Origin of the sequence: Verrucomicrobium sp. BvORR034, from assembly GCF_000739635.1 — a bacterium.
GTDB lineage: Bacteria > Verrucomicrobiota > Verrucomicrobiia > Verrucomicrobiales > Verrucomicrobiaceae > Verrucomicrobium.
Genome location: NZ_BATQ01000044.1, coordinates 1 through 57671, shown reverse-complemented (window position 1 = coordinate 57671; position 57671 = coordinate 1). Strand labels below are relative to the sequence as shown.

Annotated in this window: 39 protein-coding genes and 1 tRNA gene (1 of these 40 running past the window's edge); 20 read left to right on the top strand and 20 right to left on the bottom strand. The window is 60.4% G+C overall.

The window, feature by feature from the left end:
• The 10 genes from BV034_RS07550 to BV034_RS07505 all read left to right on the top strand — a co-directional run.
• Window positions 1–34, top strand: partial view of a TorF family putative porin gene (locus BV034_RS07550; RefSeq protein ID WP_009964377.1) — the end only. 740 nt of this gene lie to the left of the window's left edge; the window shows 34 of its 774 coding nt (coding positions 741–774); its start codon lies beyond the left edge, outside the window; it ends in the stop codon at window positions 32–34.
• A 510-nt stretch (window positions 35–544) separates the two neighbouring features.
• Window positions 545–2863, top strand: a complete 2319-nt coding sequence (gene priA / locus BV034_RS07545; RefSeq protein ID WP_265592748.1) for a primosomal protein N' — start codon at window positions 545–547, stop codon at window positions 2861–2863.
• Window positions 2864–2939: 76 nt separating this feature from the next.
• Complete coding sequence (locus BV034_RS07540; RefSeq protein WP_050025694.1) at window positions 2940–3785, top strand: transglutaminase-like domain-containing protein; 846 nt, start codon at window positions 2940–2942, stop codon at window positions 3783–3785.
• Between the two features lie 73 nt (window positions 3786–3858).
• Window positions 3859–4791 (top strand): cation diffusion facilitator family transporter, encoded by a 933-nt coding sequence (locus BV034_RS07535; protein WP_050025692.1) that lies wholly within the window; start codon window positions 3859–3861, stop codon window positions 4789–4791.
• Window positions 4792–4869: 78 nt separating this feature from the next.
• Window positions 4870–4941: transfer RNA gene (locus BV034_RS07530), tRNA-Thr, on the top strand.
• 15 nt (window positions 4942–4956) lie between these two features.
• A complete protein-coding gene (locus BV034_RS07525; protein ID WP_050025691.1) occupies window positions 4957–7317 on the top strand; it encodes a hypothetical protein in 2361 nt (786 codons plus the stop codon).
• Window positions 7318–8043: 726 nt separating this feature from the next.
• A complete protein-coding gene (tnpA, locus tag BV034_RS07520) occupies window positions 8044–8487 on the top strand; it encodes an IS200/IS605 family transposase (RefSeq protein ID WP_050025689.1) in 444 nt (147 codons plus the stop codon).
• Between the two features lie 554 nt (window positions 8488–9041).
• Window positions 9042–9680 carry a TetR/AcrR family transcriptional regulator gene (locus tag BV034_RS07515; protein ID WP_050025687.1) on the top strand — a complete coding sequence of 213 codons (639 nt, stop codon included), beginning with the start codon at window positions 9042–9044 and terminating at the stop codon, window positions 9678–9680.
• Window positions 9677–11269, top strand: a complete 1593-nt coding sequence (locus tag BV034_RS07510; protein WP_050025685.1) for a DHA2 family efflux MFS transporter permease subunit — start codon at window positions 9677–9679, stop codon at window positions 11267–11269. Before BV034_RS07515 ends, BV034_RS07510 begins: the two co-directional genes overlap by 4 nt.
• A gap of 42 nt (window positions 11270–11311) precedes the next feature.
• Complete coding sequence (locus BV034_RS07505) at window positions 11312–12457, top strand: HlyD family secretion protein (RefSeq protein WP_050025683.1); 1146 nt, start codon at window positions 11312–11314, stop codon at window positions 12455–12457.
• Between the two features lie 110 nt (window positions 12458–12567).
• Here the strand turns inward: BV034_RS07505 and BV034_RS07500 are convergent, their stop codons facing one another.
• On the bottom strand, window positions 12568–14676 hold the full coding sequence (locus BV034_RS07500; protein ID WP_050025681.1) for a S9 family peptidase: 2109 nt from the start codon (window positions 14674–14676) through the stop codon (window positions 12568–12570).
• A gap of 199 nt (window positions 14677–14875) precedes the next feature.
• Between BV034_RS07500 and BV034_RS07495 the strand changes: the two genes are divergently transcribed.
• Window positions 14876–16012, top strand: a complete 1137-nt coding sequence (locus tag BV034_RS07495) for a PepSY-associated TM helix domain-containing protein (protein WP_050025680.1) — start codon at window positions 14876–14878, stop codon at window positions 16010–16012.
• A gap of 74 nt (window positions 16013–16086) precedes the next feature.
• Here the strand turns inward: BV034_RS07495 and BV034_RS07490 are convergent, their stop codons facing one another.
• Entirely contained in the window at window positions 16087–17064 is a 978-nt protein-coding gene (locus BV034_RS07490) for a hypothetical protein (RefSeq protein ID WP_265592747.1), read from the bottom strand.
• 260 nt (window positions 17065–17324) lie between these two features.
• Between BV034_RS07490 and BV034_RS07485 the strand changes: the two genes are divergently transcribed.
• From BV034_RS07485 to BV034_RS07475, 3 genes are all read left to right on the top strand, one after another.
• A complete protein-coding gene (locus BV034_RS07485; protein WP_050025677.1) occupies window positions 17325–19607 on the top strand; it encodes a TonB-dependent siderophore receptor in 2283 nt (760 codons plus the stop codon).
• A gap of 47 nt (window positions 19608–19654) precedes the next feature.
• Complete coding sequence (locus BV034_RS07480) at window positions 19655–20347, top strand: Fe2+-dependent dioxygenase (protein ID WP_050025675.1); 693 nt, start codon at window positions 19655–19657, stop codon at window positions 20345–20347.
• Window positions 20348–20460: 113 nt separating this feature from the next.
• Window positions 20461–21600: a PepSY-associated TM helix domain-containing protein gene (locus tag BV034_RS07475; protein WP_050025673.1), complete on the top strand. Its 1140-nt coding sequence runs from the start codon at window positions 20461–20463 to the stop codon at window positions 21598–21600.
• Window positions 21601–22226: 626 nt separating this feature from the next.
• Here the strand turns inward: BV034_RS07475 and BV034_RS07470 are convergent.
• Complete coding sequence (locus tag BV034_RS07470) at window positions 22227–23459, bottom strand: aspartate kinase (RefSeq protein ID WP_050025671.1); 1233 nt, start codon at window positions 23457–23459, stop codon at window positions 22227–22229.
• Between the two features lie 245 nt (window positions 23460–23704).
• Here BV034_RS07470 and BV034_RS07465 point away from each other — a divergent pair, with 245 nt between their 5' ends.
• On the top strand, window positions 23705–24232 hold the full coding sequence (locus tag BV034_RS07465; protein WP_050025669.1) for a hypothetical protein: 528 nt from the start codon (window positions 23705–23707) through the stop codon (window positions 24230–24232).
• A 76-nt stretch (window positions 24233–24308) separates the two neighbouring features.
• On the opposite strand, the gene BV034_RS07460 is transcribed toward BV034_RS07465, so the two are convergent.
• Window positions 24309–24878 (bottom strand): c-type cytochrome domain-containing protein, encoded by a 570-nt coding sequence (locus tag BV034_RS07460; protein WP_050025667.1) that lies wholly within the window; start codon window positions 24876–24878, stop codon window positions 24309–24311.
• A gap of 217 nt (window positions 24879–25095) precedes the next feature.
• On the opposite strand from BV034_RS07460, the gene BV034_RS07455 reads away from it, so the two are divergent.
• Genes BV034_RS07455 through BV034_RS07440 form a run of 4 tightly spaced genes read left to right on the top strand, consistent with a single transcriptional unit; the run spans window position 25096 to window position 32346 of the window.
• On the top strand, window positions 25096–26865 hold the full coding sequence (locus tag BV034_RS07455; protein WP_050025665.1) for a polyprenyl synthetase family protein: 1770 nt from the start codon (window positions 25096–25098) through the stop codon (window positions 26863–26865).
• Window positions 26866–26925: 60 nt separating this feature from the next.
• Window positions 26926–28335: a hypothetical protein gene (locus tag BV034_RS07450; RefSeq protein WP_050025663.1), complete on the top strand. Its 1410-nt coding sequence runs from the start codon at window positions 26926–26928 to the stop codon at window positions 28333–28335.
• A gap of 22 nt (window positions 28336–28357) precedes the next feature.
• Window positions 28358–29725 (top strand): hypothetical protein, encoded by a 1368-nt coding sequence (locus tag BV034_RS07445; protein WP_265592746.1) that lies wholly within the window; start codon window positions 28358–28360, stop codon window positions 29723–29725.
• A complete protein-coding gene (locus BV034_RS07440; protein ID WP_265592745.1) occupies window positions 29722–32346 on the top strand; it encodes a CapA family protein in 2625 nt (874 codons plus the stop codon). Before BV034_RS07445 ends, BV034_RS07440 begins: the two co-directional genes overlap by 4 nt.
• A gap of 906 nt (window positions 32347–33252) precedes the next feature.
• Here BV034_RS07440 and BV034_RS07435 read toward each other — a convergent pair.
• From BV034_RS07435 to BV034_RS07360, 16 genes are all read right to left on the bottom strand, one after another.
• Window positions 33253–37539 carry a PVC-type heme-binding CxxCH protein gene (locus tag BV034_RS07435; protein WP_050025659.1) on the bottom strand — a complete coding sequence of 1429 codons (4287 nt, stop codon included), beginning with the start codon at window positions 37537–37539 and terminating at the stop codon, window positions 33253–33255.
• Between the two features lie 230 nt (window positions 37540–37769).
• Window positions 37770–38687: a hypothetical protein gene (locus BV034_RS07430; RefSeq protein WP_050025657.1), complete on the bottom strand. Its 918-nt coding sequence runs from the start codon at window positions 38685–38687 to the stop codon at window positions 37770–37772.
• Between the two features lie 25 nt (window positions 38688–38712).
• Window positions 38713–39786 carry a sugar phosphate isomerase/epimerase gene (locus BV034_RS07425; RefSeq protein ID WP_050025656.1) on the bottom strand — a complete coding sequence of 358 codons (1074 nt, stop codon included), beginning with the start codon at window positions 39784–39786 and terminating at the stop codon, window positions 38713–38715.
• Between the two features lie 281 nt (window positions 39787–40067).
• Window positions 40068–40391 carry a hypothetical protein gene (locus tag BV034_RS07420; RefSeq protein ID WP_050025654.1) on the bottom strand — a complete coding sequence of 108 codons (324 nt, stop codon included), beginning with the start codon at window positions 40389–40391 and terminating at the stop codon, window positions 40068–40070.
• A gap of 117 nt (window positions 40392–40508) precedes the next feature.
• Window positions 40509–41543: a peptidyl-prolyl cis-trans isomerase gene (locus tag BV034_RS07415; protein ID WP_050025652.1), complete on the bottom strand. Its 1035-nt coding sequence runs from the start codon at window positions 41541–41543 to the stop codon at window positions 40509–40511.
• A gap of 2 nt (window positions 41544–41545) precedes the next feature.
• On the bottom strand, window positions 41546–44893 hold the full coding sequence (gene mfd / locus BV034_RS07410; RefSeq protein ID WP_050025703.1) for a transcription-repair coupling factor: 3348 nt from the start codon (window positions 44891–44893) through the stop codon (window positions 41546–41548).
• A gap of 122 nt (window positions 44894–45015) precedes the next feature.
• On the bottom strand, window positions 45016–46497 hold the full coding sequence (locus BV034_RS07405; protein WP_050025650.1) for a sigma-54 dependent transcriptional regulator: 1482 nt from the start codon (window positions 46495–46497) through the stop codon (window positions 45016–45018).
• A 132-nt stretch (window positions 46498–46629) separates the two neighbouring features.
• Window positions 46630–47343 carry an isoprenyl transferase gene (locus tag BV034_RS07400; RefSeq protein WP_050025648.1) on the bottom strand — a complete coding sequence of 238 codons (714 nt, stop codon included), beginning with the start codon at window positions 47341–47343 and terminating at the stop codon, window positions 46630–46632.
• Window positions 47344–47499: 156 nt separating this feature from the next.
• Window positions 47500–48774, bottom strand: a complete 1275-nt coding sequence (locus BV034_RS07395; protein WP_050025646.1) for an adenylosuccinate synthase — start codon at window positions 48772–48774, stop codon at window positions 47500–47502.
• Window positions 48775–48894: 120 nt separating this feature from the next.
• Window positions 48895–49473, bottom strand: coding sequence for an FHA domain-containing protein (locus BV034_RS07390; RefSeq protein ID WP_050025644.1), 579 nt, complete (start codon window positions 49471–49473; stop codon window positions 48895–48897).
• 417 nt (window positions 49474–49890) lie between these two features.
• Entirely contained in the window at window positions 49891–51060 is a 1170-nt protein-coding gene (carA, locus tag BV034_RS07385; RefSeq protein ID WP_050025642.1) for a glutamine-hydrolyzing carbamoyl-phosphate synthase small subunit, read from the bottom strand.
• A 154-nt stretch (window positions 51061–51214) separates the two neighbouring features.
• On the bottom strand, window positions 51215–51688 hold the full coding sequence (locus BV034_RS07380) for a thioredoxin family protein (RefSeq protein ID WP_050025640.1): 474 nt from the start codon (window positions 51686–51688) through the stop codon (window positions 51215–51217).
• 82 nt (window positions 51689–51770) lie between these two features.
• Entirely contained in the window at window positions 51771–52097 is a 327-nt protein-coding gene (locus BV034_RS07375; RefSeq protein WP_050025638.1) for a cation transporter, read from the bottom strand.
• Between the two features lie 102 nt (window positions 52098–52199).
• Entirely contained in the window at window positions 52200–52583 is a 384-nt protein-coding gene (locus BV034_RS07370; protein WP_050025636.1) for a rhodanese-like domain-containing protein, read from the bottom strand.
• Window positions 52584–52763: 180 nt separating this feature from the next.
• Window positions 52764–54158, bottom strand: a complete 1395-nt coding sequence (locus BV034_RS07365; RefSeq protein ID WP_050025634.1) for a sigma-54 dependent transcriptional regulator — start codon at window positions 54156–54158, stop codon at window positions 52764–52766.
• Window positions 54159–54182: 24 nt separating this feature from the next.
• Complete coding sequence (locus BV034_RS07360) at window positions 54183–55514, bottom strand: HAMP domain-containing sensor histidine kinase (RefSeq protein ID WP_265592744.1); 1332 nt, start codon at window positions 55512–55514, stop codon at window positions 54183–54185.
• A gap of 234 nt (window positions 55515–55748) precedes the next feature.
• On the opposite strand from BV034_RS07360, the gene BV034_RS07355 reads away from it, so the two are divergent.
• On the top strand, window positions 55749–57671 hold a 1923-nt coding region (locus BV034_RS07355), incomplete at its 3' end, for a TonB-dependent receptor (RefSeq protein ID WP_050025630.1).

The following is a 57671-nucleotide window of genomic DNA, read 5'->3' as shown; positions in this document are numbered from 1 at the left end:
CTACGGCGGCGTGAGCCTCAGCGTCAGCTTCTAATCGAAGCCTGACCCAGAGAAAACGCTTCCAACTCCTTTGGAGTTATCCAGCCCCCCGGTGCAAGCCGGGGGGCTTTTTTGTGTCGGGTTGAGAGTCTGATGGAACTGACCAAGGAGCGGGCGTTGCGCCTTAACCATCCCGCAATGCGCAGGGTTGTCAGGTTAAGATCCTGATGCGCCCATTCGCCGATTCAAGGTCGTGACGCCAAAGGATCCAAGGAGCGGCGAGATCACCTGCAGACGACCGCTCTGCATACGACGGACAACTCAGGGACGCGGCCACGGTTTGTAGAACTCACTTCGGAGTTCCAGTTCATCTGCCCATGTACCCAGGGTGGCGGCTCGTACCTCGCCCGACCCTGGGCTATTTTGTATGACGCCCGTGGCGTCAGGGCGCTCGCGTGTGGAACCGATGAGCCTCTCAACCAGCGCAGCGTCTCAACTAGGCGAAGCCGTCTCAACCATCCCGCTTGCGGCCCACCCCCAGCGAGGCATGATGCTCCCTCCCCGCATGAACGAATCCGCCAGCTCTCCACGCAACGAACAACCTCAGTTGTTCGCAGAGCTTGCGGGGTCGGGACCAGAGAAGGTGGCCCCGCCTTCTCGCGGCGTTGCGCGCGTGCTGCTCGAAGAGACCGCGCTGGAACTGGACTACTTGATCCCTGAAGCTCTCGCCCATCGGGTCAGCTTGGGATCGAGGGTCCACATCCCCCTTCAGGGGCGCAAGGCGGTGGCCGTGGTGGTGCAATTGCTCGATTCCTCCCCATTTGGCGGCAAACTGCGCCCCATTTCGGACACCATCACCTCCCGGCCCATGTTCACCGGGCCGCTTCTCAAGATGGCCAACTGGATGGCCACTTATTACCTGTGCCCAGTGCGGCAGATTCTGCGCACCATGCTGCCCGAGGCCGTGCGGAGCAAACCAGAGAGCTTCCTCTCTGACAGCCATATCACCCTGGTGGGGAAACCCTCCGCGGACGAAATAGCCAAGCTTCACAAGGCAGCCCCCGTGCAGGCCCGAATCATCGACCTGCTCCAGGCGAATGGCAACGAATCCACACTGAGCTACCTGCGTAAGCAACTGCCCCGCGCCACTCAAGTAATCCATGTCCTGGTCAACAAAGGCCTCGTCACCCGCAGCGAAGTCCGGGTGGAGCGCGATCCGTTTCAAGAAGAGGAGTTCCTTCCCTCTGCCCCACTCACGCTCACCGAAGAGCAGGCAGTTGTCTTTGCCGGTGTGCTCAAAGCATTGGAACAGCCTTTGGAAGCGCGCCCCATCCTGTTGCACGGGGTGACCGGCAGCGGCAAGACGGAGGTGTATCTCCAGGCCATCGGAAGAGTGTTGGAGAAGAGCAAAACCGCGCTGGTTTTGGTCCCGGAAATCAGCCTCACCCCCCAGACGATCGAGCGCTTCAAATGCCGGTTCGCAGAGAGAAAACAGCGCATCGCGGTGCTCCACAGCCACCTCTCGGACGGCGAGCGACATGACGAATGGTTCAAGATCCACGAGGGGCGCGCCGACATCGTCATCGGTGCCCGCAGCGCGATCTTCGCCCCGCTGGAGAACCTTGGCATCATCATCGTGGATGAGGAGCATGAGCCCAGCTACAAGCAGGAGGAAGCGCCCCGCTACAACGCAAGGGACCTCGCCGTGGTTCGCGGAAAGATGGAAAACTGTGTCGTCCTGCTCGGCAGCGCCACTCCCTGTCTTGAGACCTTTGAAAACGCCCGGAACGGCAAGTATGACCTGCTGAGCATGATCCGCCGGACTGATGGCAAGGAGTTGCCTCTGATCCGCATTGTGGACATGCGTCTGGAAAAGCGGAAGACCAAGGACGGCTTCAGCATCCTGAGCGAGAAGCTGCGTCTCGCCATCCAGGGCCGCCTGGACAAGGGAGAGCAGACCATTCTTTTCCTGAACCGCCGCGGCTTTCACACTGCCCTCTCCTGCATGGAGTGCGGGGTGGTCTGCCAGTGCGAAGACTGTGCCGTGCCCTTCACCTTCCACAAGAAGGAAGGCCGGCTGGTCTGCCACATCTGCGGCATGCGACGGCTCGCCCCCCGCAAATGCGAAGCCTGTGGTGAAGCCAAGCTAAGCTACACCGGCTATGGTACGGAGCGCGCCGAGGAAACCATCCGCACGGTATTTCCTCAAGCCCGGCTCGCCCGCGTGGACACAGACACTATGCAGCGCAAGAACCAGCTCCGCGATACGCTGCGGGCCTTTCGCAGCCAGAAGCTGGACATCCTCATCGGCACCCAGATGATCGCCAAGGGGCTCGACTTCCCCAATGTCACCCTCGTGGGCGTGCTCAATGCCGACCTCGCCCTGAGCATGCCGGATTTTCGTGCGGCGGAGCGTACCTTCCAGCTGCTCACCCAGGTGGCGGGTCGCGCCGGCCGTGGCGAACGCAAGGGGGAGGTTTACATCCAGACCAGCACCCCGCACAGTCCCGCAGTGCAGTTCGCCCGTCATGGGGACTATGTCGGATTCACTGAGCAGGAACTGGAGCAACGCCAACAGTGGCACTACCCCCCCTACACCCATGTGGTCTTGATCGGATCCCGCGGCAAGCAGGCCAACCACGCGGAATTCGCCCTGCAGACCCTCGCCGGACGACTCAAGCAAAATCTGCCCGCTGACACACGCATGGGTGAGCCCTGCCCCAGCCCTCTAGAAAAGGCCCACGGTCAGTACCGGTTCCAACTTATGCTCCGGACGGAGAAGATCCGGCCTCTGGTCGCCCATCTCCAGCGTACCCTTTCCGAACTGACTTTTCCTGAGGACGTCATTGTCACCTGGGATGTGGATGCCATGTCTCTCCTGTAACGCCCTGACACTCGCATGCCCCTCAGGCTCAAGCTTCCCGCTTGCTATGCCTTCCACGATTTGCTAATTCTTGACTATGCAGACCGCAAAAACCGACCTGCGCCATTTGCTCAAGCTGCTGGATGACGACACCCCTGTCGTCCGGGAGGCAGTGCGCACGCGGCTGGCCTCGCTTCGGCGGGAGCTGCCCGAACAGCTCCTCGCTTTGGGCGAGCCGCTGGATGAAGAGCAGGAGCGGTTGCTGAGCGAGATCTTCGCCCCGGTCTGCCGGGAAGAGCTGGAGGACACCTGGTTGTCCTGGCGCTGGCTCTCCACACCTCAGGCTCGTCTTGAGGAGGCCCTGGCGCACCTCTCCGCTTTCTTGAGCGGCTGGCAGGCACGTGCTGATGAATTGGGGCGCAAGCTCGACTCCCTTGCTGAGCAGGCGGTGAAAAAGGGCAATGCCTACGATGCCCGCAAGCTGGCCGAATATCTCTTCGGTGGTCGCGGTCAGGAAGCCTGTCTCCGCGGCAACAGCAAGGACTACTACGCCGCCAACAACAGCAACCTGCTCTGGGTGTTGGCCAACGGGCAGGGCAATCCCCTTTCCCTCTCCTGTATCTACATCCTGGTGGGCAAACGCCTCGGCATCAAGGTCGAAGGCTGCAACTTCCCCGGCCACTTCCTGGCCCGGGTGGAGCACGACGGTCAAACCTGGCTGGTAGATTGCTTCAATCGGGGCCGCTTCATGCTGGCCGAGGATGTCGCCAAGCACCATCCGGCCGCCAACCCCTCCATGGAGGAGATTGTTCACGAATCCGCCACTGTGGAGACCGTTGTCGCCCGCGTGCTGCGCAATCTGGACGAGGCCTTCGAACGCGAAGGCAACATGACCCAGCGGCAGGTGGTGCGCCGTCTGATGCTCAAGCTGATGGAAGAATAAGCCATTCGCACGGCGCTGGCTTCGTTGACTTGATGCACCCGCAGACCATGGTGCTCTTCCCTCTGCTGCGCCCATGGCTTCCGTCCCCAAACAACTGACCCAGCACCGCATTGCCATCCGTACGGTGGTCAGAAGCATCCTCACCAACGCCACCCTGGCGGCGGTGAAGATCACCACTGGTGTAGTCGGGCACTCCTATGCACTGGTGGCGGACGGGATTGAGTCGGTCAACGACATCATCTCCTCCATCATGGTCCTCATCGGTCTGAAGGTGGCCCAGATCCCCCCCGATGCCGACCACCCCTACGGCCATGGTCGCGCCGAGCAACTCGCCGGGTTGTTTTCTGCCCTGTCGCTCCTCTCGGCTGGCGGCGTGATCGCCTGGGAGAGCATCCACAACATCTTCCACCGCCACACGTCCCCTGCATGGTTCACCCTCCCCGTATTGATCCTGGTGATCATCGTCAAGGAGTCCATGTCCCGCTATGCTCTGAAGAAGAGCAAGCTGGCTGGCAGCACCGCCTTGCACGGTGATGCCTGGCATCACCGGGCCGATGCCATCACCTCGGCAGCAGCCGTGATCGGCATCACCATCTCCCTCATCGGAGGCGATGGTTATGAGATGGCGGATGATATCGCCGCGCTCGTTGGATGCAGCATCATTTGGGTAAACGGCTTCATGCTTCTCAAGACCGCACTCCATGAAACCATGGACGGCGTACCTCCGCAGGAGTTGCAGGACGAAGCCCGTGCCATCGCCTCTTCTGTACCCGGTGTGGAGATGATCGAAAAGCTTCGCATGAAAAAGTCCGGCCTGGGCTATCTCATGGACATTCATGTGCAGGTGGAAGGCACTCTGTCCGTCGCCGAAGGGCATCGCATTGGTCATGAAGTGCAACGCACCCTGGTGGACTCCGAATGCCACATTCTGGATGTGGTGGTGCATGTGGAGCCGTATTCGGGAAGTGCGCAGGGAGCACCCGTGGCCCAAGGTGCGGCGCGGTGATGGTGAAAATTCGACTCGACACCCTGTCGGGAAAATGGCACCGTCTTCTGACTGTCACATTGGCAGTCACGACCTTGCTCCGGGGTAGTTCAGTGGTAGAACGCCCGGCTTGTTACCGGGTGGGCGCTGGTTCAAATCCGGCCCCCGGACCCTTCATTCCTAGTGATGCCCCCGAACCCCCTTTCAGAGTCAGATAGCGAGTCCGTTGGCGATGGTTACGCTGCTTGGCAGCTCGCCAAAGCGCTGAAAGCCCTTGATGCCAGCTCCGATGAAACCGCGCATACCCAGGCAGCACGGCGTGTGGCGAAGTGGGAGCAGGTGCTACGCGGCAAGTTGGACGCAAGCCTTCTCCATGGCTCCAGAGCCCCCCTGCAAGGCACTCCAGTCTGGGCGACGCTGGAAGTTGTCACTGGAGGTTTCGCCACCGGCGGACTCTGTGCGGGAGGGCCGCTGCTGGAGCACGAAAATGCGTTGCTTGCGAACATCCCGGAAGCTCTCCACGGCAGCGGAAGACTGGCGCTGAACCATTGGTTCCTCACGGAGGCCGGATGGGGCCAGCTTCAAGAATGGCTGGACTCCGGCGCCTACCACGTTCGCCATCCGGAGGAGGCCGCCCTCCTCACTGTGGCATGGTTGACTGGGAACAACCAGGGTCATGCAGCCCATGCCATCCTCGAGGAAATCGCCCCCTGGTTCGACCAGTTGCGTTTCTACCCAGAGCCCGCTCCCATCCCTTCCCGTTCCGCGGTGGAGTTCAGCTTTCAGGATGTCAAGAGTACCATCACCAAGCTGCTGGCGGTCCGCCCTCACCGTGCCATCCTCGCCCAACGGGAGGCGGTTCAGGTCTGGGCACCGTTCTATGACCAAATGATGGGGCTGTTACAAGAGACTGTGGTGGAAGACTGGCCCTGCCGTCACTACCCGGCCGGATGGACCGATCGTGTCCGCCACCTGCTGCAATCCTACTCCGCCCTGAGACTGAATCACACTCTTTGCGGCCGTCCGGAGGACGCTGGAGGGTCGTTCGCCCAGGCCCGTCATTTCCTCGAACGTAGTAGCACGGTCCCGGAACAGCTCACTGGAAGGGAGGTAGGACGGCTCCGCCTGCTACTCAAGCGTTATGTGACGAAGCATGGACTGCCGAACTCAGAAACTGTCCGACTACAGCGTGAGCGCCAGATGCTCGATGTCAGCGCTCCATTGTACCACGATCTGGCAAAAATTGTGGCCGGGCGGCTGGGTCCTTACGCGACCGACGACGGGATGGAAGACATCTCTTCGCTCAAGCTTCCAGCCACCCCGGCGGAAGCATCACAACATGACGTTCCTCCCGGAACCGAAATCCCGGTTCCGGTCCAGCGCCGGCTGGCAAGGTGCGAAATCAATACGCTGGATTCCTTCGTACAGCAGGGATTGATCAGTTCTGCAGACATGCTGGCGGAGTATCTTCCGCGTTTCACAGCAGAGCTTCAGGCTGCAGAAATGACCTCGCCGTCATTGCGGCGACTGTATTCCCGCCTCTACCGGGCGTTCCGGAAACGCCGTTCGCTGCTCCTTCTCAATTTTCAACATCAAGTTCAACTCGATGAGCTCCCCTGGGCAGCGAGCCTCGGGTCAAACCGTACCTGCTCGTCTTCAGAGCCGTCAGCGCGCAATCAGCCCATGCGGGAGCTGGCCGCGCTTACCATCTCGTTCTTTCCTCACACCATCCTTCCCAACAAGCTCCTCAAAGAATTCTCGGCCCTCGCCAAGACCGCAGGCCTGGACCTGCCGCTGGTGGAAGAAGTCGCCGCGGACATCTTCATGGGTGACTTCACTCACAAGTATCTCCAGGCAGCCAAGATTGCAGCCTTCCTGCTGAAAGGCACGCTCTATGAAGCTTACTACGATATTGACTACGCCGCAGTCTTGTCGATTTCCGATGCCAAACCTTCTCTCATGAGCAGATGGCTGAGAAGAAACGCGGTCACAAATGACGGGACGTTTGCCAGCTTGTGCTACGCGAGGGGGGCGGGCAACTCCTCCGCGTCGCACTCCGTGGCGGCAAATGGCGTGGTCATTGAGCAGCAACAGATCCTCACCACGCAGAATCTTGCCGTACTCTTTAGCCGCCTGGACTTGATGGATGTGTTGGTTGAAAAACTCCCGCAGCTTGCGAGGCAGAGCTTCACCTGGATCTGTCAGCGGCAGCAGATGAAGATCTCTCATCATCATGCCGGACTCATCATGCTGAAGAACACCGCTTACGCCTGGCGACAGATGCTGTTCTATCTCGCATTGACACCCCGTGATCAGTTGAAGTCTTTTTCCTTATGGATGGATGAGACGATGAAACAGCAGAGCGACGAGTTTCAAACGCGTTTTCATCCGGTTGCCGCCGGATTTAAGCACGTAGTGGAAGGCGGCAGACTGAATTCCAATCCTCACGATGGCCCGGCGACGGGTGACCCTCGAGTTTTCCTGGGATGGTCAGCCACACCCCACTGGCTGATGCCGACGACGGCGGCAAGGAAAGACAAGTCATGAAACAATGGCGAATGGTACATCTCTAGCATCCCTTCAGGATGCAAAACTTTTCGATCTAGCCAGGGACAGGGCTCGTCAAACTCGCCCGGTCCCTGGCTACCTTCTGGGATGCCTTCGGCATAGAGCAGCCGTTGGGAGGTTTTCCCATCCCGCTTCATTGCCTCATGCTCACGATGCCTGCAGTATAAGCGCAACGAGGAGCGGACTGAATTCTTCAGCAAGAACAGAGCATAGCACCTCGTTGAGAGCGATGGGCTCGCCAACCTGAATCGTCAAGCCGCGACACGCGCTGGAGCCATGCACTGCATCTAGCCTCTTCATTTGAATTCAGCATGCCGAAGGCATTCCACAAGGTAGCCAGTGGCTGGGCGAGTTCAGCGAGCCCCGCCACTGGGAAGCGCGAGAGAAATTTGCACCCTGAAGGGGTGCCAGAAAATGCCAACTCACTCGCTGGCCTTCAATCGATAGCGAGCCCATCCGCTCATCTTCGGTGGTGGTACGCAAGGCGCAAAACCTCGCTTGTTGGGTAGGGCGAGATAGCGTTTGGTTGGCCGCGCGATTGCGACCAAGCTCCCCCCCGAGCATATTCGGAGGCCATGCCGAGGGCATCACAGAGGGTAGCCAGGGACCGGGTGAGTTCTACGAACCCATGCCCCTGGAAGGCAGAGAAATATTTGCATCCTGAAGGGATGCCAGCAAGGTGGTTTCTCGATCAAATCAACCACCATGCCCGGCACCTTTACGTCGTTGCACTACCACTTGGTCTTCAGCACCAAGAACCGAGAACCTTTCATTTCAAACGTATGGATTTCCCGCCTCCATGAATATCTGGGTGGCACAGTGCACGGACTCGGTGGCATTCCTGCAGGTATTGGTGGCGTCTCTGATCATGTACACCTTCTCGTGGGCCTGAAGGCAACACATTGCCTCTCGTTCATGCGAGACCTCAAAAAGGCATCGTCGATTTGGGTTCACCAGGAAATTACCATGCGCGACTTCTCCTGGCAGGAGGGATATGCGGCTTTTTCAATCAGTGCAACCTCTCGGGAAGCTGTGTTGAAGTATATCGCCCAACAGGAAGATCACCATCGTACCCGGTCATTCAGAGAGGAACTGGCCCAAATGTTGGTGAAGGCTGGAGTTCGGTTCGAAGACCGGTTTTTGGACTGAGGAATCGAAGAGACTGCCACCTTGCTGGCACCCCTTCAGGGTGCAAATCTCTTTCCGCACTTTCCAGGGACAGAGCTCGTTACCTTCGCCCAGTCCCTGGTTACCTTGCGAAATGCCTTCGGCATGGCCCATGAGAACGCGCAAGCAAGGTGATAGGGCTGGATTCTATCGATCATCGCGCAATGCACGCCTGCCTCACACAAGGAGCGGCGGTTTGTGCTTTGAGCACAACCGCCGATGATCGCCGAAGATTGGGAGCGTGCGAGATAGAAAGGTCGCACTCAAGAGCGTGGCATTCTGGCACCCCTTCAGGGTGCAATTCTCTTTCCACACTTTCCAGGGACAGAGCTCGTTAGCCTCGCCCAGTCCCTGGTTACCTTGCGAAATGCCTTCGGCATAGAGCGCCCGCCGGAAACCCCCAACCGCCAGATCGGGAAGCCTTCCTGCCCCAGAAAGCGGAATCACTCCCCGCCTAAACGTTTCTTCATTTGAGCCCCTCACTAAGCGCGACATCATGACAAAAATGCAAGCAACCACTTGCACTCCTTTTTGACATGCCGACTGCGATCAAAACGTCCAGACGCACCACCATTCCTGCCCGGGAGAAGCTCCTGCGCGCGGCTGCGGTAGTCTTTGCGCGGGACGGATTGCAAGCCGCCACCACCCGTGGCATTGCCCAGGAGGCTGGGGTGAACGAGGTCACGCTTTTCCGCCTCTTCGAGACCAAAGAGCGGCTGCTGGCAGAGGTTCTCAAGAACGAATGCCTGACCCAGCAGAACATGATGGCAGCACGCACGTCCTGGACGACTGATTTGCGCAAGGACCTGCGAGCCCACGCCAAGGCACTCAACACTGCCCTGGAAAAGGGGGAGGCCATGATCCGCACCCTCATCGGCGAGGCCCGCCGCCAGCCAGCCCACGCGAAGGAGATCATCCAGAACTCGATCCGCCCGGCCCGGGAGGGATTCATCGACTACCTCAAACAAGCCTGCGATGAGGGGCGCATTCGTGCGGATCTCAATCTGTCTGCAGCGGTGGACATGTTCACCGGCATGCTCCTGGCAGGCATGCTGCGACGCACCTCGCACGGCATCACGGAGTACCCTGCCTCCACCTATCTGGACACCAGTGTGGAGATCTTTGTCTCCGGCATCACGCCGGTCACCCCCGACCGTCCCCGACGCCGTTCATGATCGTCACCGACCCGTCCCGGCTTTCGCCCCTTGCCGCCCTCGCCGCCCGCCAGGGGTGGCTGCCCTGGGCCGTGCTCATCACCGCCTCGCTCGGAGCCATCCTGGAGGTGATCGATGTCAGCATCGTGAATGTGGCCCTCACCCATATGCAGGGGAACCTCGGAGCCACCCTCTCTGAAATCAGCTGGGTGGTCACAGGCTACTCCGTGGCGAACGTCATCATCATTCCTCTCACCGCCTGGCTGGGGCGGAGGTTTGGCCGGAAGACTTATTTCCTCTTTTCCCTCGTTCTCTTCATCGCCTCCTCCATGCTTTGCGGCCTGGCGACTTCACTGCCCATGCTCGTCGCGGCCCGCATTCTGCAGGGGCTGGGCGGCGGAGTGCTCCTGGCCAATGCCCAGTCAGTGATTTTTGAGTCGTTCCCACCGGAACGGCGCAGTCTGGCTCAGGCGGTGTTTGGTCTTGGGGTCATCACGGGCCCTGCGATCGGCCCTATCCTGGGAGGCTACCTGACCGACACCCTCGGCTGGCGGTGGATCTTCTTCATCAACCTGCCCGTTGGGATTGTTTCCGTGATCCTCGCCATCACCTTCCTGCCCAAGGACGACCCCTCCCAAAAAAAGACCGGAGAAGGCGTGGACTGGCTGGGCATCATTCTGCTCACCGTTGGTCTGGGCAGTTTGCAGACCCTGCTGGAGGAAGGCCAGCAGGATGACTGGTTTGCCTCCCGGTTCATCAGTGCCCTGGCGGTGACCAGCGTGGTGGCCGCGGCGCTCTTTGTCTGGCGGCAACTCACGGTGAGCCATCCCGTGGTGGATCTTCGGGTACTGCGCCACAGGTCTGTCGCAGCAGGCAGCCTCTACTCCATGGTGCTCGGAGCGGGCCTCTATGGTGTGATCTTCGCCGTGCCGGTGTTCGCGCAGAACTACCTTCACTTCAATGCCATGCAGACGGGCAATCTCCTCGGCCCCGGTGCGATCACTTCAGCCGTGGTCATGATCATGCTGGCCCGGGTCACGAAGTTTGTGGATCCCCGCGCGCTGGTCGCCATGGGAGGCATGCTCACTGCCCTGGTGGCGTTTCAACTTTCCCACATCACCACCCAGTCGGGAGCCAGTGAACTCTTCTGGCCGCTGGTGCTGCGCGGAGGAAGCAGTGTGTTGATGTTTCTGCCACTAAGCCTGGCCACGCTAGGCCCCGTCCCCACGCGGGACATTGCAGCCAGCGCTGGATTCTACAATCTCACCCGCCAGTTGGGAGGCAGCATCGGCATCGCGCTCATCACCACGGTGCTGGCCCGTCGCCAGGCGCTTCATGAAAGCATCCTCGCAGAAAAAGTCAGCCTCTTCAACCAGGCCACACAAGAGCGGCTGGAGATGCTCACGGCCGGATTCCAGACGCATGCCTCCAGCGTGGTCAATGCCCAGCAGCAAGCATTGGCCGTGGTAAAAGGCACCCTCCAGGCCCAGGCAGGTGTGCTCAGCTACGCCGACATCTTCCGCTACGTCGCACTCGCCTTCATTCTCACCCTGCCACTTCTGCTGCTCCTCGGCAAAGGCGGCAAACAAGCCCCGGTGGACGCCCACTAGTCCGACTGCCTGCTTCCCATCTCTTTCCTCAATCCCCACCACATGAGCACCCAGACTGCCGTTGTCCCAACCAAAGACGATGCCGCGACTCCGGCCTCCGTTGCACCGCGAACCCGGCCCCGCATCATAAGAATGCTCATGCTGGGGATCGTCTTGCCGGTCGCCTTGCTCGCCTCCGGCAGGGTGATCTATCACATGCTCACTCATGAGGAGACGGATGACGCCTATGTCACCGGCTCCATCCACACCCTTAGCTCCCGCCTGGCAGGCGTGGTGGATCAGATCCTCGTGCAGGAGAACACCCAGGTAATGGCGGGACAGCCCATCATCAAGCTCGACACCCGCGATCTCGCCCTGGAGTGTGACAAGGCTCGCGTGGCCCTGCAACAGGCCCAGTCCCAACTGGCCCAGGCGGAAGCGAGAGTCTCCGATGCCACCTCCCAGGATGATCTGGTACGCGCCGGCATCAAACTGGCCAGGGCCAATGTCTCGCGAGATGAAGCGACGGTGGCCAAAGCCAGGCTCGATTTCGAACGCGCCGAGACCTTGAAGACCAGGGACCAACTCTCCGCCATCTCCCAGGCGGACTACGATACCGCGAAGACCACGCTGGCCACAGCCACGGCGGGGTTGGAGGCCACTCATGCCTCGCTTGAGGCTGCCCAGGCCTACATCGCCAGCATCGCCGCCAAGAAGAAAGCGACCGAAGCTGAGCGTGACGCCGCCAAAGCCCAGGTCCGCGCTGCTGAGTACGCCCTGAGCTTCACCGAGCTGCAGCTTTCCTACACCACGATCACCGCACCTTCCGACGGCATCATCAGCCGTAAGAATGTGGAAGTGGGCAATCGTGTCCAACCGGGCCAGGCCCTCTTTGCCGTGGTGGACCAGGAGGTGTGGATCCAGGCCAACTTCAAAGAGACCCAACTCTCCCACCTTCACCCCGGCCAGGCTGTGGAAGTCACCGTGGACGCCCTCCCCGGGCACGTCCTCACCGGGCACATCGACAGCTTTGCCCCCGCCAGCGGAGCCCAGTTCGCTCTGCTTCCTCCTGACAACGCCTCAGGCAACTTCACCAAGGTCGTCCAGCGTGTGCCAGTGAAGATCACTTTCGATCCCGCCTCCCTCTCCGGCATCAGCCAGCAAGTCCGGCCCGGACTGTCGGCCATCGTAAGCATCGCGGTGGACTAGGAAATTACGAACTAGGAATGAGGAATTATGAATGAGCTGTCCGATGCCGCCGATTCACGCCCACGTGACCGGGGAGTCATGGCTCATTCATAATTCCTAATTCATCATTCCTAATTTTCTTTTCCCAGTTCTCGCAGGATGAACGCATACCGCCGCGCCACATCCTCCAACTGGGCGTAGCGGCCGGTGGCACCGCCGTGGCCGGCGTCGAAGTTGGTTTCCAGCAGCACGGGGTTCTTTCCTTGATGCACGGCACGGATCTTGGCCACCCACTTGGCAGGCTCCCAGTAGGCCACGCGGGGGTCATTCCAGCCAGTGGTCACGTAGAGTGAGGGATAGGTCTGAGGTTTGACATTCTCATACGGCACATAGCGCCGCATGACATCAAACACCGCACGGTCCTCCGGATTGCCCCACTCTTCATACTCGCCGGTCACGAGCGGGATGGTGGGATCGAACTGGGTGTTGAGCGCATCCACAAACGGCACATCGGCCACCACAGCCCGGAAGAGTTCAGGCGCTTGATTCAGGACATAACCCATGATCAGTCCCCCGGCACTGGCGCCATAGGCGCACAGCCCTGAGGGAGAAGTGTACTTGAGCTCCACCAGGCGCTTCGCGCAGGCGATGTAGTCCGTGAAGGTCACCTCCTTCTTCAGCACCCGGCCGGCTTCGTACCAAGTCCGGCCGAACTCGCCGCCGCCACGCACTTGCGCTGTCGCCAACGTCACACCGCGATCCAAAAGGCTCAGCCCACCGGCGTCGAACCACGGATCACTGCAAGACCCGTAGGAACCGTAGCCATCCAGCACCAACCCGGCACTGCCATCCAGCGGCAGATCCTTCCGGCGCACCAGCCAGACAGGCAAAACGACACTGTCGGCAGCCTTGGCCTCCACCTTCTCCACCACATACTTGGTGGAATCGAAGCCCGAAGGCACTTTCTTCTGCTTCAGAATCTTCATGGTGCCGTCCGCAAGATTAAGATCGGCAACCGTGAAGGGCGTGACATAGGAGGTGTACATCACCCTCTGCGCGGTGGCATGGTAGTCAGGAGTCTCATCTGAATCGAACGAGCCTCCCTCCACCGGGGCAGGCACCCAGCGACGCTCCCTGACCTTGTCCTTGGTTTCAGGGTCCAACAAGAACACGCCAGGCACGCCTTCATTGCGGGCGCCCACCACAATGTGCGAAGCAAAGGCATCCACCCATTGCAACGCCAGCTTTTCCTCGTAGGGCCAGAATTCCTCCCACTCGCCCAACTTGCCACCCGCATCGACCGCAGTGAGCAGGCAGCCGTTCGTGCCACCCAGATTGCTCACGGAGTACCAGCGGCCATCCCGATGAGCGACATTGTGCCGGATGCCCTGCTTCCGGGGAATCAACACGGTGGCCGCCTCCTCCGGACGATCCAGGGGTACCACCCGCGTCTCCGTGGTGTTGGAGCTGCCGCTCTCAATCATGAGGTACTTGCGGTCCTTGGTGGGAAACGCCCGTACATCGAACTGCCGGTCGGTTTCCTGGTATACGATCACGTCGTCCCCTGGCTTCCCGCCCAGCACATGCCTCATGACCCGGTAGGATCTCTGGGCCTCATCCGGCGTGGTGTAAAAGAGGGTGCGGTTGTCGTTGCCCCACACCGGCCCCATGTGAAAGGCGGTGCCCGCAATCTCGTCTGGCAACAGCTTGCCAGTGGCGAGTTCAAGGAAATGCAGGGTGTACATGTCCGTCCCATCGTGATTCTCCTTCCAGGCCAGCAGCCGGTCATCCGGGCTGACTGACGCACCTCCCCCGAGGAACACCGGGTGACCTTTGGCACGCTGGTTGAAGTCCAACATGATTTCCTCGACACCACCTGCCGCCTTCTTCCGGCACAAGGTCTCGTACTCACTGCCCGCCACGTATTTCTCGTAGTACAGGTAAGCACCACGCTGGACGGGCACGCCCACATCCTCATCCACCACGCGTGACCGCAACTCTTTGAGCAGGGTGGAATAGAGAGGCTTGAGCGGCTGGAAGTAAGCGCTGGTGTACGCATTCTCCGCCTCCAGGTACTTCCGCACTGCGGGATCATCCCGATTCTTCAGCCAGGAGTAGTCATCCGGGCGGGATTCCCCATGCTCCTGATGCAAAAAGGGCCGGCGTTCAGCCTTGGGAGTCGACTCTTGACCGACAAGAGGGGTCACCAACACGAGGGAAGCGAGGATACTCCGGAGCATGCCCGCTCATAACCCGCTCAGCCGAAACGTCAACCACCTCCCCAGCGGCTCGGCAACGGCAGGCAATTGCCTATTGCATTTGAGACCTAGACGCAATATCTCTAACCCTTCCGTTCCAACCCTCACCCCTCCCACATCACCACATCGGCGCTCCCGCCTGCCTCTCGCAGCCCTGCAACCAGACGCCCTTTAGCATTCCATGAAGCGCTTCCTCTTCAACCTTCACTCCTGGATGGGCCTGATCGCCGCTCTGGGACTCATCGTCATCGGCCTGACGGGCAGCATCCTTGTTTTCAATGAGGAGATTGACCGGAACATCGCCCCCGCAGAAGTGATCGTAAGCCCCACCCCAGCGGGCAGACTCCCTTACGACACACTCCTGGGCAGTGTGCGCAAAGCCGTTCCAGGATACGTGGTCACCGGGTGGTCGGTGGCAGATTCCCCCACCAAAGCAGACCAGTTCTACGTGGTGCAGGAGGGCACCAGCGTGTGGCGATTTGTGCGGGTGAACCAGTACACGGGTGAAGTCCGGGGAACGCCGACCGAGTCCAGCAAGACGCTGACCGGGTGGCTCCTCGAACTGCACTACACCTTGTTCGCCGACCACGCGGGACTTCTCATCGCGGGCCTGTTTGCCGCGCTGCTTTTCCTGCTGGGCATCACGGGGGTCTGGCTCTACCGCGGCTTCTGGAAGACGCTCTTCCTGCTCCGCTGGGGCCGCAGCGCCCGCATCTTCTTCTCAGACACTCACAAGATGGTGGGCATCACCACCGTGGGCTTCAATCTGATCCTGGGCTTCACCGGTGCGTGGTGGAACATCAGCCACATCCTGCATCACGCGATGGAAGAGGAGCACGTCGAGGAGGACCCGCCGATTCATCGGACCTTCGAAGCTCCGGGCACCTCCATCGACGCGCTAATCGCCAAGGCAGAAGCCAAAGCCGCTGGCTACATCCCGGGTTATATCTCCCTGCCCACGACTGAGAAAGACGACCTTGTTTCCTACGGGAAGCTGGAGTCCTATGGCCCCTTCCGCAGCAACTATGGGTGCGTCGCCACCTTTGATGCCCAGTCAGGTGAACTCAAAGACTTCACCAACGTGAGCCAGTCGGGTGCCTGGGACCAGTTTCTGGACAGCTTCACCCCCTTGCACTACGGCACCTTTGGCGGCCTGCCGGTGAAGATCCTCTGGAGCCTCGGTGGCCTCGCCCCCGGCATCCTTTCCATCACCGGCTTCCTCATGTGGTACAAGCGCAAGTTTCCGAAGCGCCGGAAGCAAACCGTGGGCGAACAGGTGAGCACCCGCGAGAAGAGCGGCCTGGAACCGGCCAACTGAGCCACGGCTCTGCCACAGTAAGTTCCTAAAGCCCGTGTCTGGTCTGCGTGACCGGTCACGGGCTTTTCATTGGATCACTTCAGATAGCTCTGCCACGCTTTGGCACTGGCTTCACCCGGGAACCAGCAGGCGATACGCTTGTTTCCTTTGAAGTCCTTGTAGGGCGCGACCTCCTTGGTCCCCAGATCCCCCAGCCAGCCATCTTGATCCTTGATCTTGGTCAGGCTCGGTCCGCTCCCGCCCGTGCTTCGGGTGGGACGCTGCCCCAGCGCTGGGCGCCCAGTTTCTGCGGCAGGAGATGCGGCCCCCAGACGGAGCGCAATGGCATCGTCCATGAACGGCCGGATCGCCTCCAGCGTTTTCCCCGCCTCGTGGCCCTCATTGGGATGATCGCCGATGGCCCAGACCGCTCCGCTTTTCCGCGCCTGGGTCCAGGAGTCCTGGTTGCTCTTGCGCCAGTCTGGCTTTTCCTTCGCCCCCGTAGTGAGGAGCACCGGCACTTCCAGAGCGTCGCGCACCTCAGAGGGCCCCCCTGCGGTGGCTTTCGTCACCGCCATCACCACCACCCGCTTGGAGTGCAGGCCCGTGAAGACCCGGCTCAGATTCGCTCCTGCAGAGTGCCCCCAAAAGGCAAGCGGCCCCGTCGCGATCTCTGGATGCTGTGCGACCTTCGCCGCCTCCGTCAATGCCTTCTCCAGGAGTTCCACGGTGGCCGGCATCATCTGATAGCCTGCCTCCTGGTCGTCGTCCTTCAGATTGCAGGCCAGCAACGCAAAGCCGTTCTTGGTCGCCCAGGCCTGCCAGTTCGCATCGCCCGCCAGACCACGACCGTCCCCGTTTTTGCCGGGAATGAGGAAGAGCGTTCCCCGCAAAGTCTTGGCATCATCCGGGAACCAAACTCGAAACTGCGCCGCCTCCAGATCCAAGGAAGTCTGCGGGCCGAGGTCGATTTCACCCCCGCCAGCGACCAGTTTGGGGGCCATCGATACCGCGAGCGAAACGGCGGCAATCGACGCGAGTCGCTGGAAGGGCAGAATTTGTGTCAATTTCATATTGGTATTTTCTCGACACCAAAGCAGAAACCAGGGGATTCACCAAGCCAAATCAGGGAACACTAATTGACCAAGGGCGGGCTAAAAAGGTGACAAACGGAACAGAAACGAGATTGACTATTTGTTGCGACTGCGTCTTGATTGCGCCGCAATTGAGACCCAATCGCGCCTTCTCCCCTCAGAGGCCGGTCATAATCTCTCTTGCTCTCTCACAACAACCCGTTCCGTCCGGCGCCAACCGGCGGAAGTCCCGCACATAAATGAAGCAACGCAACCCATCCAAGACCAAGCGTCAGCGCATCGCCCGTGAAAGCGTGGCGGTCACGACGCTCCTCGCCACCGCCAGTTCTCTGACGGCCCAGACAGCCCCGGCTCCCGCTCCGGCAGCTGCTCCTACCGGCACCCAGCAGCTTCCTGAAGTCGTCGTCTCCGGCGCTCAGGTGCCGCTCTACAAGCCCCAGGCAGTGTCTTCGCCGAAGTACACCGGCCCTCTTCGCGACGTTCCCCAGACCATCACGGTCATCCCTCAGGAACTCATGAAGGAACAGGGTGCCACGTCCCTGCGTGACGTGCTCCGCAACGTCCCCGGCATCAGCATCCAGGCGGGTGAAGGCGGCGGCGGCCCTGCCGGTGACAACCTGTCCATCCGTGGCTTCAACGCCAAAACGGACCTCTTCATCGATGGCGTGCGCGACTTCGGCGGTTATTCCCGCGACCCCTTCAACATCGAGCAGGTGGAAGTGGTGAAAGGCCCGTCCTCCACCAATGCCGGCCGTGGATCCACGGGTGGCTCCATCAACCTCTCCACGAAGCAGGCCAAGCTTGACCCCTTCTACAGCGGTGAGTTCACCGGCGGCTCGGACAACCTGTTCCGCAGCACGATCGACATCAACCAGCCGCTCTGGGTGAACGAAGGCAACCCCGGCGTGCAAGGCACCGTCGGTGGCAAAGGCGCCAAGGCCGTCCAGCCCGTCGCTCCTACGCCGACCACCGGCTCCGCCCTCCGCATCAACGGCTTGTACCACACCCAGGACCTTCCTGGCCGTGACTACGTGGAAAACGAGCGCTGGGGCGCTGCCGCCTCCCTCGTCTTCGGTCTGGGCACAGACACCCGTCTGTCCCTGAACTACCTGTATCTGGAGCAGCACAACGTGCCGGACTACGGTATCCCCTGGATTCCTGACACCGTCACTGACCCCCGCCTCACGAAGTACCACAACAAGGCGGCCCCGGTCTCCTACAGCAACTTCTACGGCATCCTTGACCGCGACTACGAAGATATCGTGACCCACATCGCCACGGCGATCCTTGAGCACGACTTCTCCTCCGACCTCAAGCTGCGCAACGTGACCCGCGCCGGTCTCACCACGCGTGACTCCGTGACCACGGCTCCTCGCTTCGCTGGCACCGGTTCTATCCTGAACCGCCAGTTCCAGTCCCGCGACCAGGAAGACGGCATCCTCTCCAACCAGACCAACTTGATCGCTGAGTTCGATACCGGCGCCCTCAAGCACACGCTGACGACAGGATTGGAATTCTCCTGGGAGCAGTCGGAAAACAAAGCCCGTGTGGCGGACGCAGCTCCCCAGACGGACCTGTTCCACCCGAACGCCCTCGACCCCTACACCGGCACCATCCGCTACAACGGCGCCCGCCAGGAAGCTGACGTGTTCTCCGCTGCTGTTTACCTCTTCGACAAAGTCGAGCTGGGCGAACACTGGGAAATCAACGGCGGTCTCCGCTATGACTACATCGACACGGACTACACCTCCGTGGACGACCATGGTTCCAGCACCGACCTCAACCGCGAAGACAACCTTCTCAGCTGGAGAGCCGCCCTCGTGTTCAAGCCCGCTGACAATGGCAGCGTGTACTTCGCCTACGGCACCTCCTTCAACCCGGCTACCGAACTGCTTGTGAGCAGCTCCGCCTCGGCCGTCATCAACCAGTTCGACACCGATCCGGAAGAGAACCGCAGCTATGAACTCGGCACCAAGTGGGATCTCCTCGACGAGAAGCTCTCCTTCACCGCAGCCCTGTTCCGCACGGAGAAATCCAACGCCCGCACCGCAGACCCGGCCGATCCGACCGAGTTTGAACTGAGCGGCGAGCAGGTGGTTCAAGGCTTCGAAGTGGGCTTTGCCGGTACCGTCACCGACAACTGGCGCATTTTCGCGGGGTACACCTACCTCGACAGCGAGATCGAATCCTCCCTCAACCCGGAAGAAGTGGGCAAAGACGTGTCCAACACGCCGAAGCACTCCTTCAACCTGTGGACGGTGTATGACCTTCCCGCTGGCTTCCAGATCGGTGCAGGCGCCCAGTTCGTGGATGACCGCTTCAACAACAACATCAACCAGCGCATCGCCCCCAGCTACTGGGTCTTCGACGCCATGGTGGGTTACAAGGTCAATGAGAACGTCTCGCTGCGCGTGAACTTCTACAACCTGGCTGATGAAGAGTACATCGACCGCGTGGGCGGTGGCCACTTCGTCCCAGGCGCCGGCCGCTCCGTGGCCGTCTCCGCTGCGATCAAGTTCTAAGCTCCAGGCTCGCATCTATCCAGACATCTGTTAAGTAGCCTTCCTCCATGCTGATTCGCATCCCTGACGTTCTCACCCCTGAACAGGTAAAGCACGCCAGAGCGTTGCTGGACAAGGCGGAGTGGACTGATGGCCGGGCAACCACCGGCTATCAGTCCGCCAAAACAAAAAACAACATGCAGCTCCCTGAGGGACATCCCGTCGCCAAGGAGCTGGGTGGCACGATCCTGGAAGCACTGGGCCGGAACTCCCTGTTCATGGCCGCCGCGCTTCCCCTCCGGGTCCTGCCCCCCATGTTCAACAGTTATGCGGGAGGCCAGGCGTTTGGCACCCATGTGGACAATGCCATCCGGCAGATTCCCGGCACTGGCCAGCGCATCCGCACAGACATTTCGGCCACACTGTTTTTCAGCGAACCCGAAGACTATGACGGCGGCGAACTCACCATTGAGGACACCTACGGTGTCCAACAAGTGAAGCTGCCTGCGGGGCACATGGTCCTCTACCCTTCCACAAGCCTCCACCACGTTACCCCGGTCACTCGCGGGGCGCGTGTCAGTTCGTTCTTCTGGATCCAAAGTATGATCCGTGATGACGGCCAGCGGTCCCTCCTGTTTGACCTCGATCTCTCCATCCAACGGCTGGCACGGGATCTTGCAGGAAACCCTGCCGCGGACAAGACTGCGGTCCAACTTACCGGCGTGTATCACAACCTTCTGCGGCAGTGGGCGGAAATGTGATGACGGCGTGAGCCTCCAGTTGGAACTTCTCTTCGTGACGGCACTCCCAACAGGGTGCCGTCACTTCCTTTTTGCCCTGCTTCATTTGCCCGTTAGAAAAACCGTCTTCTTCCATGACCACCGTTGTTCGACTTCTTCGCAAATCCATCTTCTGGCTCCATCTGGTTGCGGGCTGCCTCGCGGGCATCGTCATTCTGCTGATGGCCCTTACCGGTACCATCCTGATGTACGAGCGCCAGATCCTGGAATGGGTGGACGGCTACAAGGTCACATTAACTGCCAACGCCAGCCGCCTGCCGCTGGAAGAGCTGGCCGCAAAGGCGACCGCCGCCAATCCCAAACAGGCGCTGACCGCATTGACAGTGGAGTCCGATACGAACGCCGCCGTGATGCTGTCCTTTGGTCGTGAAGCCACCCAGTATGCCAATCCCTACACGGGAGAACTCCTGGGTGAAGGCGCTGCGAAGGCGCGGAACTTCTTCCACTTCGTCACCGAACTACACCGCTGGCTGGCCCTGGGGGGTGAGTCGCGCGATACCGGCAAGGCCATCACGGGTGCCGCCTGCCTTGTCTTCCTGTTCCTCGTGATCAGCGGTCTCTATCTGTGGTTCCCCCGCCGCTTCACCTGGCACTTCATCAAACGGATCGTCGCCTTTGACCGTCGTCTCACGGGTCGTGCCCGGGATTGGAACTGGCACAACGTCTTTGGCTTCTGGGCCTGCGTTCCTCTCCTGCTCATCATCCTCACCGGACTCATCATGGCGTATCCATGGGCGAACAATGTTCTCTTCACCCTCACCGGCAATCCGCCACCCCCTCCTCGTGCCCAGCAAGCCCGGCCACAGGGCGGGAAACCCGAGCCTGTGGCGTTGACTGGTCTCAACCAAGCCTGGGACACCGCCGTGGCCAAGGTTCCCACCTGGCAGAGCATCACCGTCCGCCTTCCTGCCAACGCCAAGGCTCCCGCCATGCTCTTCATCAGTGAGAGCCATCAAGGCCGCCCCGACCTGAAGTCCCAGCTCAACGTCAATCTCGCCAGCGGCGAAGTCGTCACCTGGGAAACCTTCTCGACCTACAACCTCGGCAAGCAGTTGCGCTTCTGGGCTCGCTGGGTGCACACGGGTGAAGCTGGTGGATTCATTGGCCAGACGATTGCGGGTTTCGCTGCGATCTCCGCTGCCATTCTGGTGTGGACGGGGTTCGCAATGTCCTGGCAACGCTTCCGGCGTCGCAAGGGAGTGGCAGCGAAGTAGGGATGGGCCCGCCTGCTCTTGGAAGCGGTTTGTAGTTCAAACTTTAGTTTGCCTCAGTTTACGAAAAACCATCTGAGGCAGCCTCCTGTGTTGGTTATTGTTCGGAGTACAGACTTCAGACTGCTCAGAGCGTCTAAGGCGTACTGAGGCAAGCTAAAGTTTGAACTACAAACAGAGCCCCGCCAAAGCAACTGCTGGCGCGTAGCCCTTCCTCGAAGAGGATTCGGCCACAAGCCCAACGTTGGCGAGCTTCCAGCGAGTCTACGTTGGGTGGGTAACGAAAGCGGAACTACTCCGAAGGAGTTGCGGCGGTCTGGCACCCGCGGCGTCACTTCCGCGAACCTTGCCCAACATCTCATGAACCCCGCCTCCGTTCCTCCTTTATCGGTGCCAGCCTGACACAGGACTCCCAAAAGCGGCGGTTCCCGCACGCACTCCCAAAGCGACTTCGTCGCCAGGTGCTGGAGGAGTTGGAGTTGTTCAGAACCGGATTCGGCTTTCGATATCTCAGGGCTCCTCGGCCAGGCGGGGACCGTCGGACCAACTCCGTAGGCACCATTCCAAAACGAAAAGGGCCGGACTTCTGCAAGTCCGGCCCTTCAAACAATTTGTTGTCGCCAACCCGATCAGGCCGTCGGTGCCGCGCCATCCAGGCCGAAGGCCTCGTGCACCACTTTGGCAGCTTTTTCGATCTCGCGCTCTTCAACGGTCACGGCCGTCTTGATTTCGCTGGTGGAAATCATCTGGATGTTGATGCTGGCGTTGGCCAGGGCACCGAACATCTTGCTGGCGACGCCACTGTGGCTGCGCATGCCGATGCCGACGATGCTCAGCTTGGCCACGCCCGTCTGGGAGCGCAGTTGCACCTTGTCCCCCAGCTCAGCCAGCACGACCTGCAGGGCGGCCTCAGCCTTGGGAAGATCCGCAGCGCTCAGCGTGAAGCTGATGTCGGTCTCGTTGTCCCAGCTCACGTTCTGCACGATCATGTCGATCACAACGCCCGCCTTGTGAATGGCACCGAAAATCTTGGCAGCCACACCCGGACGGTCCGGCACATCATCAATCGTGATCTTCGCCTGATTGCGCTCAAGGCTCACACCACGGACGACGACGGATTCCATGCCAGGTTCTTCTTCTTTCACAAGGGTGCCAGGGTTGTTGTTCATGCTGTTGCGCACCTCAAAGCGTACGCCAAATTTCTTTGCAAACTCGACGGAACGGCTCTGCATCACCTTGCTGCCGCTGCTGGCCATCTCCAGCATTTCGTCATAGCTGATCACATCGATCTTCTGTGCGGTGGGAACCACACGGGGATCGCAGGTGTAAACGCCGTCCACGTCCGTGTAGATCTGGCAGAGGTCGGCTTTCACCGCAGCGGCCATGGCGATCGCCGTAAGGTCTGAACCGCCGCGACCAAGGGTCGTGATGAGGCCGTCGCGGGTCTGCCCCTGGAAGCCAGCCAGAATGACGATGTTGCCCTCATCGAGCATCTCGTGCACCTCAGTGGGGGTGATGTTGGCGATGCGGGCCTTGGTGTGCACGCCATCGGTCTGGATACCCGCTTGGGCACCCGTCAGAGACACAGCCTTGCCGCCCTGCGCATTGATCGCCATGGCGGTGAGCGCAATGGTTTGCTGCTCACCGGTGGAGAGGAGCACATCCAGCTCGCGTTCAGTCGGGCTCTCCGAGACATCTCTAGCCAGTTTCAGCAGGCTGTCGGTGACGCCGGACATCGCGGACACTACCGCGATCACCTGATGCCCGGACTTCTGAGTCTCCAAGACACGACGTGCCACATTGCGAATGCGCTCGGGCGTGCCCACCGAGGTGCCACCATATTTCTGAACGATCAATGCCATGTGCTTAGCGTGCGTGCGGAACGTAAAATCCAGCGAAAAGAGCGCGGATTCTGGCACAGACGAAGCAGGGTGCAAGTGAAGCTTTACGCGGAAGACACCTCCAGCTCACCCCAGATTGCCTTTTGCCCAGTGAGGTCGGCCAGTGCCTCCCTATCCACCCGCAGCGCCATATTAGTTTACACAACTGAACTATTTTATTGTATTTATGGTAAACAGGGTTATTATTGCACCATCTCCCCACGGTTATGGTCTTCTCTCCTGCACTCCCCATCTCCGGCTTCCGCCGCGTCACTTCATGGTGGCCGATTGCCCTGCTCATGGTCTTTCTCCCCTCCGCGTTCCAGTCCACCTGGGCGCGGGAGTACCTGGAGTACAACGGACGGCTCGCCTTTGCACCCGCGTCCGTACCCCAGGCTGTCCACCATGCGGTGGCCGCTGCCAATGCCCTCCAGCGCAAACCGTATAGGTACGGGGGAGGTCACCGTGTGCTGCATGATCGCGGCTACGACTGCTCCGGCACGGTCTCCTACGTCCTCTACCACGCGGGATTGCTGCGTGGACCTATGGCCTCCAACCAGTTCAGAAGCTACGGTGCCCCGGGGCCAGGCCGCTACATCACCCTCTTTGTGAAGGATGGCCACGTCTTCATGTCCGTCTGCGGCCTCCGTCTGGACACCAGCGATTTTGGAGCGGGACGAGGTGACGGCCCCCGCTGGCGCCCCACGGCGCGCTCCTTTAAGGGGTATCAAATGCGGCATCCACCAGGCCTGTAGTCTCCGCCCTGCCGTCTCCCCGAAAACAAAAACGGCCCGCCAGATCATGGCGAGCCGCACAGTAAAAAGAACAGGCTTACTTCACCCCGGCCTTGGCCTGAGCCTGACTCTCCGGGGAAAGCTTGCTGAGCGGGTAGTTGTACACCTGCCCATTGGCCATGCGCAGCACGACATTCTCCCCGTCCAGCTTGAGCATGGCCGCCTGAATGATCCGGCCTTCGGTATTGGTCCAGTTTTGGATCGCCGCAGGCGCGGGCATGGCTGCCGCCGTCGAGGCTGCGGCAGGCTTTTTGTTGCCGTCCAGAGAGGCGCCCTCTTCAATCCACTGTTTGATTTTGGCGATGCTCGCCTCTGGAAGATTCTTCTTGGGAGGCATGTGAGCGTCGTCATCCAGCTCCACCACCAGCGTGGTGTAGAGGTGGCTCTCCTTCAGATTGCCGGGCTCAATGGTGCGACCGGGTCCGATGTCCTTGGCAAAACGCTCCAAGTTGTCGAAGACGAATCCCCCCTTCTCCTTGCCCGACTCCTCCGAGTGGCACTTGTAGCATTCGGCTTTCAAAATGGGCTGGATGTCACGCTTGAAATCCACCGCATGGACGGCAGCGGCGGGGATAGCGACGAGGGCGGCAGGCAGAAGGAATTTCATGGACGGAACAAGAACGAAGGTCTGATTGGCCCCCTTAGCAAAAAATGGGTAAAGTTGGACAATTCGAGACCGATACAGCCCATGCCTCATTTGCCTGCATTTGCCATGACTTTCTGCAAGACAACCTCATCTCAAAACGGTTAAGACAAGGCGGTGCTCCGGTTCGTAAACGTAACTGCCGCTTCATCTCTCCTTTTTTCCGCCTGACTCCCCCGCCATGTCCACGGTCGCCGTCCGCTCCGCCCAGCTCCCGCCCGCAGTACCCATCACGGTGCGGCGCTTTCGCCAGCCAAAGAAGAACATCCCGCAGACGAAGGTCGAGCGGGATCACATCCTGGGCACCATCCGCAAGTATCTCGAGACCGCCAAGCTGGTCCCGCCAGCTCCCTTGGATGAGATGCGCCACCACGCGGAGAAGATCGTGGCGGACAACAACTTCAACCCGATTTACCGCGACTACATCGGAGTGCTCCTGAGCAATGAGCTCTGGCGTGAAACGCTAGCCACCATCCCCTACGAGAAACGGCTGCTCCTCATGCCCAAGTGCCTGCGGGTGGAGAGTAAGTGCCCAGCCCCGTTTGATGAATTCGGCCTGCTCTGCAAGCAGTGCGGCCTCTGCACCATCCAGGACTTTCAGAACGAGGCAGAGAAACTCGGCTATGCCGTTCTGGTGGCAGAAGGTTCCGCCATCGTCATGAGCCTCATCCAGACCGGCAAGATCGAGGCCATCGTGGGCATCTCCTGCCTTCCCGTGCTGGAGCGCACCTTCCCCTACGTGGAAGCCGCCGCCATCCCAGCCGTGGCGGTACCCCTGCTCCAGGACGACTGCATCGACACCACCGTGGACATCGACTGGGTGTGGGACTACATCCACCTCACCAGCGAGGACAAGACCCGCCGCCTGAACCTCAACAAGCTGCACGAGGATGTGCGCGAGTGGTTCACCCGCGAGAACCTCGATGCCCTCCTCGGGAAGCCCCATGATCGGACCGAGGAAATCGCCCGCGAGTGGCTGGCCCGCGCCGGCAACCGCTGGCGCCCCTTCCTCACCGTCGCCTCCTACCAGGCGCTTCGTGAGGATCCGGAAGGCACCCTCAGTGATGACCTCAAGAAAGCAGCCATTGCCGTGGAATGCTTCCACAAAGCCTCTCTCGTCCACGATGATATCGAGGACAACGATGCCCAGCGCTACGGTGAAGCCACCCTGCATGCCGAGCACGGGATGCCGGTGGCCCTGAACGTGGGTGACCTCCTCATCGGCGAAGGCTACCGCCTGCTCGCCGACTCCAACGTGCGTGCGGACTTCCGCACGGAGATGCTCAAGATTGCAGCTGTAGGCCAGCGCGAACTCTGCCGTGGCCAGGGTGCCGAACTCCTCTGGAACAATCATCCCGTGGCGCTGAGCAGCACCCAGGTGCTGGAAATTTTCCGCAGCAAGACCGCTCCCGCCTTTGAAGTGGCCCTTAAGATCGGCGCCGCCCTCAGCGGCCGCCTGGATGAGGTGGAAGAAGCCCTTCACGAGTACAGCGAGGCCCTCGGCATCGCCTACCAGATTCACGACGACCTCGACGACCTGGGCGACGATTCCGCCACGGACAACACCGTGGCCATCCGCCCCAGCATCGTGCTGGCCCTCATCCGCGAGCGCGGCAAAGGGGAGATCAAAGACACCATGGAAAAGCTCTGGAACGGCGAGCTCAAGGAATCTCCCGACAAGGCGACGATCCGCGCCTGGGCTGAATCCAGCACCGCTCATGAAAAGGCGATGCTGCTGCTCGAGAGCTACAAGGAGCAGGCCGTGCGCAGCCTTCAGGCCGTGGACAACGCCAACCTCAAGGGCCTCCTGCGTCGTGTGATCGGCAAGATCTTCAACGATCTGGAGATCAAAGGCTGGTGCCGCGAGTTCGAGGTGAAGAACGCCACCGCTGAGGCCAAGGAGGCGGGTGCCATCCCTACCACGGTCGCCACCCCTGCTCCGGCAGTCTGACGTAGGGCTCAGGCACCTTTTCTCTTTGCCATATCAGCCGCTGCCCTTACGAGTAGTGCCATGCACACGCGTAAGTGGCTTCGTCTGGTACTGGGCGCGGGTCTTGTGGCCCTGCAATTTGCGGCTCCTGTCCTCGGCAATGGGGGCGGCTACGTCAAAGGACTGGCTTCCAGCGGGGCTTTCAAGCCGCTGAACATCGAGCAGGTCCAGATGCTGTCGGAGAAGCTCGACATCGATCTCCACATCGAGCACGCAGAGATTCGCATCGAGTACGTGCTGCACAATCCGGGTCCCAAAGTCACGGTGGAGGCAGGGTTTCCCTCAGCCGTCGCGGTGGATCCCTATGGCGAGGTCGATGCGGAACCCATGACGATGAAGCAGCTCGCGACCAAGCTGCCGCTCGAGGAGTTTGAATTGAAAGCCGACGGCAAGACGGTGAAGACCACCATCAAGTCCGACGACCTGAAGCTCGACTCGGTGGAATCCCTTCCTTCCGACGGCGAGGATGGCGGCATCAAGATCAAAGCCTGGCACATCTTCAAACTGGACTTCGCCCAAGGCCAGACCCGCAAGGTCACGGTGAAGTACCGCAATCCGTACTTCGGCAGCTATGTGTACGTGTCAGAAGACAGCCGGATCAGCCCTCTCACATTGACCTATCTTTTCTCCAGCGCTGGAGCCTGGAATGGCCCCATCAAACAAGGCAGCGTGACCGTGAAGGCCGTGACAGCCAATCCTGACCTGGTCCACTTCAGCCATCCGAAGCGATTCGAAAAGGACGGCAACACCTGGCGCTGGCTCTTCACGGACTTCGAGCCCACTCTGGAAGACGATCTCGTCATCACCACGCGGCCCTCATGCTTCGGGCAGACGGTTTACAACCAGAACGCCAACGGCGAGGTCGAAGACTACAGCCGCACCGAGTATGTGGGATGGGGTGCGGTCAAGAACTACGAGGGCAAGATGGGCGGCAAGTGGGAACTGCATCGCTACGACTACAAGGCCACCGCCTCCTCCACGCTCGCCCCCGGAAGCGGGCTCCGCTATGACCCACAGCTTCTTGCGGAAGACGACTCCGACAGCGGGAGCACCGCCTGGGTTGAAGGAGCCAAAGGGGACGGGATCGGTGAATCCGTGACACTCACCCTGGCGCAACCCGCCAAGCTCAGCCGCATCGGGATCGCCAATGGCTACACCAAGTCGGAGGACATCTACCTCAAGAACAATCGCGTGGCCCGGCTGGACGTAAGCCTCAACGGCGGAAAGAGCTTTTCTGTGGAAGTCCCTGACGAGCGTCTCACCTCCGAGCTCTTCTACATTGATCTGCCAGCCCCCACCGAGCCCGTAGTTTCCGTGAAGCTCACCATCGCCGCCGTGTACAAGGGGACGAAGTACAGCGACACGGCCCTCTCGGAAGTGGTGCTGGTGTCGCCGCTGGAGAAAGAGCCGAAGATCCGGGCGTCGCGATGAGCAGCCATCAGTCCAAGAAGTCATGTCGATATCAAGACCCCTCTGCAAACCATGGATGATGGTGCTGGTGCTCCTTTGCACCACCGTCTCCATGACAGCACTCGGCAACATCGGTGGATATTCGACAGGAGTGCACACCACTGGTGCGTTCAAGCCGATCGGCATTGACCAAGTAGAGATGGTCTCCGAAAGACTCGAGATAGATCTCCACATCGAATATGCCGAGATCCGGATTGAGTATGTCCTCCACAATCCAGGCCCTAAAGTGGCTGTCCAAGCTGGCTTTCCGTCGATTGTGAAAATGGGCCCGTTCGGACCTATCCCTAACGTCTCATCGACGTCGCTCATGAGTTTGGAGGGCTTTCAACTCCAGGCTGATGATGAACCGGTCAAAACCTCCATCGTCCCTGATGACCTTCAGATCAGTGCCGACGATCTCAAGGCCCGCAGAGCATTGGGCCCCTGCATCAAAGGCTGGCACATGTCGCAATTGGCATTCAAGAAGGGACAGACACGACGGCTCAGCATTCAATATCGCCAGCCTTATGCAGTGAGCGTGATCAGCGGCGGAGTTGGGTCCGCTCGAAGCGCCCCGACACTAGGCTATATTTTCTCCAGCGCGGCAGCATGGAGCGGCACCATCAGACACGGCACCGTCATCATTCGGGCCATCTCGGTTAGTCCTGACAAGGTGCAACTCAGCCATCCCGCGAGATTCAAGCGTGAAGACAACAAGTGGACTTGGTCGTTTACCGATCTTGAGCCCACTCTGGAAGACGACCTGACCATCGTCGCAGCCCCCGCCTACCATTCCCCTTCCATGGAGGGTTTGCCAGAGTCCGATCCCCGCTCACAGCTGCACTATGTGCGGTGGGACAAAGGCCAGCCTGACGGGCGGGATCGTTGGGAACTGCACTCCAACCACTATTCGGTCAAAGCCTCATCCACTCTGGCTTCAGAAGGGACACTCAACTATTTCGCTGAAAACCTCATCATGCCTGGGCGGCACACCAGTTGGGCTGAAGGTGTACCCGGCGCTGGCATCGGAGAAACACTAACGCTGACCCTCACCAAGCCATCCCATGTTTCACGGATCGGCATCGTGAATGGCTATGCTGAAGACCAGGAAAAGTATGATGCCAACAACCGGGTGAAAAGGCTTGAGGTGCGCGTGAATGATGGGAAACCATTCACCGTCACAGTGCCTGACGAGCGTCTGACCCTGGAAACTTACTACTTTGACCTGCCAGAACCCCATCGGGACGTCAAGACGATCACGCTGACCATTGCGGAGGTCTATAAGGGAACCAAGTTCGATGACACCTGTCTTGCCTATCTGGTGCTGGTCACACCCCTCTCTAAAGAACCCAAGCTTCCGCCTGTAAGGTGAGCCGCCCCGTTCCACTCCCCGTGCGCAGAAAGTCGCTCGCGATCTGTCTGTTCTGGAGCGCATTCACATTCCTCCATTCCGCAGCCCCGCCCCTCCCTGTCTGGATCGAGGAATCCCATGCAGGCAGCTTCTATTTCCTCGCCCAGACGCTTCCGTTGAATGAACCGCACACCCTGGTGCTGTTCGATGCCCACAGCGATGCCTCGGCCATCGCCAAGTCCGACCGGATCCGTGAGGCCATTCGCAAGGTGCCTTCTGTGGAAGACAGAGCCGCCCGGCTGCAACGCTGGCGGGAGCAGGGTGCCATCCAGTGCTTCAACTGGATCGAGCCGCTGATGCCCGCCCCGATTGCGGAGGTGATCTGGGTTTCGGCACGCAGGCTGCCCACGGAGGAATGCGCGAGGCTGGAACAAGATGCCCGCGAATATCTGGATGCCCATGAAGAAGGTCTGCCTCGCGATGCCGGCCCGCTGGCCCCCAAGTTCCGGGCCCTGGACTTCGAGCAATGGAAGACGGAATCCGCCGCATGGTCCGCCGAACGCTCCTTCGTCGCCAGCATCGACCTGGATTACTTCGCCGCCCTTCCAGATGACAAGCTCGTGCCTGAGGTTCACGAGGTCTTGGCATCCGTTCTCGACAAACGCGGCCTCAAGGCACTCTGCTGGGCTCTCTCCACCCCCTGGCTCAAATCACCCGAGCAGGCGGACAAGCTGCTGCATGCAGCTCTGGACGAAAGCTGGCGCATCTCCAATGCCGATGTGCGATGGGAGCCTTTCGCCATTACTGGTCCGGATCGCTCGATGATGGCGAGACTCCGTGAGCGAAAGGGAGAGCAGATCCCTTCCTTCGACGTCAGCAAGGCCTCACTGGCGCTCCGCACGAAGGCTCTGCAACGGTGGCAAACCAATCACACCGAGTACGACCGGTCACGGATGGAAGGGATGCTGAGCGATTGGAGGGCTGACTCGTTTCTGCCTGACATTTCCATGAACGACCGGCCCCGCGAGCCGGACGGCAGCTACCGGCTTGAGGCAGGCAAACCAGCGGTTGTCACCATGAACCCGGTCCCCACCGGTGCGCGGGTGCGCTGGTGGGCACTGCAGGCAGAGAAATCCGTGTACCGCGTCACCGAGGTGGACTTTGGTTTTGCCAGCAAGGCCCCTCGCTGGATTCAGCAACAGCCCAGATTGATCGCTGAGGGCTCGGTCATGGGAGCGTTGGATGTCGCCGCCTTGAGGCCCTTCCTGGATCCGCACCATCACTGCGGCACCCTTCCCATCTACGCGGAGGTCATCCGCGATGGAGAATCGCGATTCAGCAACCTTCTGACTTTGCGCGTGAAAGCGGCCGGCACCACCGGCCTCCGAGCGGCCTGGAGCGAGCAGTTCGCCCTGCCTTACATCTTTGGCTCCACCTGGATACAAGATGGCCAGCTCTCAGGGCCCGAGACTGGCTGGGGAGCAGACTGCGCCAACTTCCTGATCGCAGGCTTTCGCGCTCAAGGCTGGCGTCTGCCCTGGGGCAGTCCGAGAGACCTTCGGCAATTCCTTGAACCCTGGCAGGGCTTCTTGGAGGCTGACAAGGGCTGCGTGATTGACTTCGGCGCCCATGCCGCGGCTCTGTGGCAGGATCTCCCGCCGCTTGGCGAGCTCACCGACGCCGACCTGGTGGTCCATCAACTGGAAGGCATCGCCGCCGTGGTTTCGCTGGGCGAATTGAAGCAGGGACGCCCTGTTCCGAAGATCCTGCAGTTGCGCCGTCCCCAAAAGACCCTCACGACCGTCTTCGGAGGAGACGTGATGATGGGCCGCAGAGTGGCAGCCCCCCTTCATCTAGGAAACAATCCCCTGGCCTCCCTGAACGCCACGCTGAGCGCTGCCGACCTCGCCGTGGTGAATCTTGAGTGCGCCTTGCTGCCCCAGGGCGCCACTTCTGATGCCAAAGCCCCGCTCTCTGCGCCTGCCCATGCTGCCAGGTTGCTCAAGGAGCTTGGCGTGGATGCTGTGACCCTGGCCAACAATCACTCCATGGACCGCGGCGCAGCTGGGCTCCAGACAACAGTTTCCCTTCTGGATGAAACCGGGCTGAAGCACTGCGGCGCGGGAGCATCGAGCGAAGCCTCCCTGCAACCGCTCATCCTGGAAGCCCAAGGACGGAAGATGGCTCTCTTCTCCGTGTATGATGATGAGGCCGCGCCTCTGCGCACTGAAGGACCGATGATCGCCACGACAGCCGCTTCCGACGCCATCGTAAGAGCCGTCGCGGCAGCACGCACCAAGGCGGACCTGATTGTCATGATGCCCCACTGGGGTCGGGAACACACTCAAACACCCACCGCTGAGCAGCGAGCCCTCACAGTAACCTGGCTGGATGCAGGGGCGCATCTGATTGTCGGCACAGGCCCACATGTGGTTCAGCCTTTGGAGCATCTGTGGGGCGGAAGCGTGGCATGGTCACTGGGCAATCTGGTGTTCGATGGCCCCGGCCCCACGCGTGAGTGGAGTCGCGGGGCCCTGTTGGAAGTGACGTGGGATGCCGAGACGTTGCGGATGATCCGGGCGAAGTTGCGGTCCGTTCAGATTGCGGATGATGGGACGGCGACGTTTGTGGATAAAGAGTGACGGGTGCAGAGGATGGTGATCAATCGCTAGTAGGCATCCGCCCAGCTTGCCAGCCCCCTTTCAGCTTGCCTACGCCCTCATTGGCTCCTTGATCCCCCTTCTGCCCAGACACTCCAAACACCGGCCGTAGTTGACGACGTGAGGAGGCACTTATTTCCACGTGTGCCATGCGTCCCTCGCTCAGCACGACCACTCACCCAACGCTCCCTCCCTCACCGCGAGGCAACGCCACAGACGCGTCAGTTAGTGCCTGCCAAGGAACCTGGGGTGGTGAAACGTGGTCTGGCCGTTTCTCAAAATGGCCTTTGCCTGGGAAGCTCGGGGAGCGCACGCATCCCTGCGTGCTGTTCGCGGCATCTTGCCGCGAATGTCAGGCAGTGCATGACATCGCATCCGCCTGACGTGGAGGCATTGATGGCAGAGGGGAGAAAGCGGTTGCTGTCGGCCTCCCCACCTGATCATCGTCTGCGGAGGTACCCAACGTTGACTCGCTTAGGGCTCGTCCAACGTTGGGCTGTGTTAGAGATCCCCGCTGGGGATCGACTTCGAACTGAGAAGGGCACCTCCAGGTGGTTCCTTGGCGGCCACCCCAAAACGCGCGCTATTGGTTCGTTCTCCTCACGTCGACAACTACATGGCCGCTGGGCGACCGACCACCAATCACCAGAGGGTGTCCGCCCCGGCCTCAGCCCTCGTCAGCTTGCCTACGGACGCATAGGCTCCTTGATGCCCCTTCTGCCCAGACACTCCCAACACCGACCGTAGCTGACGACGTAAGGAGGCACTTATTTCCACGCATGCCATGCGTCCCCCGCTCAGCACGACCACTCACCCAACGCCCCCTCCTCACCGCAAGGCCGACGCCCCGGAGACCGCCACAACTCCTTCGGAGTGGCATCCCGCCCCCTACGGCTTGCTCGTCAGAAACTTCAACAACTCAATCGCCTTGCGCTCGGGCAGCGCCTCCAGCAACCCTGGCGGCATCAGGGACTGCGCCATCTTGTCGTGCTTGGCGATGTCCTGCTTCGCCACCACGACAGCTTCCGTCACAGTCCGCAACGTCAGGGCCGAAGCCGACTCCTGCTCCACGACGCCTGAAATGACCGCGCCGTCTTTCTTGGTAACCAGATGCAACTGGAAGTTCTCTCCCACCACAGCATTGGGGTCCACGATGTTCTCCAGGAAATAATCCACCCCGTTGCGCCAGGAACCGCCGAGATCTGGCCCCAGTTTGCCACCTGCCCCATTGAACGCGTGACACACAGCACACAACTGGGTGTAGGTCTCCTTGCCCGCCCCGGCGTTGTAGGCCCAGAGAGGCGCGGCGGCATAGGCCTTCTTCAAGCGCTCCATGGACGATTTTGCCGCCTCTGAGGACTCATTCACCTTGCCCCAGGATTGATCGAGCAACTGGTCCACCGAGGCATCCCGCAGGTTGCGCATCTGACGTACTTGCAAGGCAGTGAGATACTCGCGCTTGAACTGACCCGCCTTGACCGCCTGAAGCAGGGGCACCGCCAGTTGCACCCGGCTCGTCAGCACGCCAAGCGCCGCGCTGCGGTCAACGGCATCGAATTTTTCGAAGCGATCCAGCAAGGCCCGGGATACAGTAGGATCCGCGGAACGAGAAAGCAGCGGGATGGCCAGGGAGCGAAAAGTCTCCGCATCCAACAAGCCCGCGAAGATGGGCGTCGCCAGGGGATCGTTGCTACGCTTCAACACGTCGAACGCCATCTTGCGCTGCGGCGGCGATTGCGTGGCATCTGCCAGGATGTCCCTCATCTTGGCGAGAACGGTCTTGTCACCGAAGAGTGCGGACAGTTGATCCGTGGCCCCGCTTGCGGGCACCCCTTTCTTTTGCAAGTCGGGCCATCCCTTGGGCATCGTCACCGATGCTTCATCTTTCAGCGCAAAGGCAAGGATACGGAGGTTCTTTGAGACAACCTCATCAGGCTGTGCCTGCATCCACGCAACCAGTGCCTCGCGACCAGATGGCGATCGCGCCGCCGACCACCGAATTGAGTCAGCCAGGCTGGTCAGCGGCGTTGTCGCAGCCAGGGAAAGCGCCCGCTCCCAATCCTGCCCAACTACCGATGCCAGTCCGAACCAGATCATCTTCGGCAGAAACCGATCCTGCTGGTCCTCTCCATGCGCCGCGAGAGCCTGCCCCAAACTCCAGATCTGGGCAGCGCCCAACTTCGGCAAGGCTGAAGCGATGGCCAACCGCACGGTGGCGGAAGCATCTCCTTGCGCCAGCTTCAACAGTTGCTCCTCACTCAACCGAGGGGCACCGGCTGACTCCGTTGCCAACTGCACCGCCCAAGCTCTGACCACATCGCTGGGATGCCGGGTCAGGGTTTGAAGAAGTTCGTCGCCGAGTGCACCGATGACGTGCAGCGTCCAGACTGCCCGCAGTACCTGCGGCACGGAAGGCGACGCCACCTGGGCACGCAGGGCGTTCAGGGCCTCTGGCTGAATTGGGCGCTTCACAGCCCGGGATTGGAGCAATCCCCTCGCCGTGCGCGAGTACCAGTCGTTCTTATGCAAGTGTCTTTTGGCAAGCTCCAAGTCTGTCTCGTTCCCCAGATCGACCTTCACCGGTTGGTAGGTCTTTTCCCAAGCCATGCGGTACATCCGCCCATTGCTCCGATCCCACTTTTCCTCGGCGGGATTGTGGCACTCCTGGGTGTCACTCCAGTCAATCATGTACACCGCCCCATCAGGACCCGTCTGCAGGTCCACGCCCATGTAGGTGGGATCGGGAGCGAAGACCATGTCGAACCCGCCGTGTCGGGTTTCATACCCCGAACCCTCCCGCTCGTTCACCTGATGATTCATCTGGTGGCCGTGCAGATTGTGGGTGAAAAGATGATTGCGATAGCTGTCCGGCCAGTTGTCCCCCAGATAGATCATCGTGCCCACATGGCTGTGTCCGCCGTAGATGGCCGTGCTGCCCGGCTTGCCCGCTCCTCCTTCCCCGCTGTCATACTTTGCGGAAGCCGGCAGGTAGTTCTTCAGATCCGGAGCGATGTCGAGTCCGGCATTGGAGATGAATGACGCATACCCGGAGTTCGCCTGGTTCCAGAAATGTCCGTTGCGGATGACATGCGTGGTGCCGCCCCCACCCCAGAAGCTGCGGCAGTGCGTCATGAAGAGGTGGCCGTTCTCATTGAAATCCAGTCCCCATTGGTTGCTGCCACCATGGGCGAATACCTCGAACTCGTGTCTCTGCGGATGAAAGCGCCAGACTCCGGCCCGAAGCTCCATACGCTGAGCTTCAGGCGTGCCGGGCTTCCCAACCAGAGAACGGGTAAACACCCCCTGATTGCCATAGAGCCAGCCGTCCGGCCCCCAGGTGAAGCTGTTGAGCGTCTCATGCGTGTCCTGATAGCCCCAACCATCCAGCAACACTTGAGGTTTTCCCGGACGGTCCGCTGCATCCCGCGGAATGAAAATCAACTCCGGGGCCGCCCCCACCCAGATCCCGTCTGGACTCACCTCCAGACCACTCACGAGATTCAGCCCCTCCACAAACACCGTGCGTTTCCTAAAACTCCCCTTCCCGGCCTCATCCTCCAGGATGACAATGCGGTCTTTTCCCTGTCCCTCCGGTTGCCGGGCGGGGTAACTGTAGGCCTCCACCACCCAGAGCCTGCCCCGCTCATCCCAGGCAAAAGCAATGGGCTGACGCACTTCCGGCTCTGAAGCGACCAGATCCACCTTAAACCCTGGCGTCACCATCATGCCTGCCACCAGTGTCTTTGCGCTGGCGGAGCCATACGCCTCGTCTGAGGTCTTGGGATTGGGAACCAGATGCCGCAGCACTGGGCTTTCCTTCTGCCGTGCCGCAAGCCCACCCTGGCCTCCCTTTTGGGTCGGAGGTTGAATCACGACAGGTTCTTTGTCGTGAAAGACAAAGTCATCGAAGTTCAAGTGACACCAACCTTCCGTTCCCTCATCCACGAGCCGGATGAAGATCTCCTGTCCTGCCAGACGACGGAGGTCGAGCACCTCCCGGCGCATATTCTCCAACGCCTGTCCGCTGGCTTGGTGGAAGATCTTGCCGGTCGCCGTCTCTACCACGTCCACCCGCACCTTATTGACCGCGCGTCCCGCACCGATCAGGAAGCTGGCCCACGGCTGAGTGACCTTGAAGGAGGCAGAAGTGAGTGTCCCTATGCCTTTGTCGCCAACCTTCTCATAACCGCCCATCCAGTACTGGCCAGCATGGTTGCTCTCCCCGCGACCCCTGAGCTTCACGGCATCGCCTTTCACGGGCTGCCCCTCCCAGGCCGAACCGACCGGGGTCCAGTCTTGCAAGGTGCCCGTCTCGAATCCCAAGTTGAGAGCCCGGCCGTCCGAAGCCACCACCGGAATGACCTTGGTTCCTGGAGCCAACAGCGCATTCACTGCCGCACCCGAGGATGGCGGCGGCTGGGGTTTCGGCGCGACAGGCTTCAACTTGGCCCGCTGTCCCGGTACACCGCCGAGCTTTTCCCAGGTGATGACATTGGGAGAGGCAGGAAGCTCCTCGATAAAGACCTCCTTCGCCTGCACCACGGCGTTGCCACCGCTGTGGAGTTGAATGGCGATGATCCCCTCCCCGGCGATATCCGGATCCTGCTCGACGTAGTCCACGCCCTGCACACCGTTGATCCACGTCTGGATCCGGGGCCCGTCGGCCTTGATGACGTAGTCATTCCAATCCCACAACTTCACCGCCGACCGCATCGTGCCCATGTCCGCCTTGACCAGCAACCGGTTGCGGCGCCCCTCGTCATAGATGCCGCCGTACCACTCCGGCTCACCATAGTCGCACTGGTAGCCACAAACCTCGTGGCCATCAGGATTGCGGCGAGTGCGGATTTGCACCCCGGAGTTGATGAATCCCGTCTTGGGATCGCCCGTGAGTTTGATTTTCAGATGCAGGACGAAGTTGCCGTAGGATTGCTTCGTCGCCAGAAATTCGTTGTAGGGCACCTTACTGACACCGTCACCTCCCGTGAGAGAACCGTCCTTCACCGCCCATCGAACGGGGGCCAGCGCCTCCCAACCTTCGAGGGATTGGCCGTCAAAAAAGGGCCGGGCTTTTTCGGAACGCAGCGGCACGGGCTCCGCAGCGGAGGCCATGACGGCAGACCAAAACACCGGGCCAAAGATCAAGAGCAAGCGGGCAGACCAGTTCCGTTTCATATGTCAGAGAGAGGAAGCGTCGGAAAATACGGCCCCTCACCCTGGGTCTCTGCGGACATGTTTTATGCGAAATCGGACAATCCGCAGGCTAATTTCAGCCTGACCGCCTAAAAGCGGAACTCCAACAATAACCCCCTCCACCAATGTCAAATATTCCTCGAACCCGAAACTGACGCACTGACGCACTGACGCACTGACGCACTGACGCACTGACGCACTGACGCACTGACCTACCGACTCCCCGCCGCTTTCACCGCCCGGGCCAAGTCCACATTGGCATCCAGCAGTTCCTGGGGCACCTTGTCCAGCGCATACGTCTCCTGCCCGCCAATGCGGTTGATGATGACGTTCTTGCCGCTGATGGAGAAGGAGAACGTGGTGGGCCGGCTCGCATCACTGACCGCCGAGGCTGCGACGGAACCCGCAGACGCTCCCAGTTCCTCCGCTTTGAAGCCCAGCAACGGGGCCATACGTGGATTCGTCCTGGCCAGTTCCTTGCGCTGGGCGTCAGGGAGTTTCTTCAGATCGTCCAGTTGCACGGTGGAGAAGCCGCCGTCGTGCATGAGCTTGATCTCCAGATCCTTCACGGCAGACATCCGCACGTTCTTGTAGGTCTTGCCCGCAATTTCCAGCATCGGCACGTAGTCCGCTTTGGCATTCGCATGCTGGCGCTGAAACTCCTGCAGCGGCATCCAACGACCGGCCACCACCACATTGCCCTGGCGGTGCTTGTCCATGGCCGCGACGATCTGGCCGATGAGCGGTTGCATCAGAGCCACTGCCTTGGGATACCGTCTGGCGGTCTCCTGGGCCTCCGCTCCGATTTTCTCCAACCCCTTCCAGTCCTCGTCACTCACCAGGGTCAGCTGACCGTAGATCGGGTAAGGCACCATTTTGCGCAGCACCGGTGGCTGGAGTTGTTTAGACGAACCATCTGCAAAAGTGAAGGTGCTGGTCATGCCAAACGTCTCCACGGACACAAACTCGTGCGCCGTGGCAAACTCGTCTCCGCTGCTGGCGGAACTGCCAATGACCACCACGCCACCCTTGGCGGGGATGGGGGCAGCGAAGAGATTCAGCGATCCAAGACTTAAAACAGCCGCAACCAGAGCGGCACTCCAAAGGCGGTGGGGGCGGCAGGTCTTCATGGGAGGTTTCTGTTGAATTTGACGGCTAGCGGGCTCCGCCGTTCACCCCTGCTCCGTAGGTGCGAAGCGCAGCCACGCTGCGCTCGAACTCGCCCTTCTGGTAGGCGATGTCCGCTTCCTTGTTCGGGGCCTTGAAGGGCGGAATCGGTTTGCCCTTTTTGGCCAGAGCTTCAAAGGCCGCCAGATCTTCCGCAGGCATCTTGTCGTAGCCCAGGTCCTTCAGGAACTCGGGTTTCTTGAATGGCAGCGGTTTGGCAAAGCCGGAGATGGTCTCAATATTGAGCGGAACGCCGGGGCAAAGCTCGGCAAACCGCTTGGTGTACGCTTTGAAGTCCACGATGCCCTCACCGATGGCCGTCCACTGCACCGTCGCCCCATTTTCGCTCTCCCAGATCATGGAGTCACGCACGCTGGAGCAGTTCACATAAGGCCCGAGTACCTCCAGGTGTCGCAGCGGATCTTCCATCACCCAGGTGGCGTTGCCAGGGTCAATATTGGCCCCCACCCAGTCTTTGCCCGCAGCCTCGATGAGCGCCTTCAGTTCGTGGGACTGCATGTCACCCGCGTGGTTTTCGATCGAAATGCGAATGCCGGCGTCATGAGCCCGGCTCTTGCAGCCCTGGAATACCTTCAGCAAAGACTCGATATGCCGCTGAATGCCGCCGTCACCCTTGCGGTCGTCGTTGCTGCCCAGGTAGCAGCGCGCTACGGGAGACCCCAGCGCCTTCGCCACCCGAATGCAGAGGGCAAGATGTTCCTCTGCCGTGCCAAACGTGTCTTTGAACCGCGCGGAGGTGGGGCACACACTGGAGGTCCCCACGTACAAAGCCAGCCCCGCCCGGTCCGCCTGCTCCTTCAACCCCTTCAGGTAAGCATCTTCGAAGCTCTCAAACGGCAGAAGTTCTGAAAGGAACAGGGTGTCCACCTTTTGAGCCCCGGCATACTCGATGAACTGGGGGGCCTTCCACCCGGTGGACCGCACCGCAAAGTGATCCAGGCCGATCCGCACCTTGAGCGGCCCACCTTGAGCGAAGGTGGATACGGCAGGCAAAGTGGCAGCAGCGGCAGCGGAGGTCTGGAGAAAGCGGCGGCGATTCATGGCCGCACATCTCACCGGAACTGCCGCATTTTGGCAACTGAATTCCGCCCACTCCGTAGGAGACAGAAGATTGGAAGACACAAGAAGAAAGACCTGAGGGGACGCTCACGGCAGGCGATGCGCCTGTCCTACATCTGCAAGAACTGATCAAATCGGCACACGATCAGATCATCCGGAGCAACGCCTCAACTTCTCGATAAGATGCAAGTCAAGAGGAGCCGGGCGATGGACGTTTTGCGGTTCATCCCGCTGTCGAAGACCCTAGGTTGCAGGAGGTTCCTCTACTCATGAGGATAAAAACTGAGATGCAGCAGAAACTCCCTCTGTAGCAGACTGGTGATGCCTTCCCCATCCGGCAACTGGCTCGCAATGCCAGCCCAATGTTCTGCCACATAGGCCGTCCAAGATTGAGGATCAACTTGTCTAGCGGGAATCTGCTGACTGACCAGCAAATAGCCATCCGCCTCGAGATCGTGACGCAACCTGGTCTGGGCTTCCTGTTCAGATCCCGCTCCCACGAGGGCGTACACTGTGGCCGCAGCATAGAAGGGGTGGGCTTTTCCGGTGGCATCCACCTCGGCACGAACTTCAAAGAGTTGTTTCATACGGCGCTCTGGTGATCGCTCCGGTTCACGCACTCCACCACAAAAAAGAGCCCCGTTCCAAGCGGAACGAGGCCCTGAAAATCGAACTCTGCGTGAGTCGGTGACAGTTTTGTCAGCTTACGGCTGCACCAGATCGGACTGCTTGCTCAGCCAGGCCAGGAAGGCCTTGCGGACGGAGTCAGGCTGAATGATGGCCTTGCTGGCCAGACCGGACAACCAGCGGTTGACGGCGTTGCGCCCCTGCTCGCTCTGGATGAATTTTTCGATCTGGGGACGGACTTTTTCCAGGGGCTCCATGTTGCCGGGCTGTTTGGCTTCGCAATAGATGATCATGTAGTTGCCACCGATCTCCACCACGCGGCTGACTCCACCAACTTTGAGGGCAAAGGCCACATCAGCGATCTCACGGCTCAGCGTGGCGCGCTCCTGCAGACCCCAGTCACCACCGGAGTCAGCACGGCTGTCTTGGGAGTAGGTTTTGGCCAGATTGGCAAAATCCGAACCGCTCGTCACTTTGCCGCGGATCTCTTCTGCAAGAGTCTTCTGCGATTCAGGAGAGGCACCGACGTTGCCGATCGGATACTTGGGGATCGTGATGGTGCTGAACTTGATGTAGTCCTTGTCGCGGAATTTGTCGGCGTTCTTGCGGTAGAACTCCTCCACCTGTGCCGGTGTGGGCGGCGCCAGATCCTTCGTCTGGCGGGCACGCAGCACGGAGACCACCATCATCTTCTGGCGCTGTTCGCGGAACTTCTTCAGCGTCATGCCGGTTTTGGCCAGCTCCATGAGGAACTTCTCGCGGTTCCCTTCGAAGTTGTCGCGCACGATGCCGTTGATGTCGTCATCGATGTACTGGGGCTTGATGGAGCCACCGAGTTTGTCGAACTCTGAGAGAACCAGCTGACGCTCGATCAGCGCATAGAGGGCGCCTTCGCGGAGTTGGGCAAGACGGGCATTCTGTTCATTGGGGTCACGCACCGTCATGCGGATGAGCTGCTCCTGGGCTTCCACAGCCTCCTTCACTTCGGATTTTGTGACGACCTTGCCGTTCACCACCACCGCAATGCCGTTGGAGCTTTGGGCCACGGCAGAGCTCACGGCAGACAGGGTGAGCGCCAGGGTCAGGCTCAATAGGAGGGGACGGTACTTCATGATCAAAAACTTCTCAGCAGGTGGAAAGACTCGCGCAATTGTAGGGTTGGGTCATTCGCTGTCAAACGGGGAAACTTGCCGCTCAGCAGGACATATTGACCATTTCGGGTAAGCATGAGCTTGCCCTCTTTGACCTCCACTGCGGAAATACTGGCGTGTGCAGCAGCAAGCTTGATGCCAGCGCAGACGAGGAGGTTCTCCACCGCAGGAGGAGGAGGGCCGTATTGGTCGCGCCAGTTGCGCTCCAGGGAATCCAACTCCTTGCGAGTCAACACCTCCCCCAACAGGCGGTAGGCGGTGATGCGGGAACGGGCATCCTCAATGTAACTCTGGGGAATAAAACAGGGTATGCGCCACTCGTTGATGGTGACCAGCTTCTGGCGATCGGGCGGCCGATGGGCCGTGGCGGCCGTCACCCGCTTTTGAGGAGTGCCATCTGCCTCCTGCAACCACTGCGCTTCACTCATGCACAGGAAGTCCACACGCAGACTCACCTCCATGGGCGGAGGGGTGCGTCGGCCCTGCAGGCGGGCGGTGGCAGACTTCAACATCTGACAGTATAGATCAAAGCCGATCGCAAAAATGTGCCCACTTTGCTCAGTTCCGAGCAAATTTCCCGCTCCGCGGATCTCCAGATCGCGCATGGCGATTTTGAACCCGCTGCCAAGCGCCGTGTACTGCTTGATGGCGGTCACCCGTTTTCGGGCATCTCCCACGGTCATGAGATCACGGGGCAGCATGAGGTAGGCATGAGCCCGCTCGCCCCCACGCCCCACCCGTCCACGCAGCTGATAGAGATCCGCCAGGCCAAACCGGTCCGCGCGGTCAATGATGATGGTGTTGGCGTTGGGGATGTCCACCCCGCTCTCGATGATGGTGGTGCAGAGCAGCACGTCCGCCTCCCCGGCGATGAAGCGACGCATCACGTCCTCCAGCAGCGTCTCATCCATCTGGCCATGGCCGATGACGACCCTGGCCTTGGGCGACAACGCCTCCAGCTTGGCCTTCATCTTCTCCATATCCATCACCCGGTTGTGGAGGAAAAAGACCTGCCCGCCTCGCTCGATCTCCTTGTTGATGGCGTCGCGAATGATCCTCTCGTCGTAACCACACACGCTGGTCTGCACGGCATGCCGGTTGGGCGGCGCGGTGTCCAGGGTGGACATGTCCCGCATGCCCACGAGGCCAAGGTACAGCGTCCGGGGAATGGGCGTCGCGCTGAGAGTGAGCACGTCCACGAGGCGGAACAGCTGCTTGAACCGTTCCTTGTGCTTCACGCCAAAGCGTTGCTCCTCATCGACCACCGCCAGTCCCAGCTGCTTGAACTGCACGTCCTTGGAAATCACGCGGTGGGTGCCGACCACGATGTCCACCGTCCCATCCTTCACCCCTTTGAGAATCTCCTTTTCCCGTTTCGCCGGCGTCAACCGGCTCAGCATCTCGACCGTCACGGGATAGTCAGACATGCGTTCCTTGAAGGTGGCCAGGTGCTGCTGGGCCAGCACGGTCGTCGGTACCAGTACCGCCACCTGTTTGCCCCCCATCACCGCCTTGAAGGCCGCCCGAATCGCCACCTCCGTCTTGCCGAAACCCACATCCCCGCAGAGCAGACGGTCCATGGGCTTCTCCTGCTCCATGTCCCGCTTGATCTCGGCGATGGATTTCAGCTGGTCCGGCGTTTCCCGGTAGAGGAAGGATTGCTCGAACTCCACCTGCCACTTGGTATCGGGCGGGTGGGCATAGCCTTTCAGCGTCTGGCGCTGCGCCGCGATGCTCAGCATGCCGGCGGCAAACTCCTCGACACTCTTCTCCGCTTGGGCCCGGGTCTTCACCCATCGGGCGTCTCCCAGCTTGTTGAGCGTGGGAGCCCTGCTTCCCACCCCGACATAGCGGGAAACCATGTGGGCCTGGGACACCGGAACGAAGACCTTCGCATCCTCCGCGTACCGGATGACCATCACTTCCTCACGCCGGGCACCTTCGCGCACTTCAATGCCGCCGTACTTCCCGATCCCATAATCCAGATGGACCACCAGATCCCCTTCCCGCAACTCCCGCAGGTGGTCCCGCGCCTGACGCAGCACCTGCGCCTCATCCAGCTTGGAGCCGCGGAAACGACGCGTGTTCTGATACCGACCGAAGACCTCCGCTCCCGTCAATACGGCCAGCTTGGCGGCAGGAATGGCAAACCCGCGATGCAACAAGCCCAGCGCCAGCTCCATGTCATGCTTCTGCAACCACTCGCCCCCCACCAGCTCCTCGAAGCGCTCCCGCTCGCCAGGATTGTGGAAGAACATGACCACCCGCCACTTCTGCTTGCGCCACTCCTCCACCTGTTTGGTGAACTGCTCGCGCCGGGCCTCCTGCACCACGAAGTCCCCTGCATGGAAGACACCCAGTGGATTCTCGAAGATGGCCGTGGAAAAGTCCTCCTCAGCCAGATCAGCACGGGCACCGGAGGTAATGGTAACGGTTGCAGGCGACAGAGTCTCCACCTCCAGGGCAATCACCGCATCCTGCTCCTGAATGAACTGCCGTACTGTGGTCGTCTCCCCAGTCGAGTCTGCAGCGTGCACCAGCAGTTGCATGCGCTGAAAGCGTTGCACTGAGGTCTGGGTGTGGATGTCGAAGCTCCTCAGCGACTCCAGTTCATCGTCAAAAAATTCCATCCGCAGAGGCTCCTCCGCCTGCCAGGAGAAAACGTCCACAATGCCGCCACGCCGCGCCACCTGACCACGCTCGGTCACCACTGGAACCCGCTCATAACCGGCGCTCCCCAGATCCTGGAGGAGGGCCTCTACATCCAGCTTCATGCCGGTTTGCAGGGACATCTTGCCCGCCTCCAGCTCATTCAGTGCCGGCACCTCCTCATCCAGACTGTCCGCGCAAATCACCAACACCCGTGGTTGGCCTTCGTCCCCGCCAGTCTCCTCGCCGCTGTCGCCAGCTCGGGCTTTGCCTTTACCCTTGCCAGACACGGACTCGGAAAATCGCGTCAAGGCCGTGATCCGCTCCGCCAGAGCGTCGGGGTCTGGCAATCCTGCGGCATCCCCCATCTGGGAAAGTCTGGGGAAGAATAACGCCGGCAATCCCCAGACCCTCAACTCCCCCTGGACCTGCTCCTGCACGCGGGCGTCTGGGCAGACCACCCACAGCCGCCGCTTGGGCAAGGCCTGGGCCGCGAGGGCCGTGGCGAAGGGCCAGGCCTCCTTTGCCACGTGATCCAGGATGATCCCGCCACTTTTCAGCGACTTCCAAAGGGTGCCGAACGGCTTGGCCCCATGGGCTACCTTCACCAGGCTTTCCGCCAGGTGGTGTTCGTCCACATGCAGCTCTTTTTCCTTGGCCATGAACACAATGGAGCAGAACCTGCTGGCCGGGAAGGCCACGCGGATTCTGCTGCTAAATCGACAAAAATGAGACGCAACGGCTCCAAGTGTCCGGCTTGCGCAACCAGACGCCTGTCACCCGGCTAGGACGCCTTGCGGGCCTTGGCCGCCTTGACGTCAGCGGGCTTGACCTCCGGCTTCTTTTCGTCCCCCACCCTCACGTCGGACTTGGCCAACGTGATCGCGGGAATGCCGAGAAGCTTGGCGGCCTCATCCACATCCTGATGGCAGTTACGCAGCGCCATCTTCTTCAGCTCGCGGTCCAGCCAGGGAATGAGCTCAAAGTCCGGCAGAGCCTGGGCACCGTGCAGCAGCGACTGCAGGGCATCCTGCATGCGCATCAGCGTGTGAATCGGTGTGGCGATGCGCTGGGTATTGCTGCCCAGCGGAATGTCACTGGGCAGGAGCACGTCTGTGTTGCAGAGGGCACAGGCGCGTTGCAGCGTATTTTCCAGCTCCCGGACGTTGCCCGGCCAGTCATAGGCCTCGAGTAATGCCAGAGCGTCCTCACTGAACCGCATCTGCGGGGTGCGCTTGCGCGCCGCCATGCGTTGCAAGAAAAACTCGGCCAGGATGCGCACGTCTTCGCGACGCTCACGAAGCGGCGGAATGTGGATGCGCACCACGTTGAGGCGGTAAAAGAGGTCTTCGCGGAAGCTGCCTTCCGTCACTTCCTTCTCCAGATCTTTGTTGGTGGCTGCCAGCACCCGGACGTCCGTCTTGAGGGTGGAGTTGCCGCCCACGCGGCTGAATTCGCCTTCCTGCAGCACACGCAGCAACTTGCTCTGAACGGTGAGCGGCATGTCGCCAATCTCATCCAGGAAAAGCGTTCCGCCATCGCACTGCTCAAAGCGCCCCATGCGCTGGGCGACAGCTCCGGTGAATGACCCCTTCTCGTGACCGAAAAGCTCGCTCTCCAGCAGGTTGTCAGGAATGGCGGTCACGTTGATCGCCACAAACTCCTTCTGCGTCCGCGGGCTGAACTTGTGCACGGCACGGGCCACAAGTTCCTTACCACAACCGCTTTCACCAGTGATCATCACTGCGGCATCCGAGCGTGAGACGCGACCGATCAGCTTGAAAACCTCCTGCATGGCGCCACTGCGCCCAATGATAGTTTCCTGAATGCTTTCAGAGGAAACCGGCTGTGCACTGGCGAGCGTGACCTTTCTGGCCTCCACTGCACGCAAGGCGCTTTCTACGATGGAGCGCAGGTCGTAAGGCATCTGTTCCTTCCGCAAAAAATCGTACGCACCAAGGCGCATCGATTCAATGACGGCACTCGTTCCCGCCAGGCCGCTGAAAAGCAGCACCATGGCGTTCGGGTCTTGCTGGCGCAGGCGCTTGAGAAGCTCGATGCCGCTCATCTGCGGCAGGCGGGCTTCGCTCAACACCAGATCCGCCCGCTGCTTCATATAGGCTGACAGCGCCTCTTCCCCACGCTCGAAGCTTTCGATCGTCACATTGGGGGACTTGAGGTGCGATACAGCCCAAGCAAGAAAGTCTGTGTCCGGATCCACGATGAACAGCCGCGTGGATTCGGGAGGTGTGTCGTTGGTCAGCATCGGAAAAGCACTTTCACACAATTGCGGAGATGCGCAAAGGTTACGTTCCTTTCTGCAACGCAGACGCAGAGTGTCAAGTGAAGGCAGAATGCCTCCCCCTTATGATGACTAGCCAATAGGCTAGTAGGCCGATCAGGCAACACCCCCAAAGCGCCGCTGCCGCCTGCCGAAGTCCCGCAGCGCCTCCACCAACTGCTCCCGCCGGAAGTCAGGCCAGAGCGTCTGGGTGATGTAAAACTCCGTGTAGCTGAGCTGCCACAGGAGGAAGTTGGAGAGACGCATCTCCCCGCTGGTGCGGATCAGCAGATCCGGATCGGGATAGTAGCGGGTGTACAGGTGCTTGCTGAACACTTCCGCATCGATCATGCCCTTGTCGAGGTGGCCTTTCTCCACGCTGTCGATCAGGCTCTTGATGCCATCAATGATCTCCTCGCGGGAGCCATAGCTGAGGGCAAAAATCAACGTCAGGCCGGTGTTGCCGGAAGTGGCCTCGATGGACTTGTGAAGCTGATCCTGGCAGGACTGGGGAAGATCGTGCAACCGGCCGATGGCCTGAAGGCGCACATTCTTTTTCACCATGTCTGGCGTCTTCTGCTTCAAGAAGCGCTCCAGCATTTTCATGAGCGAGTCCACCTCGCTCTTGGGCCGTTTCCAGTTCTCTGTGGAAAATGCGTACAGCGTGAGAAATTCAATGCCCAGATCTCCGCAGGACTCAACCGCCGCCTGCACAGACTCCGCTCCGCGGCGATGCCCCTCAGTGCGCGGCAGCCCCCGTTCTTTGGCCCAACGGCCGTTGCCATCCATGATGATGGCAACGTGACGGGGAATGACGAGATCTTCCGGCATGGGAGGAGCGCACTCTGATAGACGACCCCTGAGGGTTCAAGCGATTTGCAATCCCGCGTGTCGGGGACGACACCCATGGACACCGGGGCGGCTAGTTTCCCACCACCCCGGCTCAGGGTTCGCATTTACGGTCGCTTGCCCGTGGTCCAGGCCCAATCAATCCACCACAAGGGTCTGTTCACGTGCCGGGCCGATGCCGAGCAGGCTCACCCGCGCGCCGGCGAGTTCCGCCAGACGGTTGAGGTAGGTCTTGGCGAGCGGCGGCAGATCAGCGGCGTTGGTGAGGCCACTGAGATCCTGTTTCCAGCCCTGGTGAGTTTCATAAACCGGCTCACAACGCTCCAGCTCTGGAATGGTTGCTGGCGGGTGATTGATCTCCTTGCCATCCAGAAGGTAGGCACGGCAGATCTTGATCTCATCCAGCCCGTCGAGGCCGTCGAGGTTCGTGATCGCTATTTCATCGCATCCGTTCACCATGACGGCGTAGTTCAGCAGCACGGCATCCAGCCAGCCGCAGCGGCGGGCACGCCCCGTGGTGGCGCCATACTCACGCCCCATGTTGTGAAGCATGTCAGAGATGGCTTCATTCTCCGTGACGAACGGGCCGCCACCGACGCGGGTGGTGTAGGCCTTGGCCACGCCGATGACCTTGTCGATCTTGCGGGGAGACACGCCAGAACCCGTGCAGGCACCGCCTGCGGTGGTGTTCGAGGAAGTGACGAAGGGATAAGTGCCGTGGTCGATGTCCAGGTAGCTACCCTGGGCCCCTTCAAACAGGACCATCTTGCCCTCGGCAAGAGCCTCGTTCAGGTAAACCACGGTGTTGGCGATGTGCGGACGCAGCAATTCAGCGGCGGCCACGATCTGGGCCACCACTTCTTCCACGTTCACCTTCTCAAATCCGGCAGACTCCAGTTCCTGATTGTGCAGGGCGGCGCGCCAGGTGATCTCATGGGTGAGCTTGTCCGGATCGCGAAGATCGGTTACCCGGAGGCCCTGCCGCTCGATCTTGTCTGCGTAGGTGGGTCCGATGCCCCGGCCAGTGGTGCCGATGGCGTTCACGCCACGGCGGGCTTCCCGGGCCTTGTCCAGGGAGCAGTGGTAGGGCATGGTGAGGTGCGCATGCTCACTGATGAGCAGGTTCTCCGGGGAAATGTGCACTCCTTGGGAGCGGAGCTTTTCCATCTCCTTGAGCAGGCCGAGCGGGTCAATCACCACGCCGTTGCCGATCACGCACTTCTTCTCCGGCCAGAGGATGCCGCTGGGAATAAGGTGCAGGATGTACTTCGTGCCACCGCTGATCACCGTGTGGCCGGCATTGCTGCCACCTTGGGCGCGTGCGACCACGTCGCTACGCTCCGTAAGATAGTCCACGATTTTTCCTTTGCCTTCGTCCCCCCACTGGAGGCCGACGATGATGGTATTGCTCATGAGATGAAAATAAGAACTGACGGGAAGCGGCAAAAAGAGGGCTCAGCCCGCCCGCCCCAAAGAGCGCACGTCTGAACCCCAATTGGCCAGCCTGATTCCCTTGACCGGGACGCGAAAAAATCAAGCGCCCATCTTCAGAATCATGAAAACAGCCGCGCCACAGGCGGCGAGACCCACGAAAGCGAGGGCCATCAGGCCACCGCCGGCGTTCTTTGCCTTCGCCTTGGGGCCAAAACCACGGCGCTGACCGGTCGGGCAGGGTGTGGAGCCCAGGCCTGTCACCACTGGTGCGGCAGAGGCCGCAGGAGATTGGGACCAGGAGCGGGACGGGGCGGCCGGAGCCTCCTCCACCACTTCCTCCTCATAGGCAGGGGCCGCAGCCTCTTCGTATTCAGCAGGGGCTTCCGCCACCGCCTCACCTTCGACGTAGCCGGTCACATTGCCCAGGCGGAAGCTTTGCCCCGGGCCTACTTCAGCCTGGTCAACGCGAGCGCCATCAAAATGGGTGCCGTTCGTGGAGCCAAGGTCGCGCAGCTCAACGCCCTCGCCCTTGTTGATGATTTCACCATGGTAGCTGGAGACGGAACCGTCCGGGATGACAAAGTCATTGTCCTCAGCACGACCAACGCGGACGCGTTCAGTCGTCAGGTCCAGCTCCAGAGTGCCGCCATCAGGCGTGGTGAATTGAATTTTCGGCATATCGCGAGTTTTTTAGCAGGGCGCGAATGCCGAGGCAAGACCAATACCAATAATCCAATATTGGGAGCAGCAGTCAGGAAGCCGGGGGGTTTTCAGTGTCAAGTTTTCAGTATTCAGCCCCCTGCCGAAGGGGCCCAGCCTTTTCAACCACAGAGGGCACGGAGATTCACAGGGTTAACTTCTCATTCGCCCTTTCCGCTCTACACCCCGCCCATCGGCGACTACCCTCTGCAAACTCCATAGCCAGGACGGCTCTTCTACCCTTCCCCCCAGACGCAGGCCGACATTGTGGAAGAAGCGTCCCGCTTCTTGGGCCCGCTACAGCCCGGGCTGCCGAAGTCCGTCAAGAGGACGCCCACGCCTCAACGCCGCTGCGCAAAGAGCCGGGACGGCTCTTCTACTCTGCACAGCCGCAGGTTACTTGCCCTTGGTCGCGTCGATCAAGCTGGCAAACTCACGGAAGAAGTAGCTCGCGTCGTTCGGACCAGGAGCCGCCTCAGGGTGGTACTGGACGCTGAACACGGGCCATTCCTTGTGGCGCAGGCCTTCGACCGTCTGGTCATTGAGGTTGAGGTGGGTCACTTCCACATTCGAGGGCAGCGACTCCCCATCCACCGCGAAGCCATGGTTCTGGCTGGTGATGGAAACCTTGCCACTGCGCAGGTCTTTGACGGGCTGGTTGCCACCGCGGTGCCCAAACTTAAGCTTGAAAGTCTTGCCGCCGAACGCGTGTCCCAGGATCTGGTGACCCAGGCAGATGGCGAAGATGGGCTGGTGCGGGATCAGCTTGCGGATCTCCTCGTGAATGTAGTCCAGAGCCGCCGGATCCCCGGGGCCGTTGCTCAGGAAGACGCCGTCTGGCTTGAGCGCGAGCACGTCTTCCGCCTTGGCGGTGGAGGGAACGACCTGAACTTCAAAGCCTTCCTGCCGGAGACGGCGCAGGATATTGCGCTTGATGCCGAAATCATAGGCAACCACACGGTGCCGGGTCTCACTGAGAGGGTGGAAAACCCCCGTCTCTCCGCCAAGTGTTCCCTGGCTGGGGTTCGGGATGTCCCAGCGACAGCTGTCGGAATTGTCCGCATCCCAGTGATAGGGATTCACGGTGGAGACCTCTTTTACATAGTCGCTGCCTTCCATGGAAGGACTGGCCTGGGCCAGAGCCACGGCCTCCGCGACGGAGGAGACTTCGCTCGTAATGACGGCGCGCATGGCTCCCCGCGTGCGCAGATGCTTGGTCAGCGCCCGGGTATCGATGCCCTGAATGCCGGGAATCTCCCAGTGCTTTAGGTACTCATCGAGCGACTGCTGGCTGCGCCAGTTGCTGGGGATTTCACAAAGTTCTTCGATGATGAAGCCGCGCACATGAGGCTGATCGCTCTCTGTGTCCAGCGGGTTGACGCCGTAGTTGCCGATCAGCGGGTAGGTCATGGCCACCATCTGACCGCGGTAGGACGGGTCCGTCAGCACCTCCTGATATCCGGTCATTGAGGTGTTAAAGCAGATTTCCCCGGTGCGTGTGACCGGGGCTCCAAAAGCTTCCCCTTCAAAGTAACGTCCGTCTTCCAGTGCTAGAATGGCTTTCATCTATTGTGCGATGGGGCGACTTACCCGCATTTTCCAGGGGATGCAAGATGGGATTCCCGGCGGGCACCGCCCCACCACTCCCCGTATGTGAAAAAACCGTGACATCGCTTTGGCGAAGTCACGGTTTTTAGAATTTGGAATGGCTGAGTGCCGGTTATTTTTTGGAGGTATCAGCAGCCGCAGTCGCCGTGGCGGGGGCCGTGCCTGCCTTGGTCAGCACTTCATTGAGCTTGCTGGCGAAGGCCTCTGGCGAGTTGCCTCCCACCTGCTTGCCAACGGATTCCCCGGCGGCGTTCAGGAACTCAATGTGGGGAATGCCGCTCACGCCAAACTTCTTCATGTCTTTCTCGTTGCGCTTGTCATCCGCATCCAGGTAGGCCCAGTTGAATTTGTCATGAAGGGGCTTCACCGAATCACTGGGATAAACATTGTTCTTCATGGCCTGGCAGGGGCCGCACCAGACGGCGGAGTACACGGCCACAATGGGCTTGCCGTTCTTCTTGGCATCATTCAGGGCGGACCGGAGGCTGGATTCAAACTTGGGGCTCCCCTTCGGGAAGTCACCCGCGTGCACCAGGGCCGCGGAAGTCAGAAGAACGAGGGCGAGCGATTTGATGAGTGTTTTCATGGAGGGCAGGGTTGGTGAACAGGCGACCCTCACGGGTCACTGGAACTACGACTCCCGAAGGACCGGGAATATTCCAAAAAACTTATTTGGCCGTCTTGTCGAGGCTCAAGATTTGGTACTGGCTGGCACTCTCCCCGAGAGCGTTCACGGCATCTTGTTTGGTCAAAGTATCGGTGCTGGCGGCAAAAGTGACCTTCTGGGTGTTGGCTTCTGCGCCCTTGGTCACCTCCACTGCTGTCACCCCCGGCAGCTTTTTCAGCGCCTCCGTCACGTGGGCCTTGCAGGAAGCACAGACGATGCCCGAGACCGTGGCGGTGTACTCCGTCCCCTTCGCGACAGGATCCGCACCCAAGAGCGGAAGGGAGGCGGCAGCGAGAAGAAGGGAAAGGGATTGGGCAAAGCGCTTCATAGCGGGAAAAGAATGTGGGGTTCGAGGACGGCAGGGGCGAAACAAAAAATGCAGCCTGGCAGGGAAAAATCCAAGCCAGACTGCATTTCAATTCAAGATGAATTACTTCTCAGTCTTCTCGCCGGCCTGGAGCCAACCGGAGATGCCAGCGGAGAGGTGCTTCACGTTGGTGTAACCGAGTTCCTTGGCGGCTGTAGCGGCCTTGGCGTAGGCGCTGCAGGTAGGGCCACCACAATAGGCCACGACGAGGGAGCCTTTGTCAGCAGGAAGCTTGGAGGCAAGGGCTTCCTTGCTGGCGGTGTAGTCGATCGCCCCTGGGATGTGGCCTTTTTCGTAGGACTTGCTGCCGTTCACGTCGATGACTGTCACCTTCTTCTCGGAGATGGCCTTCTTCAGGTCCTCGATGCTGATATCGGGATACTCACCGGCGAACACGGCTGGGATGGCGAGGAATGCTGCGGCAAGGAATGCGAGTGCTTTCTTCATGATATCTGATGCAGGTTATGTTTGGTTTTTAGACGGAATGTCCGGCAGCCGGACCATGGGACGACGTCTTGTGCGACCTTTCCACCTTCAAGGTGAAAAGATCCCACGAGACACCGGTACGACTACGCATCTGAAACGACCCGTAGCCGCCACTTCTTTGTTTCTTGATTAACTTTTTCGTTAGTTTTCCTCCATACTGCTTGGGTCGCGCAGTTTTTTGCGGAGCGTGGCGCGGTTCATATCCATTTCCCGGGCTAAAACCGTTGGTTTATTCTCAAAACGCGGCAAGAGCGCAGCCAAAAGTCGCGATTCCAGCTCATCATGCAGGGCATCGTACTTCATCCCCTCGCGAAGTCTGGCCTCGATCCACTCGTGAAGCGCGGCATCCAGCCCGCTGATGAAGCCAGAAGTCTCTCCCGCTGGAGAGGTGGCCACATCCTTGGGAAGATGGGCGGGCAGGATGAGCGGGCCGGTACAAACGGCAGCGGCATGCTCGATCACGTTGCGCAATTCACGCACGTTGCCAGGCCAGTTGTGGCGAAGGAGGACGCTCAGCGCCTCTTCAGATACCGCCAGCTTCCGGTCACCAGCGACGGAGGCGAGGAGGTAGGAGCAGAGCCCGGGGATGTCACTCAGACGTTCCCGCAAAGGGGGCAACTGCACCTCCAACACCCGCAGGCGGTACAGCAGATCCTCGCGAAACCGCTTCTCAGCCGCTGCCTGCACGAGGTCCTGATTGGTGGCGGCGATGATTCGAAGGTCCACCTTCAGATCCTCCCGACCACCCACGCGGGAGAAGATCTTCTCCTCCACGAAACGGAGCAGCTTCACCTGTAGCGCGGGAGAGAGCTCACCGATTTCATCCAGAAACAAGGTCCCGCCTGCTGCGCGCTCAATATGGCCCGTCTTGGTGGCGAGTGCTCCTGTAAACGCCCCCTTCTCATGACCGAAGACCTCGCTTTCGAGCAGATTCTCCGGAAGGCTGGCGCACGAGAGTGTGACAAAGGGCCCGGCATGGCGACGGCTGTGCAAATGAATGACCCGGGCCGCCAGCGACTTGCCAATTCCGGTAGGCCCGGTGATCAGCACCGGAGCGTCCGAGGTGGTCGCATGCGCGATGGCGGCGAAGGCGGGCTGCATGGCCAGAGCGCTGCCAATCAGGAGCGCGGAATCCGAAGACGCGTCCTGGATCGCGGCTGCCACAGCACCATCCCCTTGAGACTGGAGAAGCACTTGCAGCGACTTCTCCAGATCGCGAAGGTCCAGGGGTTTCACTAAATAACCTGAGGCACCCCGCTTTTTCGCCTCCACGGCATTCTGCAGATGTCCGTGCGCGGTGATGATGAGCACAGGCAAGTCCGCGTCCACACCCCGAATTTCCTGCAACACCTCGAGGCCGCTGCGGTCCGGCAGCCCGATGTCCAGGACGACGAGGTTGGGAGGCTGGCGTCGCAGTTGCTCCAAACCCTGGGCGGCAGAGGCGGCCAGCACCGGCTCAAACCCCATGCGGCGAGTCAACTGCCCGATGGCGGAAGCCAGGGCGGCTTCATCTTCTATAATGAGTATGCGAGACATGGGACGAGACATTTGATGGATGATCTAATGGAGAGGATGAGAAGAGGGCGAAGCGGACGCGGAGGGAGCCGGGGAAAGTTCCACCGTGACCACCGCGCCGCGCGCAACATTCACCACGGAAAGAGTGCCCCCATGAGCTTTGACGATCTCATTGGCCACAGTGAGGCCGATGCCCATGCCCCCCTCCCGCTCTGAATAGAAAAATTCCGCGAACCGTGCCAGCGCCTCAGGAGAGAAGCCCTTGCCTTCGTCCGCAAAGGAGATTTTCACGATCCCCTGCTCCTGGACGGCCGTCACGATGGTCACGCCACCCAGAGGCATCGCCTGGGTGGCATTGATGAGCAGATTGCTGAAAACCTGCACCAGTCGTCTGCGATCCGCCATGATCTGGATGCTCCCCGGCACCTCCAGCTGAACCTGCACGCCCGCGTGTCGCATTTGCGGTCCGTGTGTGATTACCACCGCTTCCAACAAGGGTTTGAGTTCCACCAGTTGAAGCGCCGGCGGCTCAGGGCGGCTAAGAAACATCCATTGGTTTACGAGCCCTTCAATGCGAGCCGCCTCACTGGCGATCACCTCTGCAATGGGTGCATTCCCATCCAGGGCCGCAAGCTCGGCGTGCATCTTGATGGCGGAGACGGGATTCTGGATCTCATGGGCCAGAGCCGCCGTCATCCGCCCCAATACTGCCAGCTTCTCCGCCTGTTCCCGTTTGGCCCGCTCTTCATGCAGGGCTTCCCGGGTGCGCACAAAGGCCCGCGCCACATCGCCTATTTCATCGTTCCTTTCTGCCTCCGGGAGCACCAGCTCGCCGGGTTCTTCAATCTCAGGCAGACGCGAGGCGAGATTCCGCAGTGGCAGGACCAACCCCCGGGACACCAGCCAGCCCACTCCGAGAGCGAGCAGCCAGAACGCTCCCAGCACCGCAAAGGTCAGCGGCTGCCAGACTCCCCGCCAGGCAGGCCGCAGCGGCCGAATCAACAAGAGATCTCCACCAGCCGGAAGACCGACACCGACCACCTCCCAATGCGCTACCGCATGACAAAGGCCGTCTGCGGGAAAACTCTGTAGCTCCTCGACCGGCACGCCAGGCAGGGATTCAGGAATCAACTTGCCCTGTCGGCGGAAGGCCACCGCCATGTCCAGCACCTCCCCCAGCTGACGGGCCATCCGCTCCGTGGGCGGGAATCCTGCCTCCCCCATGAAACCAGCATTCGTGCGTGCCAGTGACTCGAACCGGGCCCGATCCTCCCGTCCCACCATCACCACCATCCAAACCAGGAGCGCCACGGACCCCGCCAGCACCAACCCGGCAAACGGGAGGACAATGCGCCAGGGAAGACGTTGAGCGGGCATGCAATAGTTATTGAAGCAGCGAAACTGATACAGAACCCGGCAGTTGCAAAGACGCAACACCATGAGAATTTTTCGATGGTCAAATTTCACCCATTACACATCGAATGTGAATGCTTTTTATCCCATTTACCCAAGGTTGCCATACCTGCCCGGAGCTGCCAAACCCTTATCCCACTAGGGCTTGGAGGATTTATGTAGGCGCTGGCATGTAACCTGCCAAGGGGAGGGACCCGCATGCAATCTCTCACACACTCCCTCAGACGAACGCTGTTCTCCGCCGCCACGAGCGTCTGCCTTTCCGCAGCAGGTGCGGAGCTGCCACCGGAAGAAACTGAGGAGCTGATCGTTACGGCAACACGTGGCAAAACCTCCGCAAAAAACGTCCCTTACAGTGTGAGTGAGGTGGATGCGCGCCGCATTCTAGAAATGCAGCCCCAAAGCTTCCCTGAAGCTCTGAAGGAGGTGCCGGGGGTGTTTATCCAGCAAACGGGGCATGGCCAAGGGTCACCCTTTATCCGTGGTTTCACAGGTTTCCGTACGCTGGGGCTGATCGACGGCGTCCGTCTTAACAACTCCGTCTTCCGGGACGGACCGAACCAATATTTCAGCACCATCGATCCGCTGGGTCTGAGTTCCATTGAGGTGGTCAAAGGACAGGGGTCGTTTCTCTACGGCAGCGATGCCATCGGTGGTATTGTCAATGCCTTGACAAAAGGCCCCGTTTACATGGAGCCCCCAATGGTGGCCACCACCATTTCCGGCAAGTCGCCCAAGGAAGTCGCCCCCGTTGCGCCACCTGCCCCCACCGGCCCCTACATCACTGGCGAAGCTTCTACACGCTGTGCCACCGCCGAGAACAGTTGGATGGGCCGGTTGGAAGGCAGCATCAGCGAGTATAACAAGTACGGCTTCCATATCGGGGTCACAGGTCGTACCTACGGGGATCTGCATGCTGCTGAAGTGGGAGACCTCTCCCATACCGGCTATGATGAACTGGGCATCGATGCCAAACTGGAGGTGTTCCTCGCCGACGATCTCAAGCTGACGGTGGCGCACAACCAGTTCATCCAGGATGACGTCTGGCGTACCCACCGCACCATCTATGCGGTGCCCTTTGCAGGCAGCGCAGTGGGCAATGAACTGGAACACTACTTCGATCAAGACCGGTACCTGAGCTACGTTCGGCTCGAAGGCACTCCTGACACTGGATTCGCCGACCGCTGGCAGTTCACCTTCTCGCACCACTGGCAGAGCGAGGACAACCACCGGAAAGCCGAAGATCACACCAGCCGGGTGGATGGCTTTGATGTCTCCACCTGGGGGCTCGACCTCCAGTTCGAAAGCAAGACATCCATTGGCACGTTGACGTATGGGGCGAACTATTACTTCGACGACGTCAATTCGTTCTCTGATCGGTACAATGCAGACGGAAGCTTCAACCGCCGGGCCATTCAAGGTCCCGTGGCCGATGACTCCGAATACCATCTGGCCGGAGTTTATTTCCAGGATCTCATTGCCCTCAGTGACCGTCTCGATCTCACTCTGGGCGGACGCTACACCTACGCGGCGGCCGATGTCGGCAAGGCCCAGGATCCAACCAGTGGAGACGAGATCTCCTTCGATGATGACTGGCATGACTTCTCCGGCAGTGCCCGTCTGCTCTACAGCGTGGACGAGGCGAAGCGGTTCAAGATCTTTACCGGCGTCTCCCAAAGCTTCCGCGCCCCCAACCTGTCCGACCTCTCCCGGCTGGACACAGCCCGTTCCAACGAGCTGGAGACGCCTTCACAGGGACTGGATCCCGAAAAATACCTGACCGCCGAGGCGGGCATCCGCTGGAATTCCGAGCGGCTGAGCACCAGCCTGACCTACTTTTACACAGACATCAGCGACATGATCGTGCGGGCCCCCACCGGACGCGTCATTGACGGACTGGACGAGGTGACCAAGCTCAACGCCGGCGACGGCTATGTGCAGGGCATCGAGTTTGAGTTCAACTGGCAGTTTGCAGACGACTGGCACCTGTATGGCAGCATTGCCTGGCAGGACGGTCAGGTGGAGGGCTACCCCGACTCCACCACCCGCCTTGTGGAAGAACCTCTGAGCCGGCTCCTGCCCATCACGGGCCTGGCTGGCCTGCGCTGGGACAGCCCCTCC

Excerpts from the sequence above, each read along its gene's own strand:
- BV034_RS07435 (WP_050025659.1), bottom strand. The coding sequence starts at position 37,539 with ATGAAACGGAACTGGTCTGCCCGCTTGCTCTTGATCTTTGGCCCGGTG.
- BV034_RS07470 (WP_050025671.1), bottom strand. The coding sequence starts at position 23,459 with ATGGCATTGATCGTTCAGAAATATGGTGGCACCTCGGTGGGCACGCCC.
- BV034_RS07500 (WP_050025681.1), bottom strand. The coding sequence starts at position 14,676 with ATGCTCCGGAGTATCCTCGCTTCCCTCGTGTTGGTGACCCCTCTTGTC.
- BV034_RS07365 (WP_050025634.1), bottom strand. The coding sequence starts at position 54,158 with ATGTCTCGCATACTCATTATAGAAGATGAAGCCGCCCTGGCTTCCGCC.
- mfd (WP_050025703.1), bottom strand. The coding sequence starts at position 44,893 with ATGGCCAAGGAAAAAGAGCTGCATGTGGACGAACACCACCTGGCGGAA.
- BV034_RS07425 (WP_050025656.1), bottom strand. The coding sequence starts at position 39,786 with ATGAATCGCCGCCGCTTTCTCCAGACCTCCGCTGCCGCTGCTGCCACT.
- BV034_RS07375 (WP_050025638.1), bottom strand. The coding sequence starts at position 52,097 with ATGAAGCGCTTTGCCCAATCCCTTTCCCTTCTTCTCGCTGCCGCCTCC.
- BV034_RS07490 (WP_265592747.1), bottom strand. The coding sequence starts at position 17,064 with ATGAAATTGACACAAATTCTGCCCTTCCAGCGACTCGCGTCGATTGCC.
- BV034_RS07370 (WP_050025636.1), bottom strand. The coding sequence starts at position 52,583 with ATGAAGAAAGCACTCGCATTCCTTGCCGCAGCATTCCTCGCCATCCCA.
- BV034_RS07495 (WP_050025680.1), top strand. The coding sequence starts at position 14,876 with ATGAAGCGCTTCCTCTTCAACCTTCACTCCTGGATGGGCCTGATCGCC.
- BV034_RS07475 (WP_050025673.1), top strand. The coding sequence starts at position 20,461 with ATGACCACCGTTGTTCGACTTCTTCGCAAATCCATCTTCTGGCTCCAT.
- BV034_RS07445 (WP_265592746.1), top strand. The coding sequence starts at position 28,358 with ATGTCGATATCAAGACCCCTCTGCAAACCATGGATGATGGTGCTGGTG.
- BV034_RS07480 (WP_050025675.1), top strand. The coding sequence starts at position 19,655 with ATGCTGATTCGCATCCCTGACGTTCTCACCCCTGAACAGGTAAAGCAC.
- BV034_RS07400 (WP_050025648.1), bottom strand. The coding sequence starts at position 47,343 with ATGCCGGAAGATCTCGTCATTCCCCGTCACGTTGCCATCATCATGGAT.
- BV034_RS07525 (WP_050025691.1), top strand. The coding sequence starts at position 4,957 with ATGCCCCCGAACCCCCTTTCAGAGTCAGATAGCGAGTCCGTTGGCGAT.
- BV034_RS07515 (WP_050025687.1), top strand. The coding sequence starts at position 9,042 with ATGCCGACTGCGATCAAAACGTCCAGACGCACCACCATTCCTGCCCGG.
- BV034_RS07390 (WP_050025644.1), bottom strand. The coding sequence starts at position 49,473 with ATGCCGAAAATTCAATTCACCACGCCTGATGGCGGCACTCTGGAGCTG.
- BV034_RS07540 (WP_050025694.1), top strand. The coding sequence starts at position 2,940 with ATGCAGACCGCAAAAACCGACCTGCGCCATTTGCTCAAGCTGCTGGAT.
- BV034_RS07405 (WP_050025650.1), bottom strand. The coding sequence starts at position 46,497 with ATGCTGACCAACGACACACCTCCCGAATCCACGCGGCTGTTCATCGTG.
- BV034_RS07420 (WP_050025654.1), bottom strand. The coding sequence starts at position 40,391 with ATGAAACAACTCTTTGAAGTTCGTGCCGAGGTGGATGCCACCGGAAAA.
- priA (WP_265592748.1), top strand. The coding sequence starts at position 545 with ATGAACGAATCCGCCAGCTCTCCACGCAACGAACAACCTCAGTTGTTC.
- BV034_RS07510 (WP_050025685.1), top strand. The coding sequence starts at position 9,677 with ATGATCGTCACCGACCCGTCCCGGCTTTCGCCCCTTGCCGCCCTCGCC.
- BV034_RS07380 (WP_050025640.1), bottom strand. The coding sequence starts at position 51,688 with ATGAAAACACTCATCAAATCGCTCGCCCTCGTTCTTCTGACTTCCGCG.
- BV034_RS07465 (WP_050025669.1), top strand. The coding sequence starts at position 23,705 with ATGGTCTTCTCTCCTGCACTCCCCATCTCCGGCTTCCGCCGCGTCACT.
- BV034_RS07505 (WP_050025683.1), top strand. The coding sequence starts at position 11,312 with ATGAGCACCCAGACTGCCGTTGTCCCAACCAAAGACGATGCCGCGACT.
- BV034_RS07535 (WP_050025692.1), top strand. The coding sequence starts at position 3,859 with ATGGCTTCCGTCCCCAAACAACTGACCCAGCACCGCATTGCCATCCGT.
- BV034_RS07395 (WP_050025646.1), bottom strand. The coding sequence starts at position 48,774 with ATGAGCAATACCATCATCGTCGGCCTCCAGTGGGGGGACGAAGGCAAA.
- carA (WP_050025642.1), bottom strand. The coding sequence starts at position 51,060 with ATGAAAGCCATTCTAGCACTGGAAGACGGACGTTACTTTGAAGGGGAA.
- BV034_RS07485 (WP_050025677.1), top strand. The coding sequence starts at position 17,325 with ATGAAGCAACGCAACCCATCCAAGACCAAGCGTCAGCGCATCGCCCGT.
- BV034_RS07450 (WP_050025663.1), top strand. The coding sequence starts at position 26,926 with ATGCACACGCGTAAGTGGCTTCGTCTGGTACTGGGCGCGGGTCTTGTG.
- BV034_RS07455 (WP_050025665.1), top strand. The coding sequence starts at position 25,096 with ATGTCCACGGTCGCCGTCCGCTCCGCCCAGCTCCCGCCCGCAGTACCC.
- BV034_RS07430 (WP_050025657.1), bottom strand. The coding sequence starts at position 38,687 with ATGAAGACCTGCCGCCCCCACCGCCTTTGGAGTGCCGCTCTGGTTGCG.
- tnpA (WP_050025689.1), top strand. The coding sequence starts at position 8,044 with ATGCCCGGCACCTTTACGTCGTTGCACTACCACTTGGTCTTCAGCACC.
- BV034_RS07460 (WP_050025667.1), bottom strand. The coding sequence starts at position 24,878 with ATGAAATTCCTTCTGCCTGCCGCCCTCGTCGCTATCCCCGCCGCTGCC.
- BV034_RS07360 (WP_265592744.1), bottom strand. The coding sequence starts at position 55,514 with ATGCCCGCTCAACGTCTTCCCTGGCGCATTGTCCTCCCGTTTGCCGGG.
- BV034_RS07415 (WP_050025652.1), bottom strand. The coding sequence starts at position 41,543 with ATGAAGTACCGTCCCCTCCTATTGAGCCTGACCCTGGCGCTCACCCTG.